The sequence below is a fragment of the Enterovibrio gelatinilyticus genome (assembly GCF_028683095.1).
Classification (GTDB): domain Bacteria; phylum Pseudomonadota; class Gammaproteobacteria; order Enterobacterales; family Vibrionaceae; genus Enterovibrio; species Enterovibrio gelatinilyticus.
Genome location: NZ_JAJUBC010000005.1, coordinates 173,015 through 230,685, shown reverse-complemented (window position 1 = coordinate 230,685; position 57,671 = coordinate 173,015). Strand labels below are relative to the sequence as shown.

Genomic DNA, 57,671 nt, shown 5'->3' with positions numbered 1-57,671 from the left:
GCTTCATCCTGTTTGGCTTGGCTCCCATCATGAAGACGATCTTAAAGCGCTTGATGCGGCGCTCTCTCAAGCGTCTGAAGGGTGTATCGCTGTGGGGGAGTGTGGGTTAGATTTTGCCATTGATAATCCAGAGCCTGAAAAGCAAAAAATGTTTCTTCGTGCGCAGCTTAAATTGGCCGAAAAATACCAGTTACCAGTCATTTTACATTGCCGAAAAGCGCACAATGAATTGCTACAAATTCTTAACGAGTTTCCTCAGGTAAACGGAATTTTGCACGCTTTTAGTGGCAGTGAGCAAATAGGGCTTAACTACATTCGACGTGGTTTTTTGCTTGGAATAGGGGGAACGATCACTTATGAACGGGCAAATAAAACCAGAAATGCGGTCAAAGCATTGCCACTTTCATCCATGGTGTTGGAGACCGATGCACCGGATATGCCGATTTTCGGGTTTCAAGGGGAGCCTAATTTACCAGAGCGATTACCCCTAATTGCGAAGGCGTTGTCTGAAATAAAAGGTGTCGATGTCGAAGAAATTATTCAAGCAACATCACAAAATGCTGAAGCTTGTTTCGTGTTTAGGACGATATAGCCATCGTTTGCCCAATCGTTTGCGTCGTGCATAGGTCACAAAAATAGATCTACATCACTCTTTTGTGTGAATTGCAGTGAATTTTTCACTTAAACCGTGACTCATGCATTCCTTTGCGGCGCGTCCCGTGAGTATAATCGCCGCCGGAATAACACTCCCAATTTGTCGAGACGCCAAGACTTTCTTAGGAACCCATATTATGAGCCTGATTATGAGCATTGTAGGGATGGTTGTACTGCTGTTAATCGCCGTACTTCTGTCTGACAACCGCAAAGCAATCAACCTTCGCACCGTTGGTGGTGCGTTTGCTATCCAGTTTATCCTGGGTGGTTTTATCCTTTTCGTTCCGTGGGGCCAAACCCTACTGAATGGTATGGCGAATGCCGTACAAAATGTTATCAACTATGGTAAAGATGGCATCGGTTTCCTATTCGGTAGCCTAGTTAACTTTTCTGTCGATGGCATCGGTTTTATCTTTGCTTTCCAAGTTCTGCCAACCGTTGTTTTCTTCTCTGCGTTGATCAGCGTACTTTACTACCTAGGCGTGATGCAGTTGGTTATCCGCATTCTGGGTGGCGCTCTTCGCAAAGTACTTGGTACCTCTCACGCTGAGTCAATGTCTGCTACTGCAAACATCTTCGTTGGCCAAACTGAAGCACCATTGGTTGTTCGTCCTTACGTTCCTAAAATGACCCAGTCAGAACTGTTCGCAGTAATGTGTGGTGGTATGGCATCTGTAGCCGGTGGTGTACTAGCAGGTTACGCAGCGATGGGTGTTCCTCTTTCTTACCTAATTGCAGCGTCGTTCATGGCAGCACCAGGTGGTCTTCTGTTCGCTAAAATCATCAAGCCAGAAACTGATCAGCCTATTGACCAGTTCGGTAAAGATTCAGACGAAGAAGAAGATAAGCCTGCAAACCTTATCGATGCAGCTGCTGGCGGCGCATCATCAGGTATGCAACTTGCGCTAAACATCGGCGCAATGCTTCTTGCTTTCATCGGTCTTATCGCGCTAGTTAACGGTATGCTGGGTGGCATCGGTGGTTGGTTCGGTATTGAAGACCTAACGCTTGAATTCCTGTTGGGTAAAGTCTTTGCTCCGCTTGCATTCCTAATCGGTGTTCCTTGGGCTGAAGCTGACCTTGCAGGTTCTTTGATCGGTCAGAAGATTGTTGTGAACGAGTTCGTTGCGTACTTGAACTTCACGCCAATGATTCCAGACTTGTCTGATAAGACCGTTGCAATCATCTCGTTCGCATTGTGTGGCTTCGCTAACCTGTCTTCAGTAGCAATCCTACTGGGTGGCCTAGGTAGCATCGCACCGACGCGTCGTCATGATATCGCTCGCTTCGGTATGAAAGCAGTTGCCGCTGGTACGCTTTCTAACCTTATGAGTGCAACGATTGCTGGTTTCTTCCTGACTCTGTCAATGATGTAATCACAGCAATTGCTGACTGTAAAAGCCGCCTTCGATAGGCGGCTTTTTTGTGCCTGTAATTTGTGGTTTTGATAGGGGCGTTTAACTGAGTATCGAAACATACATTCCCCATCAATAAGACAGGGCAAAGCTGTGCAAGCGGATATAGTTGGTTTATTACCCTTGCTGCGACGTTCTGTTGGCTATATTGCGCAGTCTCTCTTGATGGGAGTGGTTGCATTGATGGTTTGGACACCAAGGGCAACAAAGTGTTTTTCAACAGAAACAGGTAACACCTAGTCGTGCTCGCAGAACATTGGTAAAATTGGTGAGCACTGTCAAAGATTCAGAAGGTACATTTCATATATTTTCACTTCTGTTTCATCACGACAGCGGAACGATGAAATCTTAATGCCCAAACGCCGATGATGCATAGCACACGTTGCGGTTGGGTTTGCACCCTCGATATTGATGATAGAGGGTGTGCGGCAACAAGGAATGTTGATTGGCGATGGTATTGCCAAACTTCAAGGAGCCAAGTCCGCTCATCAGATTGTGACGTGCCAAATATGGCCGTTCAGTTTGTTACTTGGTTTTGAATATTTAGACTGGAGAAAGTCATGAGCGATCTACAAGCAGCAGCCCTACGTGCCCTAAAACTGATGGATTTGACCACCCTTAACGACGACGACACTGACGCGAAAGTGATTGCGCTGTGTGAGAGTGCGAAAACCCCTGTTGGTAATACTGCTGCTATCTGCATCTACCCGCGTTTCATTCCTGTCGCGAAAAAACAACTTCGCGAACAAGGCACGCCAGAGATCAAAATTGCTACCGTCACTAACTTCCCACACGGCAACGATGATATCGAGATTGCCGTGGCTGAAACCAAAGCGGCAATTGCTTATGGAACAGATGAAGTTGACGTGGTTTTCCCATACCGCACGCTGATCGCTGGCGACGAGAAAACCGGTTTTGAACTGGTTAAGCAAGTGAAAGAAGCGTGTGGCGACATCACCTTGAAAGTGATTATCGAAACCGGTGAGTTGAAAGAGGCAGCACTGATTAAGCGCGCTTCTGAAATCTCAATCGAAGCGGGCGCAGATTTTATCAAAACCTCAACGGGTAAAGTGCCAGTTAACGCGACGCCTGAATCTGCTGAAATCATGCTGACCGTGATCAAAGACATGGGTGTAGCGCAGAAAGTGGGCTTCAAGCCAGCTGGCGGCGTTCGTACAGCAGAAGATGCGGCTGACTACTTGGCAATGGCAGATCGTATCTTAGGTGGTGACTGGGCAGACAGCGCGCATTACCGTTTCGGTGCATCTAGCTTGCTTGCAAACCTTCTTAATACCTTGGGTGAAGGTGAAAAAGCGGCGGAAGGCGGTTACTAAGCCTTTTGGTAGGGGAGTGAATACGCTCCCCTGATGTTGTTGATCACTGAGATCGTGAGGTCGACCATGTACCTTCCCCAAGAGATAATCAGAAAGAAGCGTGACAATATTGCGCTAACGACTGAAGAAATTAACTTTTTCATCCAAGGCATTGCCAAAGATACGGTGTCCGAAGGACAAATCGCAGCGTTTGCGATGGCGGTGTACTTCAATGATATGACCATGGATGAGCGTGTTGCACTGACATGTGCCATGCGCGATTCCGGCATGGTGATCGATTGGTCACACATGAATTTTGATGGCCCAATCGTCGATAAACACAGTACTGGCGGTGTGGGCGATGTCACTTCGTTAATGCTTGGCCCAATGGTGGCAGCATGTGGTGGCTATGTACCGATGATCTCAGGCCGTGGCTTGGGTCACACAGGCGGTACGCTAGACAAACTTGAGTCTATTCCTGGCTATAACATTACCCCGACCAATGACGTATTTGGTCAGGTAACGCGAGATGCAGGCGTTGCGATCATCGGCCAAACAGGCGATCTGGCTCCTGCCGATAAACGTGTTTATGCGACTCGCGATGTGACAGCAACCGTCGACAATATTTCGCTGATCACAGCGTCAATTTTGTCGAAGAAATTAGCGGCGGGTTTAGAGTCGCTAGTAATGGATGTCAAAGTAGGCTCTGGCGCTTTCATGCCGACTTACGAAAAATCCGAAGAGCTCGCGAAATCAATCGTGGCGGTAGCAAATGGTGCGGGAACACGCACAAGTTCATTGCTGACCGACATGAACCAAGTCTTGGCCTCTAGCGCAGGTAATGCGCTTGAAGTGAAAGAAGCGGTACAGTTTTTAACTGGCGAATATCGCAACCCTCGCTTGTATACCGTTACCATGGCTTTGTGTGCTGAAATGCTGATGATCAGTGGTTTGGCGAAAGACAAAGATCACGCGATGAACAAACTGCAAGCCGTGCTGGATAACGGCAAAGCGGCAGAGTGTTTCGGCAAAATGGTGGCAGGCCTCGGTGGCCCACTCGATTTCGTTGAGAATTACAGCAAATATCTCGCGACTGCTGGCGTGATAAAACCCGTGTTTGCGAACGCCTCAGGCTTTGTGTCTGCGATGGATACGCGAGCGATCGGTATGGCTGTTGTGGGTTTAGGTGGCGGACGCCGTGTTGCGAGCGATACAATTGATTATTCAGTGGGCTTTAGTGACGTGATTCGACTCGGAATGCGCGCTGATAGCACCACGCCACTGGCGGTTGTGCACGCTAATAATGAAGAGCAATGGCAACAAGCGGCAACAGCGCTTCAGTCAGCCATGGTTGTTTCAGAACTAGCGCCACAAGCAACACCGGATGTTTACCGTCAGATTGGCCCAGAAGACGTCTAAAGGAGGCGATCATGAAACGTGCGATAATTTTGGTTCTCGATTCTTTCGGGATCGGAGCTTCAGCAGACGCCCATACATTTGGTGATGTGGGCGCCAACACTCTCGGTTCAATCGCGAAAGCGTGTGCTGCAGGGGAAGCGAATAATGAAGATCGTCATGGTCTGTTGACGCTGCCAAACCTAAACAAGCTGGGTCTAGGTAAAGCCTGTGAAGAAGCCTCGGGCTACTTCCCAGAAGGCTTAGACGCAAACGCTGAAATCATCGGCGCTTATGGTCATGCTCAAGAGTTATCGTCGGGCAAAGACACGCCGTCTGGTCACTGGGAAATTGCTGGCGTACCTGTTTTGTTTGATTGGGGATATTTCACCGACAAAGAAAACAGCTTCCCGAAAGAACTCACCGATCGCATTCTTGCGCGTGCAGGCATCCCTGATTACTTGGGTAACTGCCATGCATCAGGCACAGAGATTCTGGACAGACTAGGCGAAGAGCATATGAAGACAGGTTTGCCTATCTTCTATACCTCAGCAGACTCGGTGTTCCAAATCGCATGTCACGAAGAAACCTTCGGTTTAGATCGTCTGTTAGAGCTTTGCCAAATTGCGCGTGAAGAACTGGAAGACTACAACATTGGCCGCGTTATCGCGCGTCCGTTTGTGGGTGAAGGCAAAGGTCAGTTTGCACGTACGGGCAACCGTCGTGATTTGTCAGTGGAGCCGCCAGCGGCGACTGTGCTGCAAAAGCTGGTAGAAGAAAAATCGGGCGAGGTTATCTCCATTGGTAAAATCGCCGATATCTACGCGCACGTGGGTATCACCCAGAAAGTGAAAGCCACGGGCTTAGAAGCCTTGTTTGATGCGACGAAAGACGCCATTCAAACCGCAGGTGATAGCAGCCTTGTGTTCACCAACTTTGTCGATTTTGACTCACATTACGGTCATCGCCGTAACGTCGCGGGCTATGCAGCTGCGCTGGAATACTTCGATGGCCGTTTACCTGAAATCATCGACATGTTGGATGAGAACGATGTGCTGATCCTGACGGCTGATCATGGTTGCGATCCAACCTGGCCTGGTTCAGATCACACACGTGAGTATATTCCTGTGTTGGTATATGGCAAAAAGGTTCCAGCAGGCTCATTAGGACGCCGTGAAACCTTTGCTGATATTGGCCAGACTCTGGCGGAATACTTCGGTACTTCCGACATGGAATACGGTAAATCATTCCTGTAATACCCCGTGGAACGCCGTTGCGATGACGATGAAGTACCGCATCGCAACGAGATGTTCGACTGGTTGAATCCGAATTTTGATCAAAAGGAAAAAACAAATGGCAACTCCACATATCAATGCTGAAATGGGTGATTTTGCAGACGTAGTTCTGATGCCGGGTGACCCGCTACGTGCTAAATACATTGCAGAAACTTTCCTGCAAGACGTTAAGCAAGTTTGTGATGTTCGCAACATGTTTGGTTACACAGGTACTTACAAAGGTCGTAAGATCTCTGTGATGGGCCACGGTATGGGTATCCCATCATGCTCAATCTACGCGACTGAGTTGATCAAAGATTTTGGCGTGAAGAAAATCATTCGCGTAGGTAGCTGTGGCGCGGTGCGTGAAGACGTGAAATTGCGTGATGTAGTTATCGGTGTTGGCGCATCTACCGATGCGAAAATCAACCGTACTCGTTTCAACGGCCATGACTTTGCAGCGATTGCTGACTTCGAAATGACCCGTAACGCGGTAGATGCAGCGAAAGCAAAAGGCATCAACGTACGCGTAGGTAACATTTTCTCTGCCGATCTTTTCTACTCACCAGAGCCAGAATTCTTCGACACTATGGCGAAGTACGGCATCCTAGGTGTAGAAATGGAAGCGGCTGGCATTTACGGTGTTGCAGCAGAATTTGGTGCGAAAGCACTGACTATCTGTACCGTATCTGACCACATCAAGACTGGCGAGCAAACAACGTCTGAAGAGCGTCAAAACACGTTCAACGAGATGATCGAAATCGCACTTGAATCTGTGCTGCTTGGCGACGCTGACGAAGCGTAAATTTTGCCGAGTAACAGAAACGACAAAGGATGGCTCAGGCCATCCTTTTTGCGTTTACGTGAGGAGTAGGGGCTTGGGGGTGAGATTCTAGGAACCGTTCTTGCTCAATCATTACTCTTTAGCAAAAACGTCGACCGCAACAAATCTTTCCTGTTCGCAAAGGTGAAAATCAGAAGCGCTCCCGTCACAATCGCGACCAAAATCATAGCGCGTACCAAATTGATACTTTGCTCCAAACGGTTAGACGCAGCCTTAATCACATTGCCGTGTTCCAACGTAATACGCACGAACCCGACCATGTTGCCATCTTCTGCTACAGGCTCTACAAGTTGCAGCCTGCCAATGCTTGCCACGGATAAAGGCGTATTTAACCCTGTTAATTGCTCAAGTGGCATCGCGCCAATGGAGCTGACAACGAGGTTACCTCTCATGTCATACACGGCAGCATCCAAAATCAGATCTTCGTGTTGAAGATTCGCCACGATGCTTTGCAGCGCATCTATATCATCGTTGGTGATGGCATCATGCGCTGTTGCTGCAGCTTGACGTAAGATCACACGAGAAAGTGATTCTGTCTGATCATATAACATCTTATAGTTACGGTTGTTCAATTGATTACTGTACATAAAGAGCATCATGACAGTGGCAAAACACGCCACAAGAATGATGAACTGCCACAGTTTTTTTAAGCGTTTTTTGTTTATTTGTAGCATAAGCTTTCCAAGCTATGGCGAAGGTATCATAGTCTTCGCATCAAATTAGCGCGTTCTCAGTTTGCTGCCCGCACTCAAAAAATGCAAGTCAGCGCTTGGTTTAACGCGTGGCTGTCGTTAATGTGATCACTCGCACTCTTTGATATAGTAAAGCGAGTTTTCGAAAAGGAATTGATGCAATGGATGCACTTTCAGCTTATCCAATAAAAAAACACACAAAGCTTCTTAACCGTTTTCCTTCTATACGTGGCTTTCGCCCTTCTGACAGCCGTCAAGCAGGCTGGTTACTCTTCGGCCTTCACTTAAGCCCGTCATATCTTGATGATCTTGCCTTTTTAACCGGCGAACAGGTTTTACCTTTAGCGGGTTGGACTGTCGGCCCTTATGAAGTTCTGTTGATGCGCGGTGAACTTACGCCAGAGATTGTCGCGCTTTGCGATGCCTTGTCGTTAGATTGTTCAGGGCTTGATAATATTCCTAATCTTTACGAGCCGGGCTTGGCCTTATTTGATATGGATTCAACGGCTATTCAAATTGAATGTATTGATGAAATTGCCAAGCTAGCTGGTGTAGGAGCGCAAGTCTCTGAAGTGACAGAACGCGCAATGCGCGGAGAACTCGATTTTGAACAAAGCCTTCGTCAGCGTGTAGCAACATTGAAAGGCACTGATGTGTCTATTTTAGAGCAAGTGCGTGACAACATCCCTTATATGCCAGGCATGCATCGTTTAACCGCATCGCTTCAAGCTCGAGGCTGGAAAGTGGCCATTGCGTCAGGTGGATTTACTTGGTTTTCCGATAAACTCAAAGAAGATTTGTCACTTGCGTATGCGGAATCTAACCAACTGGTGATTGAGAATGGCAAGCTGACAGGCGAATTGTCGGGCGCTGTGGTTGATGCGCAGCGAAAAGCCGATATTTTGCGTGATCTTGCTGAAAGCTATGAATTCACGCCGTCTAATACGCTAGCGATTGGCGATGGCGCGAATGACCTTACTATGATGTCAGCAGCAGGCTTGGGTATTGCGTATCACGCCAAACCAAAAGTGCAGCAAGCGGCTCAAGTGGCGATTCGCCATGCCGATCTTGGTGGCGTGATGTGTGTGCTATCGGCCTCTTTATTGCCACAGCGCCTGAGCTGGTAACAACCGCTGGTAACATTGTGGCTTTTGGAAGTGGGGTAGGGTTACCCCATTTCCAGACGCATTAGCACTTCGTCAGTAATATCACTCATCTCACCGTAAACACATAAATCAGCAAATTCATGCTCAAGCTGTGCTGCTCTTTTAGTAGACAGCTTCATTAACTGCTCAGTGGTTTCTGTGCCTAGCCATTGGCTACCATGCTCAATCGGGTGCATCCAATTTCGCACTGCAAAAAACTTACCGCGCTTTTTCGCCCGAGAAATGAAAAATTTCCGCTCTTCTACCGATTGAAAACTCTCGAGTGATCGCGATGTCACATCAATGACAGCACCGTTAGCGATGGTTGCTGCAACATAAAACTCATGTTTCACCTGATCCAAACGGTTGCGCTGGCGTGTTACGCCATTGGCATATTTTGATAAATGTTCACCCAGAACAGGGGCGAGTGAAATCATGCCAGCAGATGCGCTCTGATGCAGAATACGACTTAATTCACTGCCTGGGTAGTTAGTACCAATACCAGATGTCTGCAACGTTTCGCCTCGGCGAAGCAGGAAGTATGGCGTCACTGATAAGCGGGTCAGCAACATTTGATGCATCGCGCTTAGTAATGGTGCGTCAGGCAGTTTTTCACTGTCTAACAATAGCTTATGCTGGTTGTGGTCAATCAGTCTTTGCAAATAATGGCTGCGGTGTTTGCTGTGCCTGTCTTTGAGAAGTGACAGCTTCACCTGCATTCTGTCTTCACTGATTTGAACCACTTTATATGGCACGTTGCCCAGTGGTGCATTAGGGTCAACCCGTTTTAGATCCGTGAATGTCACCGCGACTTCCTGACATTTACTGCCAGAAAAAGGCTCGCTGAGTAAAAGGTTCAAACCATGTGGCGAGAAATCGATGGTTTCTCCATGAAGCTCGCCGCTGATGTGATGAATCAAAATCGTCCCCGTTTTGTGCTGATAGCGAGGTTCTTTTCGCTGAGGCGCCAGTGCAGAAGGGATGGCATCAATCATAGAAATTGGATCGCGTTGATGTACGAATTGATTCAGAGTTCGAGACGGCTGTTTGGGCTTAATAGGTATGCGAAAGTCGCTGTTAACCACCGGTAAGGTTAAGTCTTGAATGGTCGCAATGTGCGTCAGTTCTTCAATTTGGTCAATATACGCCGGAGAAGCTTCCTGTAAGCGTTGAGTATCCTCTTCACTTATCTTTGCCATTGTGACGCGAAGAACCCGCCAAGAGGCCCTCGCGCTGCCAATATGCCAAAATAAACGACGTAATTCGGTCGACAACTCCGTTGGGCAGGCAGAGAAAAAGAAGGTCTTGTCACTGTGTTGGTGGCTAAAGCAGTACACCAGTGTTTCACTGCTGGTTAATCCATCTAACGCAAGATGTTGCAGGCGTTGCTCTGAAAATAGCTTGTCGATCACCGGCAAGTTGCGTTCGTCGTGCCAATAATCCCACAGAGCACGGTTTTGCTCTGTGATTAGGCCATAACGTAGTTTGTTACCACAAAAAAACAGCGGCAACGATGGCGTTTGCTCAAGGAAAACTTGCTCGTAGCTTCGCGATCGCGTCGATAAAAATTTATCTTCATTTTCGACTCGTGCAGATGTGTCCTTTTGTGCACTCTTGGCTTCGATCGCGATTTTAATGCAATCGGTGTTGGAGACAAGACGCAGGCGCAGGCGTTGGAAACTGTCATTGTTTACGTTGAGTTCAACACCAACAACACGGTAATTCAATCCGCTAAACAGTTCAGGTAATTGGCATTCATCGCCTAACTGAGGGAAATAGATAATCAGTGTTGAGCCTGCTTCATAACGAAACGATGCTGGCAGTTTTACTTGCATCCCTGAATTGGAAAGATCGATGGTGGAGCCGTTAACTTCCGTTCCGTCAGGGAGAAAGGCCTGAATTCGACTCGAGAGTTGAATGCGATTTTCACTACGTGACAAATACTGCCCGAAGCGCAGGGGGACGGTTTCTACCGTATCGAGTGACTCGGTTGCGCGGACGTCACCTTGGCGCTGCAAAACTCGATAGCTGTTTGCTGTGTTGTGGAGTTCATCCCAAAGTCCTTGTGTCATATTGCCTTGGTAAACATCAAGACGACGATGATAAACATTGATAGCAACGTCATCGAGCCAATGGTTAATGCCATTGAGGAAGTAGCGTCGACATTCACCCATAACTTTACCGCGCAAGTCGACAGGTCGGCTGCATGCAGACATGAGTTTACGCACTTCCATTTTGATCAGTAAGCGTTCGGAGTTGGTTTCGGTTGGCGTCAGCCTCAAAAGGAGATCATCGAATCCGTCTGTTTCGTACAGTGGAAGGAGTTGATCGTACAGCGCCTTATCGTGGTCCTGCATCATGGTAAAGTCTGGTAGAATCGTGGATTCTTTAACGGCAGTGAAGATGCATAGTTTACCTTTTTTCGCCGAATAATCGCGAAGAGATGCATAAAAGCGCCGTGTCTCGCATTTATCTCATTTTTAGACGTTATTTCAGGAGAAATCATGTCGAAAGCAAAACGTGCCTATGTCTGTAATGATTGCGGCGCTGACTATCCACGCTGGCAGGGGCAATGTTCAGCGTGTGGTGCTTGGAACACCATTACAGAAGTACGTTTAGCGGCATCCCCTCAGGTTGCACGAACCGAAAAATATGCGGGCTATGCCGGAAAAGCCGATGCACAAGTGCAGACGCTATCATCGATAGATCTGCAAGAAGTGCCGCGTTTTAGCAGTGGTTTTAAAGAACTTGATCGTGTACTTGGTGGGGGCGTGGTGCCCGGCGCAGCTATCTTGATTGGCGGCAGCCCTGGAGCGGGAAAAAGTACTTTGTTACTGCAAACCATGTGTTGGTTGGCAAGCCAAATGCCAACGTTATATGTGACAGGTGAAGAATCGCTACAGCAAGTAGCGATGCGTGCCGAGCGTCTGGGTTTGCCGAAAGATAAGCTAAAAATGCTATCGGAGACCAATGTCGAAACCATTTGCCAGATTGCGCACAAAGAACAGCCCAAAATCATGGTGATTGACTCGATTCAAGTCATGCATTGTGCGGATGTGGTGTCTGCGCCTGGCAGTGTTGCTCAAGTCCGCGAATCCGCCGCGGCGCTGACGCGTTATGCCAAACAGCACAATGTGGCAATTTTCATGGTGGGGCACGTGACCAAAGACGGCTCGTTGGCAGGCCCAAAAGTGCTCGAACACTGCATTGACTGTTCAGTAATGCTAGATGGTTCGAACGATAGCCGTTTTAGAACGCTTCGCAGCCACAAAAATCGTTTTGGTGCGGTGAACGAGCTTGGCGTTTTTGCCATGACAGGGCAGGGACTTCGTGAAGTGAATAACCCGTCTGCGATCTTCTTGAGCCGTGGCGAAGAAGTGACATCGGGAAGCTCAGTCATGGTGCTGTGGGAAGGCACGCGTCCTTTGCTGGTAGAGATACAAGCATTGGTGGACTACAGCCAGCTATCGAACCCTCGTCGTGTTGCCGTTGGCCTTGAGCAAAACCGTTTGGCTCTGTTGCTTGCTGTATTGCACAAACACGGTGGCCTGCAAATGTCCGATCAAGATGTGTTTGTCAACGTTGTCGGCGGCGTGAAGGTAACAGAAACCAGTGCCGATCTGGCTTTGTTACTTGCCTTGATTTCGAGCTTCCGTGATCGCCCATTGCCACGTGATCTGGTGGTGTTCGGTGAAGTGGGTCTTGCGGGAGAAATCCGCCCAGTACCAAGTGGTCAGGAGCGTTTAATGGAGGCTGCTAAGCATGGATTTACCCGCGCGGTTGTTCCCACTGCCAATGCGCCGAAAAAAGACATTCCGGGCATGAAAGTGTATGGCGTGAACAAGCTATCGGAAGCGCTGTCTGTGTTGGATGAATTTGATTAGAGATTTAGCTTAAAACTAAGCATCGCGCTTGGCATATCGCACCAAAAGAAAAAAGGCACCTGAGTGCCTTTTCTTGTTTGTATGGATAGCGCTATTTGAACAAGCTGTTACTCCGCGCTGTTAGCCTCAGAAGTACTTTGTCCAACCACGCTGTCGGCAGATGCCGTGATGATAGCAGGTTGAGCTACGGCATCAGACGCTAACTGAACTTGTGTTGCGACCATGCTTTCAATCACGCCAACGAGCATTGCCCAGTTCACTTTATCTTCTTCTTTGAACAGTGACTCGAAGTTGTCAGGTGTCCACGCAATAAAGCGTTTCGGGTTCAACGCACGGCTTAGAAATCGCACTTCATAATGCAAGTGTGGTCCGGTAGATAGCCCTGTATTCCCTGACCAGCCAATCAAATCGCCTTTTTTGACAAACTGACCAGTGTTGACATTAAACTTGTCGAGGTGGGCATACAGCGTCATAAAACCAAAGGCATGGTCAATCTTCAGTAAATTACCGTACCCTTTTTTTCGACTCGGGCGCTTGTATTCGACAACGCCATCGGCAGGCGCATAAACCGGTGTTCCGATGTCGGCGGTTAAATCTAGTCCGAGGTGGAATTTTTTATTGCCTGTGACTGGGTGGGTGCGAGAACCGTAGCCGGATGAGCGACGATAACTTTCAATTGGCTGGCCGCTTGGGATCAGTTGCAGCATGGTGGCACGCACGGCTGAGTTGATCACGGCGACATCAAGACGCTCCGTAAGTGGAATATTGCTGTCGTCTTTTTCTAGCCCTAACACTTCTTCTACGCTGGACACACGTTGAGTGAGGTAACTTAGCTCGCTGTCTTTTTCCTCAATCACCTGAGCATACTCTTCTTCTTTGTTGTTGATGAGCTGCTCGAGTTGCTGTCTTTTTTGTTTTAGCGTTTCTAGTTGCCCCACCAGTTCAGAGCTTTGTTCGGTCATACTCTGAAGTGTCTGCTCGGCGGTCTCAGAACGATGATTAAGGTAATAGATTGTCGCTATACTGGCGATAATGCCTACCACTAGGGTAATCAATAACGTCACGATGACTTTCTTGAGTGAAGGGGAAAGCACAAAGTGGCGCGATCCATCTGCATGGGAAACAGCGATTCGAATGTTGTGAGGCATGGTTACTACTACTTAATGTATCTATGCATTTTGCATGTGTGTCTAAACGTCTTTTTCTAAACGTCTTGGATTATACAATATCTTTGAGGTCTGTTAGTTGCCCTAATTCTCGGTGCAGCAGATCGTCATTACCCACGTTGAGTTCAACCAGACGTTTTAAATGGCTGGCGCTATCGATATCAATATGATCGATTTGAAAACGAAGAAAGTCATCACGCTCACTGACCAGCAGCGCTTCCATTGTTATCTCAATGTCAGAGTCATGCAGTTGAAACGTGACGATATAGTCTGCATGGTTTCCTTCAGTCCAATCCTCGGGTGTTGCGAGCAGTGCCCCTTTGAGTGAAAGATCGAGCACGCTCGAACTCCAGCTCTGTTCGTTTTGCGTGATGGTTGCGGCAGTTAGGTAGACTACTCGCGAAAACATACGACGTTCTGGCATCGACAAACTCCCAATACACTTTACACCAGTGTAGGAGAGACGATGCAATATCTCTACTCTTGTGTTTCGTCTCCGTGATGCGTCACTCGTCTCGATGATAAGGGGCTCAATAAGATGTCGATAAAAAGAAAAAGGGTCACCGAAGTGACCCTTTGGGTACAGTATGCCCAATATTACTTGGTGACACGCTTGTACTTCATGCGGTGCGGCTGGGCTGCTTGTGCGCCCAAAGTTTGCTTCAACCACTCGCTGTATTCGTTGTAGTTACCTTCGAAGAAGTTCACTTTACCTTCGTCACGGTAATCAAGAATATGGGTAGCGATACGGTCAAGGAACCAACGGTCGTGCGAGATAACCATGGCACAGCCTGGGAATTCCAGTAGTGCTTCTTCCAATGCACGCAGGGTTTCTACGTCCAAGTCATTGGTTGGTTCATCCAGCAGTAATACGTTGCCGCCTGATTTTAGCAGTTTTGCCAAGTGAACACGGTTACGCTCACCACCTGACAATTCACCGATACGTTTTTGCTGATCGCTGCCTTTGAAGTTGAAGCGCGAGCAGTAAGCACGTGCTGGAAGCTCAAAGTTGTGGATACGGATAATTTCCGCACCTTCAGAGATCTCTTGGTATACGGTGTTCGAATCCGTCATGCTGTCACGGAACTGTTCAACCGATGCCAGTTGCACGGTTTCACCCAACTCGATGGTGCCGCTGTCTGGTTGCTCAGTGCCACTCAACATCTTGAACAGAGTAGATTTACCCGCACCGTTCGCACCGATGATGCCGACGATTGCACCTTTTGGCACGCTGAATGACAAGTCGTCGATCAACACGCGATCACCAAATGATTTGGTCAGGTTGTTGATTTCGATAACTTTATCACCAAGACGCAGACCAGGCGGAATGAACAGCTCATTGGTTTCGTTACGGCGTTGGTGTTCGCTGTTGTTCAGCTCTTCAAAGCGCGCCATACGTGCTTTAGATTTAGACTGACGGCCTTTAGGATTCTGACGAACCCACTCAAGTTCTTTCTCGATGGTCTTCTGGCGAGCACTTTCTTGCGAGGATTCTTGTTGCAGACGCGCATCTTTTTGCTCAAGCCATGAGGTATAGTTACCTTCCCATGGAATACCTTCACCACGGTCAAGTTCTAGGATCCAGCCTGCAGCGTTGTCCAAGAAGTAACGGTCGTGCGTGATAGCCACAACGGTACCGTTGTAATCCACCAAGAAACGCTCCAACCAACCCACAGATTCTGCATCCAAGTGGTTCGTTGGTTCGTCAAGAAGCAGCATGTCAGGTTTTTCTAGCAGTAGACGACAGATAGCAACACGACGACGCTCACCACCAGATAGATGCTTAATTTTCGCATCCCACTCTGGCAAACGCAGTGCGTCAGCAGCGCGCTCAAGGGCGTTATCAAGATTGTGGCCGTCTTTAGCTTGGATCAGCGCTTCCAGTTCGCCTTGCTCTTTTGCAAGGGCATCGAAGTCTGCATCAGGTTCTGCGTACGCCGCGTAAACTGCGTCTAGACGAGAAAGTGCACCCGCAACATCCGCTACCGCTTCTTCAACGGTTTCACGAACGGTTTTTTCTTCATCAAGCTTAGGTTCCTGAGGCAGGTAACCCACTTTGATGCCAGGTTGTGCACGTGCTTCACCTTCGATATCGGTATCGATACCCGCCATGATGCGAAGAAGGGTGGATTTACCTGCGCCGTTTAGACCCAATACGCCGATTTTGGCGCCAGGGAAAAAGCACAGAGAGATGTCTTTCAGGATCTGACGCTTCGGTGGCACAATTTTGCCAACGCGCGACATGGTATAAACGTACTCAGCCATTTCTGCTCGCGTTCTCTTGTCACATAAAAGGCTTATTCTATCCCAATCCACCTCAAGTTGCAGGTATCAACGAGATAAATCTGGAGCCTATCCGTCATATGAAATTTAAACGTGAAGGGAACCAATTCGTCGATTAGACAACCAATTCATTAAGGGCAAGAAAGCGAAAAGTGCGAAATTCACCGACTCTGATACCAATATTGGAATGGCGGTGAACTGACTCAATGTGTTACTGGCTTCACTATGACGCATTCAGCAACAGTTAATTTGAGGCATTCCTGCTGCCAGTTTGGTATATAACCAAGAGTCCTGAATGTTCGCATCGCGATGTTACTTGGATATAACGCGCATTCGTGGTGTAACGAAACACTCGTAAGAGTGACATCCTCGAGAGTGATATGGCCGAAGCATGAAAGGTATAGATCACAGATTGAATTAAACTTGGTGAAACCTGAATCTTTGACTGGATTGGGTATAAGCTAAATGAACCAGTGCGTTTTGGAGAAGCATACGGAATGCTATCAACAGAAAAATCAATAATTACAAAAAGCTACAGAGCGTCAGTGAGCGGCATTCTTCGTTTGATTCGTTTGGGCAGTATCACGATTTTTTGTACTTCTCTTCCTGTGCAAGCACTGAGTATGGACGAGCAGCGTACCCGCTATGAAAAGGCCATTGCTGCGGTTGAACGCAATAACGTGGCGACATTCACCCAACTGAAGTCAGAGTTGAAAGGTTACCCCCTTTACCCCTACCTTGATTATCGAGAGTTCATGCGCGGATTGAGCGATGCAGAGGTAGCAGAGGTTGAAGCATTCGTTGGGCGTTATGACTCCTTGCCGTTTAAGAACACGGTGCGAGCGCGATACTTAAATGTGTTGGCAGCTCGCGGGGAGTGGACTGAATTGTTGGCATTTCAAACCACACTACCTCGTGGTGAAAGTTATCAGTGCCAGTATTACTACGCTCATAGCCAAGCTGGCGACAAGGCACTCGCTATGTCCGGCGCGAAGTCTTTGTATTTGTCAGGCTCGTCTGTCGACAATGCATGTAACAAGCTTTTTGATGAGCTGAAAGATCAGGGAAAACTCAATAATAGCTTGGTGTTAGAGCGTATGTTATTGGCGTTTGATAATCGAAATACGTCATTAATTCGATATTTGAATAAGCAACTGACGGGCAGCGCCAAGGCCAGTGGTCAGCAGATTATTGCGCTCTATAACAAGCCTCAAGGTGTCGGTGATTTTGCCAAAAAAAGTAAGGTTACCCCGTTTAACCAACGCCTCACTCGCCTGAGTTTTGAACGGCTAGCGCGAATTAAATCTAAAGATGCTGTGGCGCAATTTACGCGAGTCGTGGAAGGCCAACACTATAAAGCGCTAGAGCGACAAGAAATGGCGGATTATGTGTCGAGTCGCCTAATGTCGACCGACGATAAGGTGTTGGCGAAATGGCGTGACAAATGGCTAAAGCAAACCGCCAACGCCTCTCTTTTGGAGCGTCGAATTCGAGTCAGCCTTGTGGAAGCCGATTGGAAGGGCGTTGAAGGCTGGCTAAATGTGTTGTCAGAAAAAGATGCGAAGAAGCTTAAATGGCGTTACTGGCGTGCACGTGTTGAGCTGGAAAAGGGCAATAAAACACTGGCTGATCAGCTATTTGCAAATATGACGGGTAAGCGCAACTTTTACAGTGTTGCCGCAGCTATGCACTTGGAACAACCCATCGATATTCCTTACCAAACAACGCCATTAAACGTCGAGGCACTGAAGCCTTTTAACCCCGCGCTTGATCGTGTGGCGGAGTTATTGGTGCTTGATAAGGTGGTAGCAGCCAAGCGCGAATGGCAGTATTTGTTGCAACAAGCCGATGTAGAACAAAAAGCCATGCTAGCGGCGTTTGCGTCTGAGAGTAATTGGTATCACCTTTCTGTGCAGGCCACGATTGCGGGAAAATTATGGGGTCACCTAGAATACCGATTCCCAGTTGCTCACCGCTGGTGGTTCGAGTTTTTTAGCAAAGAGCGTGAATTACCGCTTACTACCTTGCTAGCGCTTTCGCGTCAGGAAAGTGCGTTTTATACCAATGCGGTGTCTCCTGTTGGTGCGCGTGGGTTGATGCAACTTATGCCAGCCACAGCCAAAGAAACCTCGAAAAAGCTTGGCTATCGATATTTAGGTAAGAATACCTTGAGCGATCCGGGGATCAACATTCGCCTCGGAAGCGGATATTTAAGAATGGTGTTGGACCGATTTGATGAGAATCGTATTTTGGCATTTGCGGCATACAACGCTGGTCCTCATCGTGCGTCACGTTGGTTGAAAAAATCTGACGGAAACTTGGATGCCATTGCGTTTATTGAAGCGATTCCATTTAACGAAACGCGTGGCTACGTGCAAAACGTACTCATGTACGATATCTATTACAGCAAACTGCTTGGCCAACCTCTCGAGCTACTGCAAGAAGGCGAACTTAACCGCCGTTATTAGGTGGAGAGTCTGTGACGGTTAGTAGCATGAAACGGTCAGTATTTCTGGCCGTTCAACGAAATTGTATTATTGAGAGAAACTCTGGCAGTGCGTAAACTATGCCAGAGTTTTTTCTTCCTACGAGGCTAGTATGCAAGAAACGCCTGAGTATTCTGAGTGGCAAGATGTGCTGGATTTGATTCACAGAGCAATAGATTCAGGGCACGAAGCAGAATTGCTTAAAATGCTGCTGACGCAAGATGAACGCACGTCGTTGATCGCCAGAGTGAACATCGTTAATGAGTTGTTGAAAGGCGAAGTAAGTCAACGTCAACTCAGCCAGACGTTGGGTGTGGGTATTGCGACCATCACCCGAGGTTCGAATGAGCTTAAGCAACTCGATGACAGCCAGAAGGCTTGGTTAGGGGAAATATTAGAAAAATAGGACCGAGAGGTCCTATTTTTTGCAAGCGCTTTATGAATGCGGATGCTAACTATGATTTTACGACAGACTATTTTTCTAATGGCGGAAACAAATCGGGATGCATAAATGGGATAAGCGCTAAGATCAATGCCTGATGATAAACCGAACTTCTTGTTAATAAGTGCCCGGTTAGCATGCCAATCGCGCCGCCTTTTTGTTTGACGTTTTCCTCGTTAAACATCTCATCCATGACATCGCCGAGTTCTTTTCCGGCCTCTAACGCTTTTAGTGCTTGCGGTGGCAAGGGCACAGAAGCAGAGCGCGATTCCCCGACACGATTCGATGATTCAATCACCATCCACGCAAAGGTGTATGGGCTGTCTAGCCCCGCTTCTACACCCACGTAGAAATTCCCATCAATTACCTTCTTCGCGTTGTGTACACGGTTTCGTGCCCCCGCAAGTGTTTCTTCGCTGGTCATGGGCTGATCGGCAACATCGCTGGATACAGAAATACCTTCAAATGTCATATCGTTATCGGGAAAAACAGCGCGAAAAGCGGTTTCTACCGCTGCTATTTTGGCAGGGTTGAGTGATGTGACGATCACTTTTGTCATGGTGCTAGTTTCCTCAACTAAGGCGTTTCTTTGATTTTTCGTTCTGGTCTGAATTGTCTGAGCGAGATGGGCTAAACAACCTAAACGGCAGTGCCAGCAAGCCAGTCAACCAGACGACATGCTTATCCTCTCGCTTCGCTTTAATGCCGATAGTCATGCCGTAATGGCCTTCGTCTGGCTGGGCGCGATAGGTGTGAAAAAGCTTGTCCCAAATAGCAAGATTAAACCCGAAGTTTGAATCACTCTCATAACGATGAATTGAGTGATGAACACGGTGCATATCCGGAGTGACCACCAACACACGCAGCCAGCGATCGATAGCTGGTGGAATCGAGACATTGCTGTGATTAAACAGTGCCATGCCGCTTAGTATCACTTCAAACAAAATCACCGCAACCACCGGTGCCCCAAGCAGGGCAATAGCGGCAATTTTAATGATCATCGACAGCAAGATTTCGAGAGGGTGAAAGCGTGCCCCTGATGTGACATCCAGATCTTTGTCTGCATGATGAACGGCGTGCAAACGCCACAGTAAAGGGATTTGATGAAACAGGCGGTGTTGAAGCCAGATGATGCCATCCAAAGTGATGACACACACTAACACCGACAGCCATAACGGGGCGTTGATGAGATTAAATAGGCCAATACTGTTGTTGGTACACCATAGTGCAAAACCTGCCGCAGCCAATGGGAAGATGGCACGAAGTACGACAGTGTTTAGGATCATCAGCGAGATATTGTTGAGCCAGCGCTTCGCTTTGCTCACGGTAAGCAGGCGCTTAGGAAAAAGCCATTCGGCCAGCCCCATTACCGCAAAAATTGAAAAAAAGGCGAACAGTCGGAAGGTTAATTCCTGCGACTCAATGTATGTCAGCACATGCGCTCCTGCTATGAATGACTGATTATCAGCTTATCACACAATACGGATCTGAATGGCGATCAGAGCAATGCGCGAACTAAACATCGCCCCCCCAAAAAAAAGCAACGAATCCCCAAATATGGCTCTACAAAAACTATGCCTTCACAAAAACTATGTCTTCACAAAAAATCACTCACGAAAAAAATGCGCCTAACAGAGGGAATGCTAGGCGCAACGTACATGTTAAATAACGCGTAATTAGCACTTACCGCATTGCTAATTACCAAACACGTTTGATGGTGATTTTTGCGCCTGGATTAAGAAAACGGTGACGGTAGCTAAGTGCTGATGAAGATAGGCCATCATCTTTTGATAACACACCGGGGTGAATACGGATACGATCCGCATCGTCGCGATCCGCATTAAAGCCTTCGCCGTTTGCTGCTGGCCCAGGAACAGAACCTTGCGACTCGCTGTTGGCCTCAGTGCCTGCATCCCAAACAGGCAATGTGAGTGTGATGCTCTGGCCTGGCTTGAGTTTTCGTAAGTTGATACCGGACTTTGCGACGAGTGCATCGTTGGTGTTAACCAGCATTGATGCCACAGATAGGTAGCGCGTTTTAGGGTTGTTTAATTGCAGAGTAAATGTTTCTGAAGCGCCGGGAGCAAGCGGTGCGGTGCCTGATGTTGTGTCTTCAACAGAGCGACGCTTTGAATACGCCATAACATCACTGTTGTCACCGCTTTCTGCTAGCTTTTCTAGGGCGACAGAAACAGGTTGCCCGACTTCAAAAAGTTCGAAATGTTTACGGTGAGCGACCAAGGTAACGGGCGACATTGGTTGCGCGTCAGTCAGATTTTCTACCGTAACCGTGTACTCTTTTTGCAAAGGACAACCCGCCAGTACCAGCGCGGTTAACCCAACGAGAGATAAGCGAAACATAGTACGCCCTCCCTTAATAAACCGTGACGGTAATGATGGCAACCGGGTTCAACCAACGGTGTTTGGTGCTATCAAAATCACTGATACCGCCCGTGGCGTTGGTATCGCCAAGGTTACCGGGATGAATATGAACATTTCCATTTGCGACTTCACTGTCAACGCCTGTCCCATTCGAACCAAAGGTGATAAAAGGAGGGGTAGGGACATTGGCGGCCAGCTCATCATTCGCTTCCGTGCCTGCATCATAGCCATTGGCGTTGATGACATAAGTGCCTTTCTTACGCGGGATTTTCCAGCTGTCGACGCCGACGAATGCATCGTTTGAGGGGAGTAACATAGCCGCAATTGAAAGCACATCACCGTGCTGAGTATAAAGATGCGTCGAGGCGGTTTCGCCCGGCGCAAGAATGCCTTCAGCAGGATTGGAGCTGACGGCAGCGCCCGCGCTCAGCGCAAGATCTTCTAATCCGCTGATATCGCCACCTTCGGCCATGGCTTCAACGGCGTCAGAGGCAGGTGTACCAGTTTGAAACAGATTAGCGTCGTCGTGGTGAGCGGCAACAATAAGGGGGGTGAAATAAATGCCGTCAGTCGCGTTTGTAATGCTGACATCGATGTTGGCGGCATTGGCATTAAAAGCCGCGCCCATTGCGATGGCTAAAAGTAGTGGTTTCATATTTCGCTCCATGTTGAATGAAAGGCTCAAATACATTGAGTTATTCAAAGCATGGCGTGGAAAAGTATCGAAATGGTCTCGAACTTCTTGCGAAATTCTCACAGAATAATGTCAAATTCATCAGGTGCATATTGCGCCATGTATGGGGTTAGCCTTTATAGGCTCAGTACCGTCGAGGTGACATTAGGGTGGCGCGGTTTATCTAATGCATTTAATGATTTACTTGTGGCACGCGTAAGTCTAGAACATAAAAGTAAGAGGGTGGCACTCTCAGTCTTGTGTCCGAAGGTTGCTGGATTAGGCGCGACTTTTTTTGTTCGTATTCAATTCTACATGTGTCACTACTCGGTTACGGCCTTTCTCTTTTGCGATGTAGAGCGATGAATCTGCAGCCTCAATAATAGACTCTATCGCATCGAACTCAGGGAAGGTCGCGACGCCTGCACTCAATGTAGCGAAAAATGTCTCGGGACCATTTGAGAACGGTGTTTTCGCAAACGTGATTCGAAATTCGTCAATAAGGCGAAGTGCAATATCGGCGGGTGTGTCTGGTAAAATGAGTGCAAACTCTTCCCCACCGTACCGAGCGCAAGTATCAGTTTTTCTGAACCGATAATTCAGTAAGCGTGCGACACCTTTGATCACTTTGTCTCCCACTGGGTGGCCATATCGGTCGTTAACAGACTTAAAGTGATCGATATCTATCATCACAAAACTTAACGGAGACTGGTGCCGGCGTGCTCGCGACAACTCTCGTTCAAGCGCGACTTTAAGGTTCGAGTGATTGAGTAGGCCAGTGAGACTGTCTCTGTCCATTAAAGCACTTAACTGTCGGAAACGTTTGGCGCGAATGGAAACGGCTTGCGTTAGGTGGAGATCATTAATTGGCTTGGTGAGAAAGTCATCCGCCCCGACTTGCAATGCCTTCATCTGTAGTTTTAAATCGGTTTCGCCGGACAAGTAGACAATAGGCACGTTAGTGTGGGACGAGTGTTGTCTGATCACACTGGCTGCTTCTACGCCTGTGCAATTTGGCATGTATAAATCCATGAGAACGAGATCGGGGCTGAACTCGCCAAGTTCATCGAGCAGGTGCTGCGGCTCATCCACGATCAAGGTTTTCATCCCCGCCCCTTGCAGCACTATCGAGTAGTGCTCGGCAATCATTTGCTCATCTTCAACAATCAGTACGCGATATTGGGCGTTGTGGCTCTCCCACAGGGAGTCCAGCACACTAAGAATGTCGTCGTATTCAACGGGCTTATGAAAAAAGGCAAACGCCCCAGCCTTGGCGGCGAGTAGTCGACTGCTCCAGCATTCGGTACTACTTAAAACCACCAAGGGAATACCGCTATTTTTTCGCCAAACTTTGGTGACTTTGCTTAGAAGGTCACACTCATTGATATCAACAATCAAGACGGATGGCGCTTCATTTTTTAGGGCTTCTTTCAAGTCATCCGCAGAATCGAATGACAGCACGTCATATTCGAGATACTTAAGTTGGTCGACCATGTCCTGAATGGTGTTGAGATCATCAGCAAGCATATAAACCAGTTGTTTGGTGCGGCCCTGCTCATGAAGCAGGGTGACTTCACCATAGGTCAGATCTTCAGGGGGTTTGGGGGCAATACTGGCCACATCGTCAATGGTTGCGATGAGGGCGTCGATATCTGTATTGGGCCAAGGGTTCTTCTGGTTTTCAAGAGAAGGTTTGAGCAATACCTCGATGTCACGACCTCGTTCTCCAAGGTCGACAAATCCCAACGTTGTTGCTGTACCAGCTAACTTATGCGCTTCAAGGACCAATTCGTCCAGTTCACCATGTCGCGACTCTTTGTTTTCATGGATCGTTTGCCACAACGTTTTCATTTTGCTGACGCGTTTATTAATGCCTTTGGTAAACTTGGCTTGTTGCTCTTGGAATTTTTTTAATTGAGATGGTCTCATAAGCCTTCCTTTGCCATGAGGCCTTTGATTTGTTCGGCAAGCATCATTGGGTCAAACGGTTTGCTGATCACGCCAATTGCGCCACAATCGTGGTAAGCCTTTACCTCTGAAGGTTGAACTCTAGCCGTCATGAATATGGCAGGTGTTGAGCTCAAATGGGGTAACTTTCGTAAATGTTCCAACGTCGTCGGTCCATCCATATCAGGCATCATGACATCCAAAAGAAATAAATCCGGGTCTGAGAGCGCTGCTTTTTCTAATGCTTCGTTACCGCTACAGCACGACAGGAGTACAAACTCGTCTCCCTCTAGGGCCATTTCAGAGACATCACGAATATCCTCGTCATCTTCAACGTACAGCACAGTAATTGGTTTGTTCATTACATTGCCTTTTGAGGGAAGTTTTTCTTAAGTATAAGACGGACTTCAGATTTGAGTTTGTCGATATTCAAATCTGATGATTTGTGGCGCGATGGGATATTGCTTGGCATCGTGGTTTGTGACGTCACCTCAGAGAGTAAAATGACAGGAATAGCAAGGCTTGAAAGCGAATTGAAAAAGGGCATAAAACGTGACTCACCCTGTGTGACATCGCAGATAATCAACTCAAAACGTTGGTGTTCAATTGCTATCTCTGCTGATTCAAGAGATGGTGAACAGGAAATCTCAATGTCGTTTTTGAATGCATCACGAAGTGTTAGCTTTAAGGCTTGGTTGTTACCTACATAAAGTAATTGTGGTATCGCGTAGTCGGAGTGAGATGCGCGAGTATCTAATGCAGCCAATCGCTTAGCCTCTGATGCATCAATAGGTAGCGTGAAGAAAAACGTCGACCCTTCTCCTCGCACTGAGAAGAAATCGATGCTCCCTTTGTGACCATTGATGATCGCTCGGGTAATACTGAGCCCCAGCCCTGTGCCACCAACGAGCCGTGTCGCGGAGCTGTCTGCTTGAGAAAAGCGCTCAAAAATACGGTCGTGAAACTCTGCAGGTATCCCTGCTCCCACGTCCGTGACTTCAACGCGAAATTGAGTATCTACTTGTAACAAGGTGATGGTGACCTGACTATTGGCGGGTGAATACTTGATGGCATTAGAGAGTAGATTCGCAATGACTTGTTGAAGTCGACTTGAGTCAGCATTGATATAGGCATCTTGGATTTCATTGATATATACCAAAGAGACATGGTGTTGTTTGGCATATCCATCCATGTCGTCAACCGATCGGCGAATAATGGCATTGAGGTTATTACGACTAAACTGGAATGTCATTTGTCCTGATTCGAGTTTTTCGATATCTAGAATGTCATTAATGAGTAGGGTTAATCGTTCACTGTTTCTGAGTGCAATAGTCAGCATTTTTTTACTTTTAGCGGGAACGGAATCTCCGAACTTTCCTAGCACCAACCCAAGTGAGCCGCGTATCGATGTGAGTGGAGTGCGAAGTTCATGGCTGACCGTCGCGACGAATTCACTTTTCATATCTTGTTCTTGTTTTTGGGCCGTGATGTCCCGAATGATGCCAGTGAACATGCGTTTGCCAAGCACATCCATTTGGCTCACAGACAAATCTGCGGGAAACGTGGAGCCATCTTTGCGCATGGCGACAATTTCACGTCCGCTACCGATAATCTTTGCGGGTTTACCATCTAAGTAGTTCTTAATATAGGTATCATGCTGAACAGCTAATGCATCAGGCATTAGGAGCTTCACGTTTTTACCGATCACTTCGTCAGAAAAATAGCCAAACAATCCTTCAGCCGCAGGGTTAAACGTTGCAATGTTGCCTAAATCATCAATGGTGATGATGCTGTCATTCACCGTTTCAACGATGGCTGCGAGTTGGCTCTGACCTGCCTGCCGCTCTGCTTCTACGGTGAGCTTGTTAGCTTGTCTAATTTGTTCTGTGGCGTGATTAAATGCACTCGCCATGACCGCTAACTCGGTTGTTGTTTGTGACACCTCTATGGGGTAACTGCCTATTTTTACTTTGTCAGACAGGTGCGCGATGGGGGCTGCCATTTTTCGGCCCAACTGACGAGCAATGATGGTCATTGGTAACAGTGAAATCAGTGCAAAGACAATAAAGCTAGTTAACCATGGGGTGATCTCATTGAGTAAGTGTGTATAAGGTTCTGATAGTGAGAGAGAAACATTGTAATCGCTTAACAGCATGTCAGAGGTGGGCGTGACGAATGCTGTGGTGCCCATTGTGTTTAGCTTACTGTTTTCGAATGTCCATTGGTGTTTAAAGCTCAATGTGTAGTGTTGGCTAACCTTTTCAAACACTGGCGTGACAAGGGTAGGTAACCTCACATAGGCAATAATTCCGCCTTGAACCGCGCCAAAATAGAGGATGGGCTCAACAATGTAGACGGCGTTATTTTCCAGTTTAACATAGCCTTTTCCCGTGACTAGCGCATCGCTGACAATGCTCGATGAGTACCATGATGGAGGAGAGGTTGATTTGAATATATTTCCTGCGTAGTCAAATGTTTGAGCATCATCTATGGCGTTGTAGCGTGTGAGGTCTTCTAACGCATGCTCGAAGTAATAGTCAGAGCCATCTACGTCAATCAGACTGTTTATTGAAAGCTGGCTTTGTGCAGTGCGGATGATGGATTCACGCTGACTCTTTAATATTTGGTCGATCACTTGCAGGTGGCTTAATGCTTGAATCTTAAGTTCTGCATGAACGTGTTTTTGTATGCGAAACAACTCCATGACAGTGGTCGCACCCACGACGAACAGAAAAAACGTGATCAGCAAGACTAGAATGAGTTTGGTGAAGCTAATGGCGGTACTTTTCATTTTAGTCATTTGCGGATCTGCTCCAAAGGGTGAAGCTTTCCGTTGTGGTAGTGAGTGAAAATGTAGTCGTCAGCTGTTAAGGCATCATGCTGCTGTTTAAATGGATGCAGATACTCTTTCATCACGCCTTTATGTTTTCTTATCTTTTTCATTTCTTGGCGAATGCGAACCATGCTGTTTTCATTTGCCTGCCGAGTTGCCTGTGCGAGTAAGTTCATTAAGTCGTAGGCATGGGCGGTGCCGGACGGGGCAAAAATGTCTTTCGTTGATGATGTGGAGTATTTCCGTTGATACTTTGACGCGAGAGAGCTCACAGCGGGGGAGTCGTTGTCGATAAATGAAATGGTTTGCAGCACGCGTAGGTCGACTTTCTCAAGCGCGTTGGCGGCATTTTTTGCAAACTCAGAACCTGTGATGCCCCAATGGGATACGACGACGGGTGGATCAGGGAGCGTTGATAATACTGAGAGAAATTTTTCACCTTCGACGGCGTTTCCAACATATATGATCACTTCCGCCCCTTGGTCGACCAAGCGTTGAGTCTTGTCGGCAAACTCTTTTTCACCCCAATCAAACCATTCCAAAGACGCGGGTTCAATGGATCGTTTTTTCATCGCTTCGGTTAGGCCCTTGTAGTTGCTTCGCCCCCATCCGTTGTTGACCAAGAGTAGCCCTATATTATTCGAGACGTTCAAGGCGCCCTTAAGGAGAAACTCAGCGGCATACTCATCTCGTACGGAAACTCGGAAAACGAAGTTTGGCTGTCGACCACTATCAACAATAGGGGTGGCGGCGGCCCATGGAGCTAGCATCAGCATATTGTTTTCATGAATGAAATCGAGTTCAGCTAACATGACTGGGCTGCTTATACCGCCAAAAATAGCAAGAAGGTTTGGCTGCGTTGCGAACGTTTTGATGTTGTCGACCCCTCGAGAAGGCACCATTGAGTTGTCTCTGGCGATCAGTTTGACGGGTTTGCCGAGCAAGCCACCTTGTTCATTGATCTCATCTAGAGCCAGTTCAATGCCACGGCGAATTGCGAGTCCGGACAGGGCTGCACTTCCTTGAAGGTCGGCATCCAATGCAACAATTAAGGTGTCAGAATGCGTTTGCTTCCAATCTTCACGTGCTTGAAGTACCTGTTCAACCAACACAGTGCCAAATGCCATTCGGTTGAGCTCTAGAAGGGACTTGAAGGACTTTTCCATGTCATGAAGCAATGCGGGAGAAACAGGAATGACGGCTTGTTGCGTTTTTACTACACGGATGGCTTCTTGCCGTGCGGTATTAACCAATATTTGATGATGTAAAGCGCTTGCTTTAACGGCCTCCATCAACGCGGTTTTGAGTGGGGAGGGTAAGGATTTGAGTTTGCGAGAAGACATCATCATGACAAATGTCAGAAACCCGTGGTTAGTTTCAATGACATGTAAATCCTCAATACCTAGCTTTGCGATGTTAGCGTAAGTGTTTTCTGTTCCATCAATGGCTTTTTGCGTGAAAGCGTCGGCAGTTTGATTAGCAGCAATGGCTATCGTATTTGCTCCCCATGCGTCGAACTGCTCCCGTATCACTCTGCTTTCCATGGTATCGAAGCGTTTGTTATTAAAATCTTCGAACCTCAAAAGCGGAAAATTGGTGATGAGTTGTTTTAATCCTCCGGGCCATAACGCCAGGCCTTCTAAGTCATGGTCTTTTAGATCAGATAACAGTGTTCGCCCTGCGTTGCTGTTATAAACACGACGTGCAGCAGCCTCATCTTTGAATAGGTAAGGCAGATCTAAAATCTGCATTTTCGGGGTTAAATGGGACAATTTGGAGGAAGGCGTTATCGCTATGTCTAATTCGCCTTGCTGCACTTGCGCAATGATCTCCCTATCAAATGTTGATGAAGGGGGAGTTATCACCCTGACAGAGATTTCACCTTGCGTTGTGGTATCAACCAGATCCGCGAAGTGCTCTGCTGTCTGAAGCTCAGCTTTTCCCGATGCACTGGAGAGTGCCAAGGTAAGTGTGATGGTTTCGGCTTTCACTGCAGTTTTCGTGTTTGACTGAGCATTGCGTTCACAACTGGTAAGTAATAGGACCGCCATACCTAGCATTAACATACGCATCATTGGTATTCCCTTATGGTTTCATTGGATTTTTCATCAGCCAGTGCACAAATACCACTTGCACCTATAGAGATTAGAAATAGAACGCATGTTTCGCCAGTGAGACTCTCGGTGTCTAAAAGGGATAGAGAGGCGTGGATGAATGGTTTTCGATGTTAAAGCAAGTGCTTAATCCTGTGTCCTGATTTTCTGGTCTAGTCTGTTAATTAAGTAGTTAGTTAATAGTGGCGTTGTGCCACGTGTTTTTTAACAGTAGGGACAGCGTATGCTTTACGAGCTCAATGCGACATATATGGAATCCATCAAACCGCTAAACAGTTGGGTGAAATTTGTCAGAGATGTTAACGCTGCGCCTTGGAATTGCATGCGTGACTTATCCGTCGTTCGCACTTTTGATGCGTCCATGGAGCTGGTGGAGCGATTAACAGATTGCTATGACGAACCTGCCTGGGGGCTCGACCATACGGTGATTAACGGCCAAAGTCTGGCGATTCAATACAATGTCATTTCGAATAAACCATTTTGTAATTTGCTTCATTTTCGCCGAAGTAAAGCGCAGCCTCAGCAGCCGAAAGTGCTCTTTGTCGCTCCGCTTTCTGGCCATTTTGCGACGTTGCTACGTGGAACCATCAAGGAATTTCTCCCAGATCATGATGTGTATGTAACCGATTGGCAAAATGCCCGAGATGTGCCAATCAGCGAAGGTGAGTTTCACTTCGATGACTATGTGGACTACTTGGTTGAATTTTTAGAAATGCTCGGGCCTGACACTCACACGATTGCCGTGTGCCAACCGTGTGTACCATTGATGGTCGCGACAGCATTGATGGCAGAGAGAAATAACCCGGCGACACCTGCGAGTATGACACTGATGGGCGGGCCGATTGATACGCGCATCAACCCAACGGAAGTGAATGATTACGCCAGCGGTAAAGATTTAGAATGGTTTGAGTCGAACGTGATTTGTTCTGTGCCCGAACAATACAAAGGGGTGGGACAATGGGTGTATCCCGGTTTTGTTCAACTTTCTGGTTTTATGTCGATGAACCTTGATACCCATGTGCAAAAGCACTTCAAGTTCTTCGGTGACTTGGTTAAAGGTGATGGCGAAAATGCTGAGTCACATCGCCAGTTCTACAATGAGTATTTGGCGGTGATGGATTTGCCTGCCCATTACTACTTGGACACTATTCGTAAAGTTTTTCTCGAACACAAGTTGCCAAACAAGACCATGACCTATCGTGGCAAGCGGGTGGATCTAGATAGCATTACAGATACGGCCATCTTTACCATTGAAGGGGAATTGGACGATATTACAGGGCGAGGTCAAACTTCCGCAGCTTTGGACTTGTGTGAAAAACTGAGAAAATCCAAAAAAATGCATTATGAGCAACAAGGCGTTGGGCACTATGGGATTTTTAATGGAAGGCGTTATCGCGACGTTATAGCCCCGAAAATCAAAGGCTTTATCAAGAAGCATAACCCTAAAATGGTGCGGGCTGCATAGCCTAGTTGCACACGCTGGCTGGAAAAACACTTTTGCCTGAGGTGCGATTCTGTTCCTTCTCAATCACCGTTATAACAGAAACGGTCTTCAGTATTGAGAAGGAAACGATTCATGCTCAAACAACTCATGCTAGTAAAACTCCCCCTCCTTTTACTCACTATCATCAGCTTTCTGGGTTCGTCCTTTGTTTATGCTCATGGCCCCTCAAGGCTCAAGGTGAAAGAATCCATCACGATTGACGCACCTGCCGAAAAGGTATGGAAAACCGTGGGTGCGTTTGACAGCCTAACGTGGTTACCACCTGTGACCAAGGTGGTGATGGAGAAAGAACCTGCTGATCAGAAAGGGGCGGTGCGCGTTGTTTATGTGGGTGAGCAAAGCGTAACGGAGCAACTGAAAAAGTTAGACAAAGAAGGCATGCTGCTGAAATACAAAATCAGCAAAAATAACACCGCACTTCTCCCTGTGACCAACTATCAATCGACCATCACAGTGAAAGCTGACGGCGATAAAAGCATCGTGACGTGGAAGGCCGGGTTTTACCGAGGTGACCCAAACAACGATCCGCCAGAGAATCTGAATGACGAAACGGCAATTGGCGCGATCGTTGGGCTATACAAGGTGGGCCTAGAGAATCTGAAGGTCATTATGGAGCAATAAACGCTCTCTAACGTCTAACTCATGTTAAATTCTAACTCATGTTAAAAGGGGGCGGTTTGACTCAAACACGCCCCTTGCCCCTGCTTCATTGTTTCATTGCTCCATCTCTTTGTCTCTGCTTCTCCCCTCATCAAAGGGGTATTAACTTAATTCCTGACTACCTCCACCGCTGACGGTAAGCACTTGTCCACTCACCCAAGCCGCTGCTGGGGAACACAAAAACAGAGCGGCAGAAGCGATATCATCGGTTTTCCCTAATCGGCCAAGTGGCGTGTGTTTCAGCATGGCTTTTTCAATGTCAGTTGTGAGCACTTTCTCCAACGCCGCAGTGCGGATTGCCCCTGGTGCAATCGCATTCACACGAATGCCCATTGGCCCTAAATCAAACGCTGTGTTTCGTGTGAGGTGATTGACCGCAGCTTTTGATGAACCATAAGACGCCATGTGCGAGTTCTTGTTTTCACCCGCCATAGAGCTGATGTTTAGCATTGCCCCGCCGCCTGCTTTTTGCATGGCAGGAGCGCATAACTGCATTAATCGAAACGGCGAGAATACGTTGAGTTGGTAGGCCCATTCGAAATCTTTCATCGGCATATCAAACGGTTTTGGGCCTCCACCTCCTGCATTATTAGCAAGGATTGTGAGCTTGCCAAATTCCCGCACAGCGGTATCAACCAGCGCGATTCGGTCTGTATCATCGGTGACATTGCACACCGTAGCGACGGCGCGACCGCCATGGGTTTTGATGGTAGAAACTACGTCATTGGCGGCTTGTAAATCAAGGTCACTCACTACAATTGCAGCCCCTGCATCAGCAAACATTTCAGCAATACGCCGACCAATCCCCGCCGCAGCGCCAGTGACAATGGCGACCTGCCCATCAAGGCTGAACTGTTGAATCGCAGACATAGCAAAACCCTCTTCACAATGGATGCAAATAGGGTAGCTGTGGCTGAGTTAGCCAAGCGGTTTATTGTTGATACAGCTCGGCGATCAAGCGAGGCTAAAGCAATGATGACGGCGAGGGTGATGAGGGAATAGAAGCAATAAAAAAGCCGAGCAGGGGGGGGCTCGGCTTAGGATGTTATGGATTTAACTGTTTAACTGTTTAACTGTTTAACTGTTTAACTGTTTAACTGTTTAACTGTTTAACTGTTTAACGATTAACGCTCGGAAACCGCTTTGACTAGCGCGGCTATGCCGTCCCAATCGCCGTTGTCCATCATGTCAGTCGGTACCATCCACGTACCACCACATGCGACAACACTTTTTAGCGCAAGGTACTGATCAACGTTGGCTGGGCTGACGCCACCTGTTGGCATAAAACTCACAGGGTAAACCGCACCGAGTGCTTTTAGCATGTTAACGCCACCAGAAGGCTCAGCAGGGAAGAATTTCAAAGTCTTCAGGCCCATTTCCATCGCTTGCTCAACCAGACTTGGGTTGTTCACACCCGGTACGATTGGCATGTTGCGCTGTTGACAGTACTTCACTGTGGTCGGGTTGAAGCCTGGGCTCACAATGAAGTCCACACCCGCGTCAATCGCGATGTCGACTTGTTCCGTCGTGAGTACGGTGCCTGCGCCAATCAATAGCTCAGGGTAGGCGTCACGCATAATACGAATAGATTCCGCTGCCGCTTCTGTACGGAAAGTGACTTCAGCACATGGCAGGCCGTTTTCTACCAACACTTTTGCCAGAGGCAGAGCGTGAGCGACATCGTTAATCGCAATGACTGGGACGATTTGGATTTCTTTTAGTCGCTGTTCAATCGTTTTCATTGTTTACCTCTACAAAATAAAGCTAAGTGCCGCGACGATAATAAATGCGATACCGCCTAGCAATGTTTCCATCACGGTCCATGTTTTCAGTGTGGTTTTCTCATCCATATCGAGCAGACGAGAAACCAGCCAAAAGCCTGAGTCGTTGAAGTGTGAAAGTACCGTCGCGCCACTCGCAATGGCGATAACGATAAAGCATAAATCGAGTTCGCTTAAGCCTACAGTCGATGCAACCACTGGGGCAATTAGAGCTGCGGTGGTTGTCAGTGCAACGGTCGCCGAGCCTTGAGCAACGCGAAGACACGTTGAGATAACGAATGCTGCCAAAATCACTGGCATACCTGTGTCTGTCAGTACGCCAGCTAATGCATCGCCGATACCGCTTGCACGCAATACACCACCGAACATACCGCCAGCACCGGTGACCAATACCACACCACAGATTGGCGCTAATGAGTCACCACACAGTTTTTCAAGTTTTGCCATGCCGTAGTCTTTGGCAAATACCACCAAACAGACCAGCAGAGTGATAAGCAGTGCAACGGGTGTTTTGCCAAGCATGCGCAGGAATTCAATGACCGGCGTGTTGCCGTCAATGATGCCAGCAACAGATAGCGTGTGCAGACCCGTGTCGAGACAGATAAGTACCACAGGCAGCACCAGAATGCTCATTACCGTGGCAAATTTTGGTAACTTTGATTCATCAACAACGGTATCGCCGTTGAAGAAGGCTTTAGACAAAGGAATATCGAACTTCTTACCCGCGTACAGGCCGAAAAGATACGCGCCCAAGTACCATGTTGGAATCGCAACCAGCAAACCCACCACAAGTAGAAGACCAATGTTTGCGCCAAGAAACTCAGCAGCTGCAACAGGGCCAGGGTGCGGCGGAACAAAGCCGTGCATTACCGCAAATGCGCCTGCTGATGGCAGTGCGTATTTCAGCGGAGAACCGCCGAAACGGCTAGCAACACTCAGGATGATTGGCATCATCACCACAAGGCCAGCGTCAAAGAAAATAGGGAAACCGAAGAGCAGTGAGGCAATACCCAACGCAAACGGGGCCTTGTCTTTGCCAAACCGACCGATCAGCGTGTCTGCAAGAACCTGCGCACCACCAGTGACTTCGAGGATTTTACCAATCATCGCGCCAAGACCAACAAGCAGCGCGACGGAAGCCAGTGTGCCACCAAAACCACCCATCATGGTTGGAACCACTTGTTCTGACGCAACGCCAGTCGCAATCGCTGTACCCAAGCTGACAATGGTCAGTGAGACAAACGCATGCACTTTTAATTTAATGATCAATACCAAGAGTGCCGCGATAGCGAACACAGCAATGGTTAACAAAAACGTAGGATCTGAGGGTTGAACTAACTGCTCCATAGTTACACCTTTTCTAGCATTGTTATTGTTTGTGTGTGAGTTCACATTTGTTTACGTTACCGGTAACATGTTACCGATAACATTCGTAAGATAAACCCATATTTCAAAGTGAATTCCAAAATTGAGAGCACGCGCAAATTTGGTAAAGAGGATTAGTCATGGCTGGAAGTAGTGTCATCGTTATGGGCGTTTGTGCCAGTGGAAAAACCACCATTGGAGAGTTACTCGCTAAACGGCTTGGCCGCAAATTCATCGATGGAGACGATCTCCATCCACGCGCTAATATTCAAAAAATGTCATCAGGAGAACCTCTCAATGATGATGACCGCATGCCTTGGTTAGAGCGTATTCGCGATGCGGCTTACAGCTTAGAAAGCAAAAATGAACACGGTGTGATTGTGTGTTCAGCATTGAAGAAAAAGTACCGCGACCAGATCCGCGAAGGAAACCAAAACGTGACTTTCCTGTTTCTTGATGGCGATATGGATTTGATCATGACACGTATGCGTGCTCGCCAAGGTCACTTTATGAAAGAAAACATGGTGAAAAGCCAGTTTGAAACGCTTGATCGCCCGGATAACGAGCCACAAACGATCATAGTGAGCATCGATTGCGACATTAACACTGTGGTTGATTGCGCCGCCCAAGCCATGCTGGGAATGAGCGAGGTGGTAGCATGATCCATTCCGTCGTCAAAAAAGTCACCGAGCGTTTGATTGAACGCAGCCGCGCCACTCGAGACATATTCTTGGCTCACACCCAAGCGCAAGCTGACGCAGGGAAAGGTCGCAACCAACTTTCTTGCGGCAACTTAGCGCATGCGGTGGCGGCGTCTTGTGCATCTGAGAAAAAATCTATTCTCGATCTGACCCGCGCTAACGTGGCACTTATCAGCGCATATAATGACATGCTAAGTGCGCACCAGCCTTACAAAGATTACCCAGACCAAATTAAACAAACGTTGGCATTGCAAGGCCACACTGCACAAGTTGCAGGTTGTGTACCTGCCATGTGTGATGGCGTGACTCAAGGTCAGCCAGGCATGGACATGTCGTTGTTTTCTCGCGATCTCATCGCACAGTCAACTGCGCTGTCACTAAGCCACAATAGCTATGACGCCACCTTGCTGCTGGGTATTTGCGACAAGATCGCTCCGGGGCAACTGATGGGCGCGTTGGCTTATGCTCACCTGCCAACTGCATTTGTTCCTGCTGGCTTAATGGCGACAGGGATCAGTAACGAAGAAAAAGTCGATGTGCGCCAGCGTTATGCTGCGGGTGAAGTGGGTAAAGAAGCCTTGTTGGACATGGAGTGTAGCGCCTATCACGCGCCGGGAACCTGTACTTTCTATGGCACGGCGAATACTAACCAGTTGGTGTTTGAAGCAATGGGCTTGATGCTTCCGGGCTCTGCGTTCATTCACCCGCATTCAGCCATGCGCACGGCTTTGACTGATCACGCGGCATCAAAGATCGCGTCAATGACCAAAGATTCTGCGCAATACCGTCCACTTTCTGAGGTTGTGACCGAGAAGAGCCTGATTAACGGTGTGATAGCGCTGTTGGCATCAGGCGGTAGCACCAACCACACTATTCACATGCTGGCAGTTGCTCGTGCGGCGGGCATCATGTTGACGTGGCAAGACATTAGCGACCTGTCAGATGTTGTTCCGCTATTGGCCAAGGTTTACCCAAATGGCCCTGCAGACATGAATGCATTCCAACAAGCAGGCGGCGTGCCCGCGTTGATGCATCGTCTGCACGAAGCGCAGTTGGTGCATTCTGATGTGGTTCCTGCGTTTGGTTCTTTTGAAGACCAGCTATCACTGCCAAGCCTTAACGAAGGCAAATTGCACTGGCAGGCTTGTCATGGTTCAAGTGACGCAGCCGTTATTGCGGCGAGCGGTGCAGTATTTGAAAGCACAGGTGGTACCCGTGTGCTGGATGGCAACCTTGGACGTGCAGTTGTCAAAGTGTCTGCGCTAAAAGCGGATCAGCGCGTTATTCAAGCGCCAGCGGCAGTGTTCCGTTGTCAGCATGAAGTGGAAGCGGCCTACAAGCGTGGCGAGCTGAACAAAGATTGTATTGTGGTGCTCACTCACAATGGCCCAGCAGCAAACGGTATGCCTGAGTTGCATAAACTGATGCCAATTCTCGGTAATATTCAAAAAGCCGGCTTTAGCGTGGCATTGGTCACTGATGGTCGTCTGTCTGGTGCATCAGGTAAGGTACCTTCTGCCATTCACGTTTCGCCAGAAGCCATTCGTGGTGGTGCAATTGGTCTGGTGCATGAAGGCGATATGATTTCTGTGAACTGCGAAACGGGCGAGTTGAACAACTTGGCGGATACTCAAGGTAGAACGCCGATTGAGCGAGATACCGAAGCCCTGCAGCAAACATGGGGACGAAACATGTTTAAAGTGATGCGTCAGAGCGTGACAAGTGCAGAGGAAGGCGCAAGCTTCATTCTCTGATACTGTCTGGATGCTTTGTGTACCAACAGTGTGAGTACGTTCAAACTCAAGAAACAGGGCAGCCAATGGCTGCCCTGTGTGTTTTTGAAAAGCGTATGTTTAGCTAGTGGCTACCACCGTCGCTGATCTTGTAGCCTAAATCGACAATCTTGTTTTCAATCTCATCACCTCTCAGCCTTGCCAGCAATAGCTCTGCACTTTTTTCACCAATCTTAAAGCGAGGTGTGTCCACGCTGGTCAATTTTGGCTGTACGGTTTGACCGATATCTAGCGCGTTGTACCCCACAATCGACAGTTGTTCAGGCACCTTCAGCCCTCGTTGTTGTGCGTTAAGCAAAGTACCGATAGCAATATCGTCATTGGTGCAGAACACCCCATCCAAATCAGGGTGCAGCTCGAGGGCGCGAGTGAGTAAGTCGGCCGCCAATGAATAACTGGAATGGTCACCAGTCAGAATGTGTTTTGGTGTTAGGCCTGCGTCACTCATTGCCTTGTCATATCCCAACATTCGCAACTGAGTACGCGTATCAAGGCGAGCACCAAAGTAAGCAATTGAACGCTTACCAGACGCAATCATGCGATTTACCACGTCGTATGACGCGGCAATATGGTCAAGGCCGACTGCCATATCAATCGGGTTCGTTGGTAGCTCCATGGTTTCTACCACGGGGACGCCTGCATTCTCGATCATTTGCAGTGTTTTCGGCGTGTGGTGACTTTCGGTTAATATCAGCCCATCGACTTGATAAGAAAGGAGGGAGGCGATCTTGTGCTCTTCCTCTTCCTCGTCATAACTGAAGTGCGCCAGTAAGGTTTCATAGCCATGAGCTTTGGTGACAGACTCAATACCTTGAACGAAAGAGGCGAATATTTGGTTCGACAGTGAAGGCAGTAAAATGCCAATCGCACGGCTGGACGATTTTGATAGCATCGCTGGTGCTTTGTTTTCAATGTAGCCAAGCTCTTCAATGGCTTGTGCTATTTTCTCTCGGGTTTTTGCCGCGACCGTGTCGGGGTTTCGAAGGTAACGAGAGACCGTCATCTTCGTGATACCAATGGTATCAGCTACGTCTTGAAGCGTAGCTCGCTGTTTTTTATTGTTTTTAGACATATTTTTAAGCCAACCTCCAATGTTACTGTAACATTATTGGGGATATGCCTTAGATGTACAAGTGGTTAACCAAGCGTTATGAAGATTTAACGACGATCATTGAGAGAGTTATCCTTAAAACCCCATTTTTGAGAGTATTTCGCTTACGTTGGCCACTTTTTCGTGCCAGAACGCCCAAAGCAATGGTCGTCACTCAAGACGAGATACCATGGCTTAGCCTATAGGGTCAAAACAACCCCAACTCCGTGACAAACTCTGATTGGCGAGCGAGTTTTTTTGACTCCTCTGCCCACGCAGGACGCGCTTTCAGCCATTGTGACACGATTGGGAGCGCTTTATTCCCTGTCATGCCAGCATGAATGTCAGGTGCATAAAGCAACCGGAGTAAGGTCACATCCAGTGGCGTCAAAACGCTGTTCTTGGTGTTGTCATTGAAGATGGAAGGAAAAACCTCATTGGAATCATTTGGCAAGCCCATGGCTTGCGTCAATTCTTCCACTACGCAAGCAAACAGCTTGCCGCGCTCACGTGCTAGATCAACCGGAATAACAATCAGACCGCGTCGGATTTCATTACTTTTGGTCACCGAAAAGTGCGCCATGCAGATAGCGCCGCGAAAAGGGTAAGACTCATTAGCCCCCCACAATTCTCGCGTTTCATCCTGCCAACGGCTTTGGCGGGTAAACACCATTCTTAGGTTCGCTTTCTCCAGATTATCGACCAATTGGACATCGTGACCCGTGACTTTTGATAGGTGCGTGAGGTGCATGCGAACTAGCATGGTATGAAGCTCTTGGTCACCCACTCTATGGTCTATCCAGACCTTTATTGGCTGACGCCACTTGCGAATAGGGTGAGTGTCATCATCATATTCATTGTTGAGGGCAATCAGCTCAAAGGCTTTTTCTACATAAGCATCATCATCCCAAGCGGCTAGCACAGGGGACGTGAATAGAGACAAAAACAGCCCCAAGACAAGATGTCGCATCATCGCACTCCGTTGTTATTTATCATTGATGCATTCCATGCAAACCAAGATGCTGTGGTTGTTACAACATAGTTTACGCCTGCCTATATTCCTATGGGAAGCAAACCAATTTTATGTTGACATAACCGAGATTAGAAGAGGCACCTGACGTATCTGTTACTAATACATCGCGAAATATGCAATCCCAAAAGACTGATAAACAGCACGATATGAAGCGTACTCATCGTCGAATATCTCCCTGAAATAATTGCTTTATTCGTCAATGTTGATCGAAAGGGCTTGCGAATGAGATAGATGCTTAAACGGCGAAGAAAACAAACACTGATGTTAAAGCCAAGATCGTACTAAGAGTAAAGCACCACTCGGTTGACTCCAATAGACGTTCCACGAACAAGGAGGCAAACAAAAGGGCGAGGGTAGCGAGAGAAAATCCAACATAGTGCCACTCACTTTCATGCCGTAAGCCGTTCACTTCGGAGCCAAAATGGTAAGCGTCAGAGTTCAATGCGAATTCGAGCAGAGTGACTATTTCGAGTGAGATAACAACGAATGTTATCGTCAATACAACTGTGCTTGAAATATGGTTTCTATGTTTTCTATCTGCCATTAGTAAAATGCGTCACTCATTCTTTTAGGGTACGGAATGTAAACATCCAAATTACTGCGGTGCAGGGATGCCATCAAATGGCTTATCCGACATATCGGCTTTACCGCTAAACAGGACCACACCATACCTATCTATCTCTGGGATGTATTCCCAGCGCTTTTGGGGATCTTCGGTGACGGTGCATTGCGTCATTGGCAAATAGCATGAGACAGAGTAGGTGATTTTAACGTTATCGCCCTCTAACAGAAATTGCATGTAAGTTTGCTTGAGGTACCCATCAAACGCACCTTGTCGATAGGCCTGTATTTTTGCTTCCTGAGCGTCTGGGTCATCCATCGAATGTTCAAATTTATAGTAGCGATATTTCCAATGCTTTAAATCATCATCTGGGTTGATGGCTTCACTCCATGCCACTTTGGAGTGCACCGGCATTTCAACAGCACTTTCCGCGATTTGACCGTCAACATCTCTGATCTCGGAAAAGTCGATGCCACTGTATTCGGCTAATTCATAGTACAGAAACCGTGTATCTAAACGAGATTTTGGATAGGGCGAGGGGGATGTTTCACCAAGGCCATCAAACAGCAAAACGACGTCAGTTAAACTTAGAGGGTCTTTAATCACCCAACCATTGGGATCGGCATTTTTACGAGGGGTGCAATCATCAAAACAATTTAGGGTGAAAAAGAGCATCGCTTTTGGACCATCGACAGCAAACTGCATTGTGCCCCAGCGGGTCGAATAGTTTTCGTAGTAGTTTTCCAACGTTTCGATTTTTTTCTTGGCTAATTCACTGTCGATGGGGGAGGAAATACGATAGTAAACGCTGTTACGCATTGTGTCTGGGTTTTGCTTGACCCAATGACCTGCAATAAAATGAGGAACCCCAAGACCACCTGCAGCAGCGCTTGCTCCAGGAAAACCATTTACCGCACCGAATCCAAACCCCATGCGACCGCCAAAAGTGTCGGTTGCATACACATCAATGATCCCATAGGGGCCATCAATACTGCCGGCATTAGCAAGTCGAGCGTGTGTTTTATACACCTCTTGCTCATCTGAACATGCGATAAGCATTAAGCTCGCGAGCAGGAGACTCATGGATTTAGACATTGTCGAATATCTCCCTAAATAGCTCACCATACTCATTCTTTTAGGGTACGGAATGTAAACATCCAAATTACTGCGGTGCAGGGATGCCATCAAATGGCTTATCCGACATATCGGCTTTACCGCTAAACAGGACCACACCATACCTATCTATCTCGGGGATGTATTCCCAGCGCTTTTGGGGATCTTCGGTGACGGTGCATTGCGTCATTGGCAGATAGCATGAGACAGAGTAGGTGATTTTAACGTTATCGCCCTCTAACAGAAATTGCATGTAAGTTTGCTTGAGGTACCCATCAAACGCACCTTGTCGATAGGCCTGTATTTTTGCTTCCTGAGCGTCTAGGTCATCCATCGAATGTTCAAATTTATAGTAGCGATATTTCCACGCTTTTAAATCATCTTCAGGGTTGATGGCTTCACTCCACGCCACTTTGGAGTACACAGGCATTTCAACCGCACTTTCCGCGATTTGACCGTCAACATCTCTGATCTTGGAAAAGTCGATGCCACTGTATTCGGCTAATTCATAGTACAGAAACCGTGTATCTAAACGAGATTTTGGATAGGGCGAGGGGGATGTTTCACCAAGGCCATCAAACAGCAAAACGACGTCAGTTAAACTTAGAGGGTCTTTAATCACCCAACCATTGGGGTCGGCATTTTTACGAGGGGTGCAATCATCAAAACAATTTAGGGTGAAAAAGAGCATTGCTTTGGGACCATCGACAGCAAACTGCATTGTGCCCCAGCGGGTCGAATAGTTTTCGTAGTAGTTTTCCAACGTTTCGATCTTTTTCTTGGCTAGCTCACTGTCGATGGGAGAGGAAATACGAAAGTAGACACTATCTCTTCTGGTTGTCGGGTCTTCTTTCACCCAATGACCCTCAATAAAATTGGGCACACCAAGACCACCTGCAGCAGCGCTTGCTCCAGGAAAACCATTTACCGCACCGAATCCAAACCCCATGCGACCGCCAAAAGTATCTGTGGCATACACATCAATGATCCCATAAGGGCCATCGAGACTTCCTGCATTGGCAAGTCGAGCATGAGTTTTATACACCTCTTGCTCGTCTGAACACCCGATAAGCATTAAACAAACAAACAAGAGGCTCACGGACTTAGACATTGTCGAATATCTCCCTAAATAGCTCACCATACTCATTGATGTTGGGCGAATTGGCCAGCTACATTTTCAGTGTCAGACGCTACTGAGCCTGAGTGTTCTGAAACGGAGTATCTGAGACTTCGGCTTTACCGCGGAAAAGAACCACACCATACTCTTCAATTTCTTGGATGTATTCCCAGCGTTGTTTAGGGTCTTCAGCAATTGGGCAATCAAACGTTAAGGTCTTTTCCCTCAAGCAACTGACGGTATATGCCATAACAACGTCATCACCTTTAGCGACTGTTTTAAAATAACTTTGCTTTAGGTAACCATCAAAAGCATTGCGATAGGCTTGAATACTCTTTTCGAGGGAGTCACTAGCACGAGTTTCGGTATGGAAACGATAATAGCGAAATGTCCATTCATCCCAATTTGCTTCTGGGTTTATGAGTTCTCGCCAGTGCGCTTTGAGCGTTTTGGGCATAATGGCAGATCGTTCAGCGATTTTGCCATCATGATCGGTGACCTCAACTGAATCAACGCGACCTTCATAGAAGGTATTAAAGTTTAAGTATCGCGTGTCGAGTGGCGACATAGGGAATGCGGTGGGTGAACTTTCAGCCAAACCATCAAACAGAACAACAATATCAGTACCATCAATGGGATCTTTAACTACCCAACCATTGGGGTCTGCATTTTCGCGAGGCTCGCATTTTTTTGGTTCGAGTGTGTAATAACAGCCTGAAGACAAAAAAAGTCGAGCGCGTGGTCCATCAACAACAAACTGCATGATTGGCAAGTTGGTTTGAAGTGTTTTGTAATAGTGTTTAAGGGCTGACGCTTTTCTCAATGCAAGCTTTGAGTCTATGGATTTAGAGATATAGAAATATTCTTGATAGCCTTTGGACTCGATATTTTTTTTAGCCCAATATCCTTCAATATAGGCTGGGACACCTATACCACCAATATCAGCACTTGCACCAGGGTAGCTACTTACAGCACCAAACCCAAAGCCTGAGTGACCACCTGAAGAGTCTCTAACTTTGATGTCGACCATGCTGTATGGTCCATCTAAACTGCCAGAGTTGGCAAATCTCGCAATAGGGCCTTGCGGGTTCATTTCATCGGTGCAGGCTGTCGTTGCTAACAAGCATATGGTCATTGGAAGAAAAAGGCGTTTTACATCACGCATTATCAAATATCTCTCTCTCTAATTCTCCAGAATTATTTCTATTGGGCCTGTTGGCCACCTCTGTTTTCACATCACTGTATCCTGGACTTATTGGGATATCGTAGGGGCGGTGAATGGCTTTATTTGCTGTTATTCATAGCGTTATTGCTGATTCAAGGCGCTGGGATTTTCCTCAAGTTACTGGGGCACTTTTTGTCCCTTCCCATGAAACAATATCAAAGCATGCCGGCCAATTTCGTCAAAATAACGCCAACGGTTTTCAGGGTCTTTGGCAACTTCACAGCGTTCTCCCACAGTGTCAGTTAAACACGCAGCGCTGTATGTGATGAATAGCGAGTCATCCTCGGCGAAAATGTCAAATGTGCTGGTTTTAATATACCCATTGGTGGCGCGGCGGTAGGCTTGTATTGCCTCTTCACTAAGCGCTGGGGCGTTGAATTCGCCACTTAATCGATAGCGTTCGAACTGCCACTCGGAAAAATCCGCCTCTGGATTTGTTTTCTTTGCCCACGAAATAGAGAAGGAGGTAGGGTAATCTAAGTTGTCACCCAAGGTATAAGACTTACCATTTTCGCTCGTTAATATCAGCTCTGTGATATTTGTGCTTTCGACGCTTTTTGCCCGGACTAGCCTTTTATCATAAGGAGATGCAGGAAACGCAGTTGGGGACGTTTCTCCTTTTCCCGAAAACAGCATAACGACATCAGTATTTCCATCAGGGCTTGCCTGTATCCATCCATTAGGGTCTGCGCCTTCTTTTTTTTCACAATCATCATAAACGTCAAAGCATTTGAATGTATAAAACACCTGTATTTGGTCTTTATTTACAACGACCTGAATGGTGCCGGGTTTGTCTTTAAGCTTTGTGTAAGCACCTTTTAGCGTTGCAACTTTCTGCTTTGCTAGTTTGCTGTCTATTGCGCTGTCTAGGCGATAATAAGCGACGGGATGTGGCGATGTATCAGATGGCTTGCTCCAGTAACCAGAAATATGCGCAGGGATACCTAAACCTGAAATACTAGCACTTGCTCCCGGATAACTGCTAACGGAGCCATAACCGAGATTAGAAGATGCACCTGACGTATCTGTTATTAATACATCGCGAATACTGTAAGGGCCATCCAAACTGCCAGAATTCCCAAATTTGGCTTTTGGCGCATCGTTAATTTCTTCTGAGCATCCTGAAATATGTAACCCCAAAAGACTGAGGAACAGCGCGATATGAAGCTTACTCATTGTCGAATATCTCCCTGAAATAATTGCCTTGTTCGTCAACGTTGATGAAATTGGATGCATCAGTTTTTACATCGTACCAACCAGGATTAATTAAAGGGTCGTGTGGTCGATGAACCCAATTCAGTATGTTCGCTTCTACTTCTTGTTGCCAGTCGCAAACATCAACACAACCAGGTTCTACTTTGAGCAGCTTATTAGTAAGAGCTTTCATTTCTGTATTGCCGTCATAATCAACAGGCAGTTCGTAATCCAATATATCCCAATTGATACCTGCAAGCTCAGCTTGTTGTCGCATCCTTTCCTGAGTAATGCCTTGAAGCCCGTTACTTATTGGTTGGAGTCGATAAAAATAGAAAGTACCGCCTCTGCTTCTTACTCGCCCATATTGTTTAGGAATTCCATAGTTCTGTTGAACTTCTTTATCCCAAGACCTCTCATAGAGTGCCTCATAGTCTGATCTATCTCTAGGACGCACCAAATTATCAACCTTCTTCACGAGTTCGCGGTTGTATGTGTCATCAATCGGAAATCCAAGATAGTCAGGGAGATCTTTTTTTCCGTATTGAAGCATTGAAGGGTAGCCCCCACCTACATCAGCATGAGCGCCAGGAAAGACCTCTTCGTAAAAATTATCTGCCAATTTGCCATCGATTTTTAGTGAGGTAAGAGGGAAGTTCCCCCTATATTCATGGTGAGCTGTAATGTGATAAACCATTTCTGCACTTGATGGAGATAGAATCAGATTGAAGCCATCCTCATTGTTGTCGCCTGGTATTCCAAAGGATCCTACTGTGTCAAATATACCGACAAAGCGAACACTGACCTGTTTTGATTCATCGATGTGATAATGGCAGGTTTCGCCCGCTCTTTGGTGCTCGCTGCTGAGAAGGTGGGGAACAATGTTGACACTAAATCGATTGCGCTGGATGCGTCTTCGAGTACCAGCGTCACTGTCTGGTGGTATTACCGGAGAGTCGTAGTGAGGGAAGCCGACATTTGCTGCGTTTACGAAGTGTCGTGCAAGCGCAGCCCCACGACTAAAGCCGAAAACATCAAATTCAATGTGATTGATGTCGTCGTACTTTCCCGACTCTTCGAGATCTGCAATGGTATCGCGTAGTTGGCCTATTAAGCTTGTCCATTTATCAAAAGCATCTGAATTGCCGAAAAAATCCCATGATCCCGTGGCCATTCCAGTTGTTTCCATATCTTCATCATTGTCGATGGCTGCTATTGCGTCTTCGCGATCCTCGAAGTCGAGTGTGCCAACACCAGAAATGTAGATTTTTGCTATTTCTCCTTCTTTTTCTGGGTAGGCATCAAATAGCCTTCCGATATTGGTACGTGATGTTTTTCCTCTTGTTTCTTTATACCTGTCGTTTTCTAAATTGTTGCCAGTTCCATCGAAGAAAACCCCAATGGTTAGCTTGTTGTTGGGTAAGGTTTTCACCTTCACCACTGGCAACCCACTTTCCACCAATCTTTCGTTATTAATGGCTTTGAGCGTTGAACCCATGAGTAAGCGTTCTTTATGGTCATAGACCACATCGGCAGGGGCATTGGCGGTTTGTGGTTTGTAGGGTTTTTCTGCGGCTTGTTTCGTTTGCATGGTGGCGAGAAGTTCTGGTACATCAATGGATGTACCATGTTCGTTCAGCCACTCATCGCTTAGGCTATCCAGTTGCTCACGTGTGATGGGCGCATCGAGATAAACGAGGTGCTGATCTTTCACGACCTTGCTGTCGATTTTCCAATAAAGAAGAATAGCGCCTTGGTATTTATTTATGGCTTGCTCAGTATTGAGCTTCTCGTGAGTTGAACGAGTGGCATAAAACGCCCATCGGTTTTCACCCAAAATCTTATATTCCTGAACCAGCTTTCGTTCATGGAAATGGTAGTAATACCCCTCAGTTGGAAACCCTAAACGAGTGCCGAGTTGAACAGAGGGAACAACAGGGATAAACGCCTCTCTGACGGCGTCAGTCCCTTTTGGTCTGAGTTTTACGGGTTCTTGACGGGTAACGCCTTTTTCCGAATTAGCTATTTTTGTAATGAGCTTTCTTGGTGCGCCATCCGTCGCTTTGGCTGAGAAAACGGTGCCGTATTCAGAGGGCTTAGTTTCCCAACTGACAATGCTGGCTTCTTTCGGCGTTTTCCCTAGTGCAAATTGACAACCTACTTCACTGGCAAGTGCATTTTCTGAGCAAGCAACTTCAAACAAATACTCGTAATTTATGCCCGGTTTTTCGGGTTTATCTTCAACGGGGGGCTGCGGGGTATAAGGGGGCTCTATGACGGCCTGAGCGTCAGAACTTGTGCCAGAGCGAGACGCTGAACCTTTTGCTTTGGTGCGAGACACAAACGCGGATTTTGCTTGTGGCGTAAAGCTTGATTCTGTCGCGGTGTTGAGTTGCCACGTTTTATCGCCCGATGACGCAGATGACAATTGAAGTGCGGGTGTGATTGGGGCATCGCTCAGCAATACTAACTGACCTTCTTCGAGTTGAGCTTTGAATTTGTTCAACGCCATACCTTGCGGCAGTACGCCTTCGAGCTCTCGCTCAGCCAGCCCTGAAAATGCACCCTCAATTTTGCCAAATTCATAGCTCGCTAGTTCAGACAGTTTTATAACACGGTAACCCACGCACTCATCCTTAAGTGTTTTCCTTTTGGGCTTAACTACCGAAAAAAAACTGTGAGTACAAGCGCCGCGAACCAAAAGCAGAAGGTGGATCAATCAGGGGCAATTTCTTGCTCGAAATGATGAAGATGTTGTGTCGGTTTTGCGTCGTATTTCTATCTTTTTTATACAGTGAAAACGCGTGTATACGCCTAAGTTCGTTGTGAAAATCTATTGGTAGGTGGACTGGCTCTATGATGATAGAGCCAGTGGTTTTCGCCTGACGCTTGTTGTTTTAATTGGTTAACTCTTACGGATGACTCGCCAACTTATTGCGCGACTTCTGGACGCGTTTCGTCTAGGTGGCTTGTAGGTGATATGGATTTGATTTTCAGATAAAGCACAACACTTGATAGTACCAAGGTCACGCCGTTACCCATCATCAATGGCATATCTTTGGATACAATGCCGTAAATGAGCCAGCACAGAACGCCAAAAACAAACATGACATACATGGCAAGTGAGATGGCGGCGGTGTCTCTGGTTCGAATGGTATGGATCACCTGAGGTAAAAAGGCCAAGGTTGTGCATGCGGCAGCAACAGAGCCAAGCAGGCTAGGGTACTGAACAAGCCCAAAAGCAGCCACGAGTGCAACAGCGACTGCAGCAACAATTTTCAACAGATTCATGAGTTGTTCCCCTTAGGTAGCGTGATCGTTGCCTGAAACGTTTGGGGGATTGCTTCAATTTCAGCCTCAGGTCGGGCATGGATGCCGTTAACCAACGGTTTTTTGAACGTGATTGTTTTTGTCATCGTTGTCTTTCTATGTGTTCGTGCGCCTTAACGTACTCGCTCAGTGCACCGGATTAGGTTGAGTTTGTCCCTGCCGCGAGTTTTGCAGCATCAAGGAGGTGACGTTAGATTGGGTAAACAGGCCACCTAGACAGCGTGGCCTTTATTAGCGCGATCTCACCTCATGGTTTTGAGGGCATCGCGTGACGGTTTATTCTCGCTTTAAGCGCAAAGCAATCATGCCTTGAGGTGCGACCTCGGTATGGTTGCTTGCGAGGCTGATAGTGCGCTCGAGTCCATCAGCAATATCGACTTTCCATCCTGTTGGCAATTCACCCAAAGTGGTCGGTTGATTGCTGTCATTAATTAAGCGCACCACAAAGGCGTGCTTGTCGTCTTCTGCTGTTTTGATGGCAGAGACGGCAAGGGTTGGGTGAGCATAATTAAACAGGCTGTAATCGGCTGGGGCTTCAAAAGCGGGAGGCGCAATCATAAATCGCTGAACGACACCGTTATGGAGTGCGACCGGTTTTGTCAGCCAAGACTTCACGCGATGGCACAGGCCCGCTTCCATGACGTTACCTGTGAACGGATGCAATGCCAGAGTGAAGCTTAGCGACGTGCGAAGCTGTGAATCAGGGCTTTCATCAGGTAGACCCGAAAGGCGACCCGGACGATATTGCAGCTCAGGCTTGCCGACATAACCCACCGAGCGGAATAAAGTGACAGCGATTGAAGACGGGTATTGCTGATATTCACGAATACCATTCGTGAGTACCGCCAGTCCGCCTTCCAGAGTTTCTCCCGCAACAAGGCTTTGCATCGGGTAGATTGGCGCAGGGCAGGACGTCCAGTGCTGCTCAGACCAAATTGATAATGCTTCACTATCATCGTGACGACGGATCAAGCCAATTGGCTGATCGGCGATGCTGTCTGCATTAATAAAGCCGCCGTTAATGTGCAGTTGCAAACGATGGTCATCAACCTTGTTGTCGATGTTCACAGTGATTTCAAGTTGATCACTGTCTGCTGCCAATGAAATAACCAGCTCGAGTTCTTGAGTGACAGAGCAGACGTTATCTGCACGTTCTTGCAGGTTCAAAGGCAGCTTAGCGGAGTATTGAATAGCAACACGAGATTGCAGTTCGCCATGCTGAACGCTGACTCCGTTCTCTTTCACCGCAAACATCACCAAGTGATCGTTGTACGGTTTAGAAAAATCATAATTGTCGCCGTCGTCGCCGCCATCAACCAAAGACAATACATTGTCCCAATGCTGGCCAGATGCCTTATGACTCATCGCCACTTGGCCCTGCGCGTTAATGCTGACGGTTAGGTGAGCATTGTCCAGAACGGTTCCTGACATCACGTCCGTTTGTTGTGCGCTGAAAGTAGGTTCTACGTCATCTAAGCGCGTCACTAGCAGGTTCTTATAGCCGCAGGCCGTCATCTGTTTTAAGGATGCCACGACGTGATGACGGTACCAGGTTCGGTACATTTCATCACCCAGGGTGGTTGGGTCTTGAACAATGGCGTTGATGTTGACCTTTTCACACGACAGTGGCTCAAACTCAACGTTGGTAGTTCCGTCAGAGAGCGAGAAACAGCGCGTCGGCAGCACTAACTCCAACTCAACCATAGCATCGCGCACATACGGCAGTGGGTTGAACACCAACACATATTCGCCATCCAGACCTTTCGTGGATGCGTCAGCCAATTGTTTCAGTGTGATGTCTTTCAAACGCTCCGCGTTTTCCTGAACAGCAGAGATACGCGCATCGACCTGACGGTTAACGGAATCTGTATTACATCCACCAATCGAGTCATGTGCATGGCTTTGCATCAACTGCTTCCAGTTCTTCTCCATCAGGCCATACGGATAGGCAAGGCCATGATAGTTAGCAACAGTTAGCAGTGGCTCCAACTGATTAATCAGCAGGTTTTCAACATCCGCATTGCGTTTTTTAATGTCATAGCGCGTGGAATAAATACCACGGTGAATACGGCTGTATTTACCGTAAAGCATCTCACTTTGTACTTCCGGCAGCCCACCAGAACAGGTTGCGGCAAAGTAATCGTCAAAGGTACAAAGTTGGTATTCATGCTCTCGTTGGTTATTGGCTGCTTTGATGGCTTCAGCCGTTTCTGCCTGCCAAGGTTTCTGATCGTGTCCACCCATGAACAAGAAGTGTTCGCGCTCACCGGGCCAGAAGCGTTGGTTCATTTTCTGATCCATCGCATCTAAGTGCTCGTTCATCGGCTTCATGCCTTGAAAGGCGCTGTAGCCAAATTCCAATACCGCTGTGGTGACTTTACTGCCATCAGGAGCGCGCCACACAAACTCTGTGCTTGGGCAAATGCCCTCCCAAATCCCGCGCCAGAATACGCATTTATCGATGTTGAAGTGCTGCAATAGCTGCGGTAATTGCTCACTTTGACCAAAAGAATCTGGAACATAGCCGATGTCCATCAACTTGCCGAAACGCTCAGCATCACGGCAACCCCACATCAGATTGCGGATCTGGGACTCTCCATGTACCACACATTGGTCGGTTTGCGTGTACCAAGGGCCCACAAGCAATTTGCCACTTTCGACAAGGCGTTTGACGCGATCGGTGTCTTCGGGAACCACACTTAAGTAGTCTTCCAACATGACGGACTGACCATCAAGCACGAAGCAAGGTAAGTTGTCGTCTTTTTCCAGCTCATCAAGCATCTGCTTCATGGTGAACGTCAGCAGAACCTGTGACTCTTCAGTGCTGAAGTACCACTCTCGGTCCCAATGAGTGTGAGGGACAATATAGGCTTTTTTATTCATCGACATGCTCATTACCCTTGCGCTGTTTCAGCGTGAACAGCACTTTCAGATTGTGCTTGTTGGCGCATGAATTGACGTTTCATCATGATGGTGGTGCCAATGGCTACAAAGGCCACACCGCCTGCAATCGAAACAAAGTAAAGCAAGATGTTCGAAGAGAGCACCAGCGCTAGAATACCCGCAGCAGGGGCTTGAACAATCGAATCAAACGTGACGACTAACATGGCAGAGATGGCACTGCCGATGGCATTGATGATAATGAGTGCAGGGTTGGCGAGAATGAATGGAATGGCCCCTTCACTAATCCCCACGCAAGACATCATGAGCGCTGCGCGACCATTTTCTTGTAGTTCTTTGGTGTAGTACTGCTTGGCAATGATGGTGGATAAGCCAATACCGAACGGTGCAATCATGATAGCGATGTGAGACGCCGTAACCGGTTCATAGATGCCCTGCGCAAACAGGCCGAAGCTGACAGTAATTGCTGCTTTGTTGATTGGGCCGCCGAGATCAAAGCCCACCATTGCGCCTAGTACGGCCGCCATAATGACTTTGTTTCCACCCGACATGCCAATTAACCAGTTTTCCAAGCCAGTATTGAGTGCAACGAGTGGGTAACCAACAATGTATTTCATTACGAATAAGATAATCGCAGTACCAAACAGCGGAATGATCACCATCGGGAGCAAGCTACGAAATTCCTTTGGTAGCTTAATGTTGGCGAGCATCCAGCGAACAAGGTAACCCGCCATCAAACCGCCGAGCAATGCCCCCAAAAAGCCCATTTGCATGTCTTTCGCTAGCATACCTGCAATCAAACCGGGGGCGATGGCAGCTTTGCCGGCTAAACCAAAGCCGACAAACGCGGCAATAACGGGAAACAACAAACCAAGCCCATACAGGCCGAATGTTTTGAGATCATTGATGATTTGAGCAAAAAGCGAGTCACTGGTTTTTAAATCGATGCCTGTGATCGTTTCAAAAAGTGAACCGAAAGCAAGCATCATACCGCCCGCGACAATAACAGGGATCATATACGATACGCCTGTCATTAAGGCTTCGCGTAATTTATCGAGTTCTGTTTTTTCTTTTTTTAATAGTAGGGTCATGGCAGGTGTCCTTTTTATTATTTGTTATTAATAAGGTGCATCATGGTGTTGTAAACAGCATCCGGTTGTTTGATAGGGTCAGCTACCGAACATTCCAGTTTTGTTAATAATTCGAACCTTTCCACTCCATCAATTAATATTTCGGTGGCAATGATGGCACCATCCGCACGGGCAATGTCGTCTTCAGTGATTTCATTTTCAATACCTGTGCTTCCTTGTGTTTCTACCTTTATTTCCCAGCCGTTTTTTTTACCAAGCATTTCTAATGCTTCTGCGGCCATATATGTATGAGCAATACCCGTTGGACAAGCGGCGACACAAACAATAAACATAGTTACCTCGATTTAGGGAGAAAAGCATTTCTTTAGACATAAAAAAACAGCAACCACCTGATGATGATTGCTGTTTCGCTGAGTATTCATTTTGATTGCGCACTCAAGGCATAACTGTTTGTTTTTCAATGTGTCAGATCCTGGCGCGTAGCGGTAGAAGCTGATCATTGATAGTACAGAGACGCATAAGGCGTAAGCCAGTTCGACCAAAGATCGGTTTAGTAACTGTACGCTGATGGTTAAGGTTGTAACGTGGCGGAATTGTCTTGCTGAAGAAGTAAACCGATGCCAGAAATAGTAGACATTTTTTGCCGACTCACCAATGCAAATATAGAGTTCATTATAACACTCCGAGGTTTCATCGAGTTTATTTTCAGCGTCGCTGTCTAATTTACTGGTATGTTCTACACAAACACAAAGCGCAATATTACGCACAAACATATTTACTATGCTTGTAAGCGTGAATATGAATGCTTTGGTTTTATTAGACACGGACGTTCTCCATAAAATATGGCGAGATACTATCCCCAAAATAAAAACAAGAATGTGAAGGTTTTCACAAATAACTTTTGGAGAAATTAAATGCAGTGATTTTCGATTAGAGGTCACGATTTAGCGAGTAAAGGTTAAGGGGTTGTTGGTTTTTGTCGCCAGAGTTGTTGGTCGGTTCAGGAGTCTCGGGCAAACCGGCTATTGCGGTAGATTACTTCTTGAAGTAATCGTATTTCGTCTTTGGTGAGATCAGGCGACCAGGCTGCAGAGCGCAACTCTGGCAGGTAGCGGTGGTCTTCTTCCATCATCTCTGTCCGAGCAGGCAGGCTGGTGGAAAAGTAACGCTCTATCTTTTCAACATACTCACCCAGCCTTCGTTTGGTGTCGTTTTATAGCGTTGCTCACTCTCGAGTGTTTTGACCTGAACTTCACTCAAGTGGGCGACAAAGTGACGGGCCTTGGGCTCACCACCTGGCTTGCACCATTTCGCGGTGGTCGCGACGGAAATACCGGTGCGAACACCGGCGAAAAAAACACCACTTCGCCTGCAAGAAATTTGCGGGTATCCCCCGCCTTGGGTGTGAGCTCTGTCAGGTCGATATCCTGATTTTTCTTTTTTTTCCAAAACATAGTTATTGGGTTTTCCCACCCTCAGTTTGACGATAATCCATGATGCCGCCGCCAGCGTCATAGTGCTTTTCAACGGCTGCGCGTTCTCTTAGCAATTCCTCACTCGGTTTTGCCCATTCGCTCTCAGGAATAGGTGTTGACCAATCTGCCACTTCTTGCGGCAGTTCTACTTTTGCGAGGTTGTCTGTCCACTCGGACACCAGATAAGGCAGCTTCCAACCGCTCAGGATATGGTACGTGTAATAGAAAAACATCGAGGCATAAGATACCCAAGGCGCATTGGAATTGAGGATAAACCAACGTTTAGGGCCTTTTTTGAACTTCTCCCGCATTTCACGACGGTTCTTATCAAACAAGGCACGGTCTTCTTTTTCAAAGGGGCTTGGGGTCGGACGACGTGCTGGCGGCTCATCCATGTACATGCGCATGGTTTCCCACATGCGTTGTCCGTCGGTCACTGTGGCAATCGGGCGGCGCAGTATCCAGTAATCCTTGCCATCAGGCGTGGGAATGGCCAATCCAAAGGTAAAATGCGTCACCATGCTGTTGCCTGTGGTACCGCGGTTCGTGGCTACCCAACACACCACCTCTTCCCACGGGGCAATGGTGGGCTTTTTTTCTTTGTCGGAGTAATAGCAGATTTCCCGGCGCTCACGGTTTAAGCGAATAGGGCGCTGGCGGGCAAAATCGAGAGAGCTGCTGATAACGACGTGCCAGAAAATGCCAATTGGAAGGGCAAAGGCGAAAGTGAGGGGCTCAACAAGTTCATTAAACGCAGATAAAAATGAAGCCCAAAAAGAACCGTAAACCGCAGCATCCTCGAATCCTACCCTTACCATAAAGAGCAGCACCACAACGGCACCAAAGCCAATCGTGGAGTTTCCCAGTTGCACTTGTCCGGCTTTACCCTGACACCGTTGACCGATATCCATGTAAGTGTCGTTAATGACCAGTATTTCGGGCGAGGTCACCACGGTTTCTTTGGCAATTTTTGCTGAAGGAAGAGGCTTGGGCGAAAAAAATACCGCTTCACCTGCAATAAATTTGCGGGTGTCTCCCGCCTTGGGCGTAAGCTCCGTCAGGTCGATGTCCTGATTTTTCTTTTTTTTCCAGAACATAGTTATTGGGTCTTCTCACCCTCAGTTTGACGATAATCCATGATGCCGCCGCCGGCTTCATAGTGCTTTTCAATGGCTGCGCGTTGCTTCAACAACTCTTCACTCGGTTTAGCCCATTCGCTCTCAGGAATAGGTGTCGACCAATCTGCCACCTCTTGTGGCAGTTCCACTTTTGCAAGACTATCGGTCCATTCAGAGACTAGGTAAGGCAGCTTCCAACCGCTCAAGATATGGTACGTGTAATAGAAAAACATCGAAGCATAAGACACCCAAGGTGCTTCTGAATTGAGGGTAAGCCAACGTTTAGGGCCTTTTTTGAACTTCTCCCGCATTTCACGACGGTTCTTATCAAACAAGGCACGGTCTTCTTTTTCAAAGGGACTTGGGGTCGGACGACGTGCTGGCGGCTCATCCATGTACATGCGCATGGTTTCCCACATGCGTTGTCCGTCGGTCACTGTGGCAATCGGACGGCGCAGTATCCAGTAATCCTTGCCATCAGGCGTGGGAATGGCCAATCCAAAGGTAAAATGCGTCACCAAACTGTTGCCTGTGGTGCCGCGGTTCGTGGCTACCCAACACACCACCTCTTCCCACGGGGCAATGGTGGGCTTTTTTTCTTTGTCGGAGTAATAGCAGATTTCCCGGCGTTCACGATTTAAGCGGATAGGACGCTGGCGGGCGAATTCCAGAGAGCTGCTGATAACAACGTACCAGCAAAGAGCTGCTGGTAAGCCAAAGGCAAAAGTGAAGGGCACAGCGAGTTCATCAAATACTGCCCGAAATGATGCTTCGATAGACCCGTAAGTAGAAGCATCCCTAAATCCAAACATGATGACTAATAGCGACATCACAATGGCAACAAAGCATATCACTGTATTCACCAACTGTACCTGCGAGGCCTTGCCCTGCAAACGCTGACCGATATCCATGTAAGTGTCGTTAATGACCAGTATTTCGGGCGAGGTCACCTTGGCTTCTTTGGCAATTTTTGCTGAAGGAAGGGGCTTGGGCGAAAAAAACACCGCTTCGCCTGCAAGAAATTTGCGGGTGTCTCCCGCCTTGGGTGTGAGCTCTGTCAGGTCGATATCCTGATTTTTCTTTTTTTTCCAAAACATGGTTATAGGGTTTTCCAAGTGATGTGTTGGGTGGTCAGCGGGGCAAGTTCACTGGCCGGTACGTTTTGGGCTTTTAACAGCGCCACTTCACTGAGTGGGCCAACACGGGTAAAGCTGTTAGCTTGAAAACGCAGTACGTCTCTTTCGGGAACATCTGGCATGGGAAAGTAGTGCAATTCTAAGCCGATATTGGCCTAGCATATCTATTCAATGGCATTTCCACCCCAGCGTTCAATCGCGGTGTGCAGGTTGTCTACTGTGTATTCGTATTCATCAAGGCCGTCTTGTTTATAAACGGTGTGGGTGCTGAGGTATTCATCAGTGAGTTGGTCGACTTGCTGGATTTCTTCCGTTGTCAAGAGCTCCTTAGCCCATTCGTAAAATTGCTTATTCGCCCCATTATTACTTTCTTCTGACATGGACTCTTTGATAGCCTTTAAATATGCAGTGCCTGTTAATGGGTCTTTGTATTTCCATGTAGGGTGGTCATCAGGGAATATATTGGTAATAAGAGAGCTATATGTTGAAAGAATGGAGGTATTTCCGCTAGAGAAAATAGGCTGCAAATACCTTATGCCAGCATCTATCTCTCCCTTTTCAATCATCGTAGCGCCGATATACCAAATTGCATCATGGTAACCACCACGGGCTGATGCTTCATAAAGCTTGGCAACTTCTTTCTCCCGGCTACCCGGCAGAAAGAACCAGCCTTCGCCGCTTTCAAAACGTCTAGCTATTTCCCATTGCGCTCGGGGATAACCGGCGTAGGCTGCATTTTTAAGAGATTCAACATACATGCTGATGCTATCTTCCTTAAAGTAAAGCCTAGATTTCAACACCATAGCAAAGGGATTTCTTTCCTCTATCTGTGGGCCAAGAGCATTTAAAAATCGCTTTCGCCACATTTTTTTTTGTGACGAGGAAGCTTTACTTCTATCTCCAATTAGACCTAACATCGCTAATAAATGACCATTTTCAGCAGCCTTTGTTCTGTATTCGAACTCTTGGCTACTCATAGAAAATCGATTATAGCTATCAGAAGTAGCTACTAAATAATACGCTGCCGCATTCCCACTCTCACCCGCTTGCAGTAAATAGGGCTCTGCTTCTTCGAACCTGTCCTGAAAGTGAAGGATTTTGCCTTTTTGGTACGCTTGCTCTGCAGTCAGTGTGGTTGCCAGCGTCGGCAAGGCCCACAGCAAGTTGACTGCCAGTATCAGCAGGGCTCGCAGGGAGTGAAAGGTATATCGATGAAGGTGCATTTTCATGATTGAGTGTCTCCCTAAAATGTATAAGCACTGCCATAAGGTATTTGGAAAGGTGTACGTGAGGTCATGCCTTCTTTGAGCGCTTCCTGCTTAAGATCGATAACCTCTTGCTCCAGTTGTGCCTTGTTTTGTTTCACCTCGTTGTATTTCACGATAACAAGGTCATTGAAGTGGTGATGACTAAATGATTTGCCCGTTCGACTATAAGCTATAGATAAATTGGGTTTTTCTTTAGGATTGATGTATGCGGACCGATTCAGCATCGCTCTGATTCGGTCACAATTGGCCATAAAATCCAGCTTACGCTGTTGTGGCATCCCATGATTTCGTTGTAGGCGCGAGAGAGCTTCCTCGACCTGGCGAACTACGGCAGCGCTTTCAGACGGGCGCTGTGACCAGAGCTCATGCAGCCACATAAAGATTTTCATCAAGCCGATTTGTTGCATGGCTAAAACGTCATCTTCGTTATAGAAGGTCGTCACATCTTTGCTTTCCTTTATACTTGCTGCATCTGGCTCACTCAGCAGGGTCTCAATCAAGGGCGCTAAGCCTTCCGGCACCAGCATTTGCAGCCAAGGCTTCAGGGCGCTTTCGGTACCAAAGGCCAACAAATGAGCTACGGTGGGTGCAGAACTGCCTTCAAATATCCCCATCACTTTATCCCACACGTCTTTTTTGTGCGCAAAAAACAAACCGATTTGCATCTGAGACAGCAGGCACACCCGACTCATTGTGGACAAGGCCTGAAAGGTTTCGTCATCTTCAACGATATCAACGGGGCGGTAGTTGGCCTCGCGTAGTACTCGCTGAAACTGCCATATCCACGCGCCGATGGCCTGCGGCATCACCTCCCCTTCAATCACGAATTTGAAACTTTGGCCTACCTGCATGCGCACATGCAACTTACCGTTCACGAATTTAAACAGCAAAGGGGAGGAGACTTTCCCTTCCAGTTCTACCTTGAGTTGGCCTTTTAATGTGGTAAGCATTTTCACGTCGTTCGGCACAATGAAATCCGGCACGTTAATGCCGTCCAGTGAGCGATCGGGCAAGAACCAATCTAAGTAGCACGCCATTTCAACACCGATTTTGGCTTCGAGGTTTAAGGTTGCATCGGACGACTGCAACTGCGTCAACGCTGACAGTCCTCCGGACTCAAAGCGCATTTCTTTTTGCCCTGCCAAGGTGGCACCAGCAAATCCGTAAGCCTTGATGTAAAGGCGTGTCCTCAATAATCCGGGGTTAAAAGCAATGGTCTCTTCTTTCGCGGGCTTACCGTCATGTTTGTTGAGTACACGCAATAACAAGGTG

48 protein-coding genes (2 of these 48 running past the window's edge) are annotated in these 57,671 nt (G+C 47.5%); 14 read left to right on the top strand and 34 right to left on the bottom strand.

What is annotated here, in order from left to right; translation table 11 throughout:
* The 6 genes from LRP50_RS06710 to deoD all read left to right on the top strand — a co-directional run.
* A protein-coding gene (locus LRP50_RS06710; protein ID WP_274163693.1) for a TatD family hydrolase crosses the window boundary here: on the top strand, positions 1 to 592 show its 3' portion. 179 nt of this gene lie to the left of the window's left edge; 592 of the gene's 771 nt are visible here — the last part of the coding sequence; its start codon lies beyond the left edge, outside the window; its stop codon occupies positions 590 to 592.
* A gap of 199 nt (positions 593 to 791) precedes the next feature.
* Positions 792 to 2,030: a NupC/NupG family nucleoside CNT transporter gene (locus LRP50_RS06705; protein ID WP_274163692.1), complete on the top strand. Its 1,239-nt coding sequence runs from the start codon at positions 792 to 794 to the stop codon at positions 2,028 to 2,030.
* A gap of 599 nt (positions 2,031 to 2,629) precedes the next feature.
* Positions 2,630 to 3,403 carry a deoxyribose-phosphate aldolase gene (gene deoC / locus LRP50_RS06700; protein WP_274163691.1) on the top strand — a complete coding sequence of 258 codons (774 nt, stop codon included), beginning with the start codon at positions 2,630 to 2,632 and terminating at the stop codon, positions 3,401 to 3,403.
* 66 nt (positions 3,404 to 3,469) lie between these two features.
* Positions 3,470 to 4,801 (top strand): thymidine phosphorylase, encoded by a 1,332-nt coding sequence (deoA, locus tag LRP50_RS06695; protein ID WP_274163690.1) that lies wholly within the window; start codon positions 3,470 to 3,472, stop codon positions 4,799 to 4,801.
* Positions 4,802 to 4,812: 11 nt separating this feature from the next.
* Positions 4,813 to 6,033 carry a phosphopentomutase gene (locus tag LRP50_RS06690; RefSeq protein ID WP_274163689.1) on the top strand — a complete coding sequence of 407 codons (1,221 nt, stop codon included), beginning with the start codon at positions 4,813 to 4,815 and terminating at the stop codon, positions 6,031 to 6,033.
* Between the two features lie 97 nt (positions 6,034 to 6,130).
* Positions 6,131 to 6,856, top strand: a complete 726-nt coding sequence (gene deoD / locus LRP50_RS06685) for a purine-nucleoside phosphorylase (protein WP_028023798.1) — start codon at positions 6,131 to 6,133, stop codon at positions 6,854 to 6,856.
* Positions 6,857 to 6,960: 104 nt separating this feature from the next.
* Here deoD and LRP50_RS06680 read toward each other — a convergent pair whose 3' ends face one another.
* Positions 6,961 to 7,569 carry a YtjB family periplasmic protein gene (locus tag LRP50_RS06680; RefSeq protein ID WP_274163688.1) on the bottom strand — a complete coding sequence of 203 codons (609 nt, stop codon included), beginning with the start codon at positions 7,567 to 7,569 and terminating at the stop codon, positions 6,961 to 6,963.
* A gap of 179 nt (positions 7,570 to 7,748) precedes the next feature.
* On the opposite strand from LRP50_RS06680, the gene serB reads away from it, so the two are divergent.
* Positions 7,749 to 8,714: a phosphoserine phosphatase gene (gene serB, locus LRP50_RS06675; protein WP_274163687.1), complete on the top strand. Its 966-nt coding sequence runs from the start codon at positions 7,749 to 7,751 to the stop codon at positions 8,712 to 8,714.
* 41 nt (positions 8,715 to 8,755) lie between these two features.
* Here the strand turns inward: serB and LRP50_RS06670 are convergent, their stop codons facing one another.
* The gene (locus LRP50_RS06670; RefSeq protein ID WP_274163686.1) at positions 8,756 to 11,092 is read right to left on the bottom strand and encodes a PilZ domain-containing protein; all 2,337 of its coding nucleotides are present in this window, start codon (positions 11,090 to 11,092) and stop codon (positions 8,756 to 8,758) included.
* 144 nt (positions 11,093 to 11,236) lie between these two features.
* Between LRP50_RS06670 and radA the strand changes: the two genes are divergently transcribed.
* Positions 11,237 to 12,616 (top strand): DNA repair protein RadA, encoded by a 1,380-nt coding sequence (gene radA / locus LRP50_RS06665; RefSeq protein WP_274163685.1) that lies wholly within the window; start codon positions 11,237 to 11,239, stop codon positions 12,614 to 12,616.
* Between the two features lie 107 nt (positions 12,617 to 12,723).
* Here radA and LRP50_RS06660 read toward each other — a convergent pair whose 3' ends face one another.
* From LRP50_RS06660 to ettA, 3 genes are all read right to left on the bottom strand, one after another.
* Complete coding sequence (locus tag LRP50_RS06660; protein ID WP_274163684.1) at positions 12,724 to 13,764, bottom strand: peptidoglycan DD-metalloendopeptidase family protein; 1,041 nt, start codon at positions 13,762 to 13,764, stop codon at positions 12,724 to 12,726.
* 70 nt (positions 13,765 to 13,834) lie between these two features.
* Positions 13,835 to 14,206 (bottom strand): PilZ domain-containing protein, encoded by a 372-nt coding sequence (locus tag LRP50_RS06655; protein ID WP_274163683.1) that lies wholly within the window; start codon positions 14,204 to 14,206, stop codon positions 13,835 to 13,837.
* Positions 14,207 to 14,379: 173 nt separating this feature from the next.
* Positions 14,380 to 16,047: an energy-dependent translational throttle protein EttA gene (gene ettA / locus LRP50_RS06650; protein WP_274163682.1), complete on the bottom strand. Its 1,668-nt coding sequence runs from the start codon at positions 16,045 to 16,047 to the stop codon at positions 14,380 to 14,382.
* Between the two features lie 515 nt (positions 16,048 to 16,562).
* Here ettA and sltY point away from each other — a divergent pair.
* Both sltY and trpR read left to right on the top strand, forming a co-directional pair.
* On the top strand, positions 16,563 to 18,533 hold the full coding sequence (sltY, locus tag LRP50_RS06645; protein WP_274163681.1) for a murein transglycosylase: 1,971 nt from the start codon (positions 16,563 to 16,565) through the stop codon (positions 18,531 to 18,533).
* A 130-nt stretch (positions 18,534 to 18,663) separates the two neighbouring features.
* Positions 18,664 to 18,957, top strand: a complete 294-nt coding sequence (gene trpR / locus LRP50_RS06640) for a trp operon repressor (protein ID WP_274163680.1) — start codon at positions 18,664 to 18,666, stop codon at positions 18,955 to 18,957.
* A 67-nt stretch (positions 18,958 to 19,024) separates the two neighbouring features.
* On the opposite strand, the gene yjjX is transcribed toward trpR, so the two are convergent.
* From yjjX to dctP, 8 genes are all read right to left on the bottom strand, one after another.
* On the bottom strand, positions 19,025 to 19,552 hold the full coding sequence (gene yjjX, locus LRP50_RS06635; protein ID WP_274163679.1) for an inosine/xanthosine triphosphatase: 528 nt from the start codon (positions 19,550 to 19,552) through the stop codon (positions 19,025 to 19,027).
* A 13-nt stretch (positions 19,553 to 19,565) separates the two neighbouring features.
* Positions 19,566 to 20,417: a sterol desaturase family protein gene (locus LRP50_RS06630; RefSeq protein WP_420791201.1), complete on the bottom strand. Its 852-nt coding sequence runs from the start codon at positions 20,415 to 20,417 to the stop codon at positions 19,566 to 19,568.
* A gap of 274 nt (positions 20,418 to 20,691) precedes the next feature.
* Positions 20,692 to 21,354, bottom strand: a complete 663-nt coding sequence (locus LRP50_RS06625; RefSeq protein WP_274163677.1) for a spondin domain-containing protein — start codon at positions 21,352 to 21,354, stop codon at positions 20,692 to 20,694.
* A 13-nt stretch (positions 21,355 to 21,367) separates the two neighbouring features.
* A complete protein-coding gene (locus LRP50_RS06620) occupies positions 21,368 to 22,030 on the bottom strand; it encodes a spondin domain-containing protein (protein ID WP_274163676.1) in 663 nt (220 codons plus the stop codon).
* 297 nt (positions 22,031 to 22,327) lie between these two features.
* On the bottom strand, positions 22,328 to 23,977 hold the full coding sequence (locus LRP50_RS06615) for a diguanylate cyclase (protein WP_274163675.1): 1,650 nt from the start codon (positions 23,975 to 23,977) through the stop codon (positions 22,328 to 22,330).
* Positions 23,974 to 24,357: a response regulator gene (locus LRP50_RS06610; protein WP_274163674.1), complete on the bottom strand. Its 384-nt coding sequence runs from the start codon at positions 24,355 to 24,357 to the stop codon at positions 23,974 to 23,976. Before LRP50_RS06610 ends, LRP50_RS06615 begins: the two co-directional genes overlap by 4 nt.
* Positions 24,357 to 26,795 (bottom strand): ATP-binding protein, encoded by a 2,439-nt coding sequence (locus LRP50_RS06605; RefSeq protein ID WP_274163673.1) that lies wholly within the window; start codon positions 26,793 to 26,795, stop codon positions 24,357 to 24,359. The genes LRP50_RS06610 and LRP50_RS06605 overlap by 1 nt, the downstream gene beginning before the upstream one ends.
* Positions 26,792 to 28,903: a TRAP transporter substrate-binding protein DctP gene (gene dctP / locus LRP50_RS06600; RefSeq protein WP_274163672.1), complete on the bottom strand. Its 2,112-nt coding sequence runs from the start codon at positions 28,901 to 28,903 to the stop codon at positions 26,792 to 26,794. The genes LRP50_RS06605 and dctP overlap by 4 nt, the downstream gene beginning before the upstream one ends.
* Before the next feature lie 262 nt (positions 28,904 to 29,165).
* Here dctP and LRP50_RS06595 point away from each other — a divergent pair, with 262 nt between their 5' ends.
* Both LRP50_RS06595 and LRP50_RS06590 read left to right on the top strand, forming a co-directional pair.
* Positions 29,166 to 30,407: a polyhydroxyalkanoate depolymerase gene (locus tag LRP50_RS06595; protein WP_274163671.1), complete on the top strand. Its 1,242-nt coding sequence runs from the start codon at positions 29,166 to 29,168 to the stop codon at positions 30,405 to 30,407.
* Positions 30,408 to 30,518: 111 nt separating this feature from the next.
* Positions 30,519 to 31,067: an SRPBCC family protein gene (locus LRP50_RS06590; protein ID WP_274163670.1), complete on the top strand. Its 549-nt coding sequence runs from the start codon at positions 30,519 to 30,521 to the stop codon at positions 31,065 to 31,067.
* A 141-nt stretch (positions 31,068 to 31,208) separates the two neighbouring features.
* Here LRP50_RS06590 and hdhA read toward each other — a convergent pair whose 3' ends face one another.
* The 3 genes from hdhA to LRP50_RS06575 form a co-directional block, all read right to left on the bottom strand.
* Positions 31,209 to 31,976 (bottom strand): 7-alpha-hydroxysteroid dehydrogenase, encoded by a 768-nt coding sequence (gene hdhA, locus LRP50_RS06585; RefSeq protein ID WP_274163669.1) that lies wholly within the window; start codon positions 31,974 to 31,976, stop codon positions 31,209 to 31,211.
* A 254-nt stretch (positions 31,977 to 32,230) separates the two neighbouring features.
* Entirely contained in the window at positions 32,231 to 32,848 is a 618-nt protein-coding gene (locus tag LRP50_RS06580) for a bifunctional 4-hydroxy-2-oxoglutarate aldolase/2-dehydro-3-deoxy-phosphogluconate aldolase (protein WP_016959772.1), read from the bottom strand.
* Between the two features lie 9 nt (positions 32,849 to 32,857).
* On the bottom strand, positions 32,858 to 34,234 hold the full coding sequence (locus LRP50_RS06575; RefSeq protein WP_274163668.1) for a GntP family permease: 1,377 nt from the start codon (positions 34,232 to 34,234) through the stop codon (positions 32,858 to 32,860).
* 158 nt (positions 34,235 to 34,392) lie between these two features.
* Between LRP50_RS06575 and LRP50_RS06570 the strand changes: the two genes are divergently transcribed.
* Together LRP50_RS06570 and edd are read left to right on the top strand one after the other, a co-directional pair.
* On the top strand, positions 34,393 to 34,914 hold the full coding sequence (locus LRP50_RS06570) for a gluconokinase (protein ID WP_274163667.1): 522 nt from the start codon (positions 34,393 to 34,395) through the stop codon (positions 34,912 to 34,914).
* Entirely contained in the window at positions 34,911 to 36,707 is a 1,797-nt protein-coding gene (edd, locus tag LRP50_RS06565; RefSeq protein ID WP_274163666.1) for a phosphogluconate dehydratase, read from the top strand. Before LRP50_RS06570 ends, edd begins: the two co-directional genes overlap by 4 nt.
* Before the next feature lie 103 nt (positions 36,708 to 36,810).
* Here edd and LRP50_RS06560 read toward each other — a convergent pair whose 3' ends face one another.
* From LRP50_RS06560 to LRP50_RS06475, 18 genes are all read right to left on the bottom strand, one after another.
* Entirely contained in the window at positions 36,811 to 37,818 is a 1,008-nt protein-coding gene (locus tag LRP50_RS06560; protein ID WP_274163665.1) for a substrate-binding domain-containing protein, read from the bottom strand.
* A 226-nt stretch (positions 37,819 to 38,044) separates the two neighbouring features.
* Positions 38,045 to 38,806 (bottom strand): DUF2927 domain-containing protein, encoded by a 762-nt coding sequence (locus LRP50_RS06555; protein ID WP_476397358.1) that lies wholly within the window; start codon positions 38,804 to 38,806, stop codon positions 38,045 to 38,047.
* 658 nt (positions 38,807 to 39,464) lie between these two features.
* The gene (locus LRP50_RS06550) at positions 39,465 to 40,526 is read right to left on the bottom strand and encodes a hypothetical protein (RefSeq protein ID WP_274163663.1); all 1,062 of its coding nucleotides are present in this window, start codon (positions 40,524 to 40,526) and stop codon (positions 39,465 to 39,467) included.
* A 67-nt stretch (positions 40,527 to 40,593) separates the two neighbouring features.
* Positions 40,594 to 41,655, bottom strand: coding sequence for a hypothetical protein (locus LRP50_RS06545; RefSeq protein WP_274163662.1), 1,062 nt, complete (start codon positions 41,653 to 41,655; stop codon positions 40,594 to 40,596).
* A gap of 79 nt (positions 41,656 to 41,734) precedes the next feature.
* Positions 41,735 to 42,826, bottom strand: a complete 1,092-nt coding sequence (locus LRP50_RS06540; protein ID WP_274163661.1) for a hypothetical protein — start codon at positions 42,824 to 42,826, stop codon at positions 41,735 to 41,737.
* 177 nt (positions 42,827 to 43,003) lie between these two features.
* The gene (locus LRP50_RS06535; protein WP_274163660.1) at positions 43,004 to 44,062 is read right to left on the bottom strand and encodes a hypothetical protein; all 1,059 of its coding nucleotides are present in this window, start codon (positions 44,060 to 44,062) and stop codon (positions 43,004 to 43,006) included.
* Positions 44,055 to 46,706, bottom strand: a complete 2,652-nt coding sequence (locus LRP50_RS06530; protein ID WP_274163659.1) for a DUF2235 domain-containing protein — start codon at positions 46,704 to 46,706, stop codon at positions 44,055 to 44,057. Before LRP50_RS06530 ends, LRP50_RS06535 begins: the two co-directional genes overlap by 8 nt.
* 305 nt (positions 46,707 to 47,011) lie before the next feature.
* Positions 47,012 to 47,371: a SemiSWEET transporter gene (locus LRP50_RS06525; protein WP_274163658.1), complete on the bottom strand. Its 360-nt coding sequence runs from the start codon at positions 47,369 to 47,371 to the stop codon at positions 47,012 to 47,014.
* A gap of 315 nt (positions 47,372 to 47,686) precedes the next feature.
* Positions 47,687 to 50,299, bottom strand: coding sequence for a glycoside hydrolase family 38 N-terminal domain-containing protein (locus LRP50_RS06520; RefSeq protein WP_274163657.1), 2,613 nt, complete (start codon positions 50,297 to 50,299; stop codon positions 47,687 to 47,689).
* A gap of 5 nt (positions 50,300 to 50,304) precedes the next feature.
* Positions 50,305 to 51,402 carry a PTS fructose transporter subunit IIC gene (locus LRP50_RS06515; protein ID WP_274163656.1) on the bottom strand — a complete coding sequence of 366 codons (1,098 nt, stop codon included), beginning with the start codon at positions 51,400 to 51,402 and terminating at the stop codon, positions 50,305 to 50,307.
* Between the two features lie 17 nt (positions 51,403 to 51,419).
* Positions 51,420 to 51,734 carry a PTS fructose transporter subunit IIB gene (locus LRP50_RS06510; RefSeq protein WP_274163655.1) on the bottom strand — a complete coding sequence of 105 codons (315 nt, stop codon included), beginning with the start codon at positions 51,732 to 51,734 and terminating at the stop codon, positions 51,420 to 51,422.
* Positions 51,735 to 51,746: 12 nt separating this feature from the next.
* Positions 51,747 to 52,226, bottom strand: coding sequence for a hypothetical protein (locus LRP50_RS06505; protein WP_274163654.1), 480 nt, complete (start codon positions 52,224 to 52,226; stop codon positions 51,747 to 51,749).
* 432 nt (positions 52,227 to 52,658) lie between these two features.
* Positions 52,659 to 52,856 (bottom strand): hypothetical protein, encoded by a 198-nt coding sequence (locus LRP50_RS06500; protein WP_274163653.1) that lies wholly within the window; start codon positions 52,854 to 52,856, stop codon positions 52,659 to 52,661.
* A gap of 2 nt (positions 52,857 to 52,858) precedes the next feature.
* Positions 52,859 to 53,974: a DUF6708 domain-containing protein gene (locus tag LRP50_RS06495; protein ID WP_274163652.1), complete on the bottom strand. Its 1,116-nt coding sequence runs from the start codon at positions 53,972 to 53,974 to the stop codon at positions 52,859 to 52,861.
* 2 nt (positions 53,975 to 53,976) lie between these two features.
* Positions 53,977 to 55,092 carry a DUF6708 domain-containing protein gene (locus LRP50_RS06490; RefSeq protein ID WP_274163651.1) on the bottom strand — a complete coding sequence of 372 codons (1,116 nt, stop codon included), beginning with the start codon at positions 55,090 to 55,092 and terminating at the stop codon, positions 53,977 to 53,979.
* A 2-nt stretch (positions 55,093 to 55,094) separates the two neighbouring features.
* Positions 55,095 to 55,253 (bottom strand): hypothetical protein, encoded by a 159-nt coding sequence (locus tag LRP50_RS06485; protein WP_274163650.1) that lies wholly within the window; start codon positions 55,251 to 55,253, stop codon positions 55,095 to 55,097.
* Between the two features lie 42 nt (positions 55,254 to 55,295).
* Positions 55,296 to 56,360, bottom strand: coding sequence for a hypothetical protein (locus LRP50_RS06480; RefSeq protein ID WP_274163649.1), 1,065 nt, complete (start codon positions 56,358 to 56,360; stop codon positions 55,296 to 55,298).
* Positions 56,361 to 56,374: 14 nt separating this feature from the next.
* A protein-coding gene (locus tag LRP50_RS06475; protein WP_274163648.1) for a hypothetical protein crosses the window boundary here: on the bottom strand, positions 56,375 to 57,671 show its end. It continues 1,757 nt past the right edge of the window; the window shows 1,297 of its 3,054 coding nt (coding positions 1,758-3,054); the start codon falls outside the window, past its right edge; the stop codon is at positions 56,375 to 56,377.

Bases quoted from the DNA above. Each gene is read 5' to 3' on its own strand.
- LRP50_RS06655 (WP_274163683.1), bottom strand. From the start codon at position 14,206: ATGCCAGAACGTCGTATGTTTTCGCGAGTAGTCTACCTAACTGCCGCA.
- deoA (WP_274163690.1), top strand. From the start codon at position 3,470: ATGTACCTTCCCCAAGAGATAATCAGAAAGAAGCGTGACAATATTGCG.
- LRP50_RS06610 (WP_274163674.1), bottom strand. From the start codon at position 24,357: ATGAACAAACCAATTACTGTGCTGTACGTTGAAGATGACGAGGATATT.
- LRP50_RS06555 (WP_476397358.1), bottom strand. From the start codon at position 38,806: ATGCGACATCTTGTCTTGGGGCTGTTTTTGTCTCTATTCACGTCCCCT.
- LRP50_RS06625 (WP_274163677.1), bottom strand. From the start codon at position 21,354: ATGTTTCGCTTATCTCTCGTTGGGTTAACCGCGCTGGTACTGGCGGGT.
- edd (WP_274163666.1), top strand. From the start codon at position 34,911: ATGATCCATTCCGTCGTCAAAAAAGTCACCGAGCGTTTGATTGAACGC.
- LRP50_RS06705 (WP_274163692.1), top strand. From the start codon at position 792: ATGAGCCTGATTATGAGCATTGTAGGGATGGTTGTACTGCTGTTAATC.
- sltY (WP_274163681.1), top strand. From the start codon at position 16,563: ATGCTATCAACAGAAAAATCAATAATTACAAAAAGCTACAGAGCGTCA.
- hdhA (WP_274163669.1), bottom strand. From the start codon at position 31,976: ATGTCTGCGATTCAACAGTTCAGCCTTGATGGGCAGGTCGCCATTGTC.
- LRP50_RS06520 (WP_274163657.1), bottom strand. From the start codon at position 50,299: ATGTCGATGAATAAAAAAGCCTATATTGTCCCTCACACTCATTGGGAC.
- ettA (WP_274163682.1), bottom strand. From the start codon at position 16,047: ATGGCTGAGTACGTTTATACCATGTCGCGCGTTGGCAAAATTGTGCCA.
- LRP50_RS06525 (WP_274163658.1), bottom strand. From the start codon at position 47,371: ATGAATCTGTTGAAAATTGTTGCTGCAGTCGCTGTTGCACTCGTGGCT.
- LRP50_RS06535 (WP_274163660.1), bottom strand. From the start codon at position 44,062: ATGAGTAAGCTTCATATCGCGCTGTTCCTCAGTCTTTTGGGGTTACAT.
- LRP50_RS06545 (WP_274163662.1), bottom strand. From the start codon at position 41,655: ATGTCTAAGTCCGTGAGCCTCTTGTTTGTTTGTTTAATGCTTATCGGG.
- LRP50_RS06550 (WP_274163663.1), bottom strand. From the start codon at position 40,526: ATGTCTAAATCCATGAGTCTCCTGCTCGCGAGCTTAATGCTTATCGCA.
- serB (WP_274163687.1), top strand. From the start codon at position 7,749: ATGGATGCACTTTCAGCTTATCCAATAAAAAAACACACAAAGCTTCTT.
- LRP50_RS06595 (WP_274163671.1), top strand. From the start codon at position 29,166: ATGCTTTACGAGCTCAATGCGACATATATGGAATCCATCAAACCGCTA.
- LRP50_RS06515 (WP_274163656.1), bottom strand. From the start codon at position 51,402: ATGACCCTACTATTAAAAAAAGAAAAAACAGAACTCGATAAATTACGC.
- LRP50_RS06490 (WP_274163651.1), bottom strand. From the start codon at position 55,092: ATGTTTTGGAAAAAAAAGAAAAATCAGGATATCGACCTGACAGAGCTC.
- LRP50_RS06540 (WP_274163661.1), bottom strand. From the start codon at position 42,826: ATGCGTGATGTAAAACGCCTTTTTCTTCCAATGACCATATGCTTGTTA.
- deoD (WP_028023798.1), top strand. From the start codon at position 6,131: ATGGCAACTCCACATATCAATGCTGAAATGGGTGATTTTGCAGACGTA.
- LRP50_RS06500 (WP_274163653.1), bottom strand. From the start codon at position 52,856: ATGTTTTGGAAAAAAAAGAAAAATCAGGATATCGACCTGACAGAGCTC.
- trpR (WP_274163680.1), top strand. From the start codon at position 18,664: ATGCAAGAAACGCCTGAGTATTCTGAGTGGCAAGATGTGCTGGATTTG.
- LRP50_RS06680 (WP_274163688.1), bottom strand. From the start codon at position 7,569: ATGCTACAAATAAACAAAAAACGCTTAAAAAAACTGTGGCAGTTCATC.
- yjjX (WP_274163679.1), bottom strand. From the start codon at position 19,552: ATGACAAAAGTGATCGTCACATCACTCAACCCTGCCAAAATAGCAGCG.
- LRP50_RS06485 (WP_274163650.1), bottom strand. From the start codon at position 55,253: ATGCCAGATGTTCCCGAAAGAGACGTACTGCGTTTTCAAGCTAACAGC.
- LRP50_RS06605 (WP_274163673.1), bottom strand. From the start codon at position 26,795: ATGACTAAAATGAAAAGTACCGCCATTAGCTTCACCAAACTCATTCTA.
- LRP50_RS06575 (WP_274163668.1), bottom strand. From the start codon at position 34,234: ATGGAGCAGTTAGTTCAACCCTCAGATCCTACGTTTTTGTTAACCATT.
- LRP50_RS06670 (WP_274163686.1), bottom strand. From the start codon at position 11,092: ATGATGCAGGACCACGATAAGGCGCTGTACGATCAACTCCTTCCACTG.
- LRP50_RS06560 (WP_274163665.1), bottom strand. From the start codon at position 37,818: ATGTCTAAAAACAATAAAAAACAGCGAGCTACGCTTCAAGACGTAGCT.
- deoC (WP_274163691.1), top strand. From the start codon at position 2,630: ATGAGCGATCTACAAGCAGCAGCCCTACGTGCCCTAAAACTGATGGAT.
- radA (WP_274163685.1), top strand. From the start codon at position 11,237: ATGTCGAAAGCAAAACGTGCCTATGTCTGTAATGATTGCGGCGCTGAC.
- dctP (WP_274163672.1), bottom strand. From the start codon at position 28,903: ATGATGCGTATGTTAATGCTAGGTATGGCGGTCCTATTACTTACCAGT.
- LRP50_RS06495 (WP_274163652.1), bottom strand. From the start codon at position 53,974: ATGTTCTGGAAAAAAAAGAAAAATCAGGACATCGACCTGACGGAGCTT.
- LRP50_RS06615 (WP_274163675.1), bottom strand. From the start codon at position 23,977: ATGAGACCATCTCAATTAAAAAAATTCCAAGAGCAACAAGCCAAGTTT.
- LRP50_RS06620 (WP_274163676.1), bottom strand. From the start codon at position 22,030: ATGAAACCACTACTTTTAGCCATCGCAATGGGCGCGGCTTTTAATGCC.
- LRP50_RS06510 (WP_274163655.1), bottom strand. From the start codon at position 51,734: ATGTTTATTGTTTGTGTCGCCGCTTGTCCAACGGGTATTGCTCATACA.
- LRP50_RS06690 (WP_274163689.1), top strand. From the start codon at position 4,813: ATGAAACGTGCGATAATTTTGGTTCTCGATTCTTTCGGGATCGGAGCT.
- LRP50_RS06570 (WP_274163667.1), top strand. From the start codon at position 34,393: ATGGCTGGAAGTAGTGTCATCGTTATGGGCGTTTGTGCCAGTGGAAAA.
- LRP50_RS06480 (WP_274163649.1), bottom strand. From the start codon at position 56,360: ATGAAAATGCACCTTCATCGATATACCTTTCACTCCCTGCGAGCCCTG.
- LRP50_RS06590 (WP_274163670.1), top strand. From the start codon at position 30,519: ATGCTCAAACAACTCATGCTAGTAAAACTCCCCCTCCTTTTACTCACT.
- LRP50_RS06660 (WP_274163684.1), bottom strand. From the start codon at position 13,764: ATGCCTCACAACATTCGAATCGCTGTTTCCCATGCAGATGGATCGCGC.
- LRP50_RS06580 (WP_016959772.1), bottom strand. From the start codon at position 32,848: ATGAAAACGATTGAACAGCGACTAAAAGAAATCCAAATCGTCCCAGTC.